Genomic DNA, 56,992 nt, shown 5'->3' with positions numbered 1-56,992 from the left:
CCCGCGCGGACAATCGTTGACGTCACGGAGGTAGGCGTGGATCCCAGCGTGGTCATCGAGGCTGTTGCGCGCGCACTCGACACCGGCCTGGTGACCGCAGATGAACTTCGCAAGGCTGTCGGCGATCGGTCTGAGCGAGTCCGGAATCTGATTGAGCGCGCCATCGCGGAGGCCGGCTCGCATGCGCCAGTACCGTAGCCCCGCGGCACTCCGGGCCGCCGTTGACGAGCGCCTGCGTAGGCGTGCGCGCCATCTCGGCGTGGCGGCGTTCGTCGTGCGCCGCCAGGCAGCTCTTGAGCGGCTGATGGCGCGGCTGATGAAGGTGCCCCCGGGATTGTGGGCGCTCAAAGGCGGGCTGGGGCTGGAAACCAGGTTGGGCGAACACGCGCGGCCGTCACTGGACCTGGACGTTGACCACGCGAAGGGTGCAGCCGCAGCACGGGAAGATCTGCAGCGTGCCGTCGCTGAGGATGTGGGCGACCACTTTGCCTTCGCGATCGTCGGGAGCAAGGAGCTCAAGGAGGGGGGCATCAGCCTCGCCATCCGGTACCGGATCGAGTGCTCTGTAGGTGGGACACCCTTTGAGCCGCTGCAGGTGGACGTGACCGTTACTCCGCCCGAGCCCTGGGACGCCGAACCGGCACAGCGGCCTGGCCTGCTGGCCGATCTCGGGCTGGGCCCGGTGAAAGTGCTCGTGGTGCCGCTGGAGCGCCAGCTCGCCGAGAAGCTCCACGCCTACACGCGTCAGTATGATGGGACCACCACACGCGCGAAGGACCTGGTGGACTTCGTCCTCGTCCGACAGCACGAGCGGGTGGGCGCGCAGCTGCTGAAAGACGCGATCCGGCGCACCTTCACCCGCCGCGGCACGCATTCGGCCCCCGAGCGCCTGCCTGCGCCTCCTCCGGAGCTGGCCGTCGCGTACCGCCGGGAGGCGGAGGTGGTTGGGATCGTCTCGTTGCTGGAAGAGGCGCACAATCTGGCCGCGCAGTGGCTGGATCCGGTGCTTGCCTGCACCGCCCGCGGCAGCTGGGATTCCGGCAAAGCGCAATGGGTGGAGTGAGCCGGAGCACCACCGCCAACGACAACACCAGCATCATGAATGCGACGACGCAGACTTGCAGGTGGCCGCCAGCTAATCCTGATATGGCAGACCCTCGATAGACCGATGCCTGGGAGCCGCGCCCTGTCTGCGTCCACCGGCTACCAGCACGCCAGGAGGCTTTCGCCCCAGGACCGCCCAACAAGTACCCTCGCAGACCAGAACACGCAAGCCGGAGGAGTCATGGGACACTCGTCCGACAACGACCTGGTATTCAAGAGCATCGGAGACCTCAGCCGCATGCTCTGCGCACGCAAGATATCCTCGGTCGAGTTGACCCGCCTCTTCCTCGACCGGCTGGGCGCGCAGGGGCCCGTGTACAACGCGCTCGCTGAGCTCACGCCTGAGATCGCGCTGGCTCAGGCGCGGCGCGCCGACCGCATGTTCAGCCGAGGAGACGTCGTCGGACCGCTTCAGGGCGTCCCCTATGGGGCGAAGGACCTGCTGGCGACCAGAGGCATTCCGACGCGCTGGGGCTCGCCGGTCCATCGCGATCAGGTCTTCGACTATGACGCGACGGTGGTTCGGAGGCTGGCGGATGCCGGGGCCGTGCTCGTCGGCAAGCTCGCCATGGTCGAGTTCGCGGGCGGTGGCGGATACGAGTACCCCACGGCGTCGCTGCACGGACCCGGGCTCAATCCGTGGAACCTCGGGCATTGGGCGGGCGGGTCGTCTTCGGGGTCGGGCAGCGCCGTCGCCGCCGGGCTCGTCCCGTACGCGCTCGGATCGGAAACCTGGGGCAGCATCGTTACCCCTTCAGCATTCTGCGGTATCACGGGCCACCGCCCCACCTGGGGTCTGGTGAGCCGACACGGTGCGATGGAGCTGTCGTGGAGCATGGACAAGGTCGGCCCGATGGCGCGCAGCGCCGAGGACTGCGGCCGCGTGCTGGCCGCGATCGCAGGTTTCGACGGCCACGACGTCACGGTAGCCGGACCCGAGTTCAAGTTCGCGTCCCGCATCGCCCGCAGGCGCTTCCGCCTCGGTGTGCTCCCCGCGGACTTTGCCGACGCACCGGAACTTGAACGAGCGTTTGCGGACGCCGTACGCGTGCTGCGCAGGGCCGGCATGCGGGTGGCGAGGGCGCCGCTCCCCGACCATCCTTACGACGACACCGCGCGGACGATCCTCAACGGCGAGATCGCGGCCGCCCACGCCGAATTCATCGCCGGCGACAGGGTCAATGAACTGGTAGATGCGGGCCAGAAGGAAGGCTTGAAGGCTACGCTCAATCTGCCGGCGTCTCACTACGCACGTGCGCAGCGGAAGCGCATGCACATCACGCACGATGTGCTGGGGTTCTTCGAGCGATTCGATGCGCTCCTCTCGCCGTCGCTCATGAACGAGGCCGTCACGCTGGAGACGAACATCAAGACGATGCAGCGTCCGAAAGGCAACTACAGTGTGCTGGGCGCGCTGTGCGGCCTACCGGCGTTGAGCCTACCGATGGGCTTCGGTCGGCAGGGATTACCGCTCGGTCTGGCGATCACGGGCAATATGTTTGACGACGCCACAGTGCTGCAGATCGGGATGGTCTTCCAGCGGGAGACCGACTGGCACCGCCGGCACCCAGCAGTCGAAGCCCCGACCTATCGGGCCGCAGCACCTCTGGTCTGTCCTTCAGCCACCGCCCCGTAGAGGTCAGGCCGTCGGTGCTGCAGTGACGGGTTCTTCTCCCGTACCCGGCGGACGCGGTCGAGATCGACCTCGGCCACCACGAGGCCCTGCTCCTCACCGCCGTCGGCAACGACGACGCCCATGGGATCAATCACCAGCGACCGGCCGATGCGATCGGGGCGGATTTGGTTGGCCGCCACGAACCAGCAGACGTTCTCAATGGCCCGCGCGCGCACCAGCGTGACCCAATGGTCTTCTTTCAGAGGCCCCGACACCCACGAGGTTGGCATCACGATCACCTCGGCGCCGCCCAAGGCGAGCAGGCGAGACCACTCGGGGAAGCGGACATCGTAGCAGATCTGCAGTCCCAGCCTGCCCAGGGGTGTCTCCACGACCGGCGGCGGCGCGTCGGCCGGCACGATCCACTCGGACTCCCGCCCGTTGAACGCGTCGTAGAGGTGCACCTTCCGGTAGGCGGCCAGGCGTTCACCGGCGGGGGAGATGAGCACGGCGGTGTTGTAGGCCCGGCGGGTCTCGCCCGGCGCGCTCTCGAGCACGCCCATCACGAGGTGCAGGCGGTGCTGCCGCGCAGCGCCGGCGATGGCCTGCATGAACGGCCCGTCCACCGACTCGGCGATTTCCCCCAGCGGCTGTACGAGGTTGGCAGGTCGCCGGTACATGAACATCTCTGGAAACACCAGCAGGTCCACGCCCTGCTGGGCTGCCGCGGCCGCCATCTCCAGCGCCTGGGTTTGGTTGGCCGCCACATCGGACGTCGCGCCGAGCTGTGCCAGACCCACTCGCATCAGGAACCCTCCCTGGGGTGGAGGCGATCCGCATTCGCCCGGTCCTGCCGGCCGAACTCCGGGCTCTGAACGAACTCCACGAGCCGCTCTACGCCGCGCAGGACGACACCGCGCCCCTTCTCGGCGCTGCCCCGTGTCGCGTCTCCTAGCACCGCGTCTGGTGCGCGGTCCCGGAAGCCGCCGTACTTGATGATTTCGGGGAACCGGTCCTGTGGCGGAGGGTTGTTCACTGCCCGATCCATCGTGACCAGGTGTGGCGCCAGGGCCAGCAACACGCTGGTGTTGGTCTCCGCCGCGTGCCCTTGTGGCAGGGTGCTCTCCATAATCGGAGCGGCGTGAGGGATCAGGAAGCGCCAGAGATCCACCTGGGCGAACCGGCAGACCGGGTGATGGCGCTTCAACTCCTCCACGAGATCGGAGATGACTGCCACGTTTCCGGCGTGCCCGTTCAAGAATAGGAGCCGGCGCACGCCCAACCCGAGCAGTGATTCTGCCAGGCCGGCCAGGTATGCTCGCAACGCCATCGTTGGCACGCTGAGTGTTGCCGGGAACTCCTGGAGGCTGGCGGAGAATCCCACCGGTACTAGCGGCGCCACGAAGCAGGAGACGCGCTCCGCGACCTCTCGCGCCAAACGGTCGGCCACGAGGCCGTCCGAGCCCTGAGGAAGGTGCGGACCGTAGGCCTCCACCGCCCCGACGGGCAGGATGCAGAGATCCGTGGCGCGCGCCGCCTGTGCCACGTCGGTACACGACATCTCGGCAATCACAAACGCAGGCATGTTTGCTATTTCTCCTTCCGGTTGCTGCTTCCCCCTAATCGGGGATCCAGATGGTCGCGGAGCCCATCGCCCAGCAGGTTGAACGACAGAACGGTCCCCAGGATGAACAGGGATGGGGCGATAACCAGCGACGGCGAGATCTCCATGAAGTGGCGCCCTGAGGACACCATCCGCCCCCATGTCGGTGCCGGCGCCGGCGGGCCCATGCCGAGAAAGCTCAGCCCTGACTCCAGGAGGATTGCGAAGCCCAGGCTGAGGGAGAACTGCACCATCAGCGGTGCCAGTATGTTTGGCAAGATCGCCCGGATGATGATGCGCCGATCTCCCGCGCCCACGGCCCTGGCTGCTTCCACGAACTCCATCTCACGGATACGCAGGCTTGTGCCGTATGCGATGCGGGCAAACAGCGGGGTGTAGAGTACCGAGATGGTAAGGATCACATTCCTAGTTGACGCGCCCAGGAAGGCGATGACGACGATGGCAAGCAACACCGGTGGGAAACTCAGGATCACCTCGATGGTACGCATCAGCACCATCTCGATCCACCCTCTATAGTACGCGGCCAGCAGCCCGGCGAACGTGCCGGCCGCGGTGGCCAGCATTACGGCAGTGAAGGCCACCAGTAGCGAGACCCGGGTCCCGTAGAGCAGGCGCGAGAGGGTGTCGCGGCCGAACTCGTCGGTGCCCAAAAGATAGCGAGTCGACGGCGGCTGCAACCGGTCGGACGTGCGCATTTCGAGCGGCGGGTGCGGCGCGAGTACTCCTGCCAGCAGGCCGGCGGTGATCATCAGCACGATGAATCCGGCGCTGACGGTGACGCGAAGGTTTCTGTAGATGCGGCCCACGCGCCCCCTCCTACTGGTACTTGATCCTGGGATCCAGGAAGCCGTAGAGCAGGTCCACCGCCAGGTTGATCAGCACGAAAGCCAGGCAGATGACCAACACCACACCCTGCACGACCGGGTAGTCCCGTTGGTTCACCCCGGTGATCAGGTAAGTGCTGACCCCCGGCCAGGCGAAGACCTCCTCGACGATGACGCTGCCGCCGAGCAGGTTGCCCATCTGCACGCCGATCACCGTCACCACCGGGATGAGCGAATTCCGGAGCGCGTGGCGGAAGAGCACCAGGCGCTCCGGGAGACCCTTGGCCCGTGCCGTCCGGATGAAGTCCTGGAGGATGACCTCCAGCAGCGACGACCTGGTCATGCGCGTTATGACGGCGGTCATGCTCAGCGAGAGCACCACCATGGGCATCAGCAGGAGCGCCGCGTGCCCGCCCGGGTCGCTGGAGAGCGCTATCCACCCCGACGACGGCAGCACGCGCCAGCGGACACTGAGCACCAGCACCAGTAGCGTCCCTGTCACGAACACCGGCGCCGACACGCCCAGCAGCGCCACCACCGATGCCCCGACGTCGAGCCTGGAGTTGGGGTGGCGCGCCGCGACGACCCCGAGAGGGATTCCTACCAGCACGGCCAGTGCCACCGCCGCCGTGACGAGCTCGAGCGTCCGGGGCAGCCGCAGGGCTAGGTCCATTCCGACCGGGCGTCCGGTGACCAGTGAGTTCCCGAGGTCGCCACGCGCCAGATTGACCATCCACGTCGCGTACTGAACGTGCAGGGGCCGGTCGAGGCCCAGCGAGGCCCGCACCGCAGCCAGCTTCTCGGGCGTGGCCTGCTCCTCGCCGACGATGGTGAGCGCAGGATCGCCGGGGACCAGGTGGATCAGGAAGAAGATGATGGTGGCGACGACCAGCAGCAACCCCAGGGTCGAGAGCAGGCGCCGGAGGAGAAATCTCCTCACCGCGCGGCTCTCAGCGTCCGGAAGGGCCGGTCGGCAAGACGCATTATCGCGACGTGGAAGTCGGTCCTTAGCGTTCGAACCAGATGTACCGCAGGAACACCTGCGAGTCAGTCACGAGCCCGCCCGGCAGGTGCTGGTAGCCCTTGACCGCCTTGCTGGCAGCGTCGCCCTGCACGCGCAAGGTCAGGAAGGTCCATGGGGACAGTGCCAGCAGGCGCTCTTCGAACTGCCGGTAGATGCGCTTGCGGTGCGCCTGGTCTATGGACGCGCGCCCCTCCTTCAAGAGGCGGTCCAGGGTGTCGTTGCGGAAGCCCACCGGTTTCGCGTAGAACGCCGAATGGCTGGCGAAGTAGTAGGCGTAGAAGTCCGGGTCGATGATGTTGCTGAGCAGGCCGTGCACGCGAAAGTCGTAATCACCCCTGAAGCCGCGCTCCACGGCAACCGGCCACTCTACGCTGTCCAGCACGACGTTCATGCCGATCTTGCGGAGTTCCGCCTGCACCACCTCGCCCGTCTGGTAGTGCATGGCATGCACCGCCGACTGCATGAGGCGCACCGGAGTCGCCGGATTGTACCCGGCTTCGGCCAGCAGCTTCTTCGCCCGCTCCGGATCGTACTTGTACGTGCCCTCCAGGTCGGCGTTGTGGGCCCAGGTCCCAGTTGGAATCAGCCCGCCGGTGATCGGAGATCCGCGTCCGAAGAACACGACGTCCACGATCGCCTGGCGGTTGACGGCGTAGGCGATCGCCTGCCGGACGCGGCGGTCGTCGAACGGCTTTCGGTTGACGTTGAACATCAACACCATGAAAGGCCCAGGCGTGCCCCAGAGTTGAAGCTGCGGGTCCCGTTCCAGGATAGCCATGTCCTTCCAGGGAACGTAGCCGATCATGTCTACCGCGCCCGAGCGCAGGGCATTGACCCGCGTGGCGTCATCGCGCAGCGGCAGGAACGTGATGCTGTCCAGGTACGGGATACCCTTCTCGAAGTAGTTCGGGTTCTTGACGACCCGGATGCGCACGCCCGGCTCCCGTTCGGCGAACATGAAGGGCCCGGTGCCCACCGGCGTGGTCCTGAAGTCGTGGCCGGCCTCGGCCAGTGCCTTGGACACGATGGCCGACTCCGCTCTGGCCAGCAGCGCCGGGAACGAGGCCTGGGGTTCGGTCAGGGTGATCTTCACGGTGTGGCTGCCCGTGACCTCGATGCCGGCGATGCTCGGCGTGAGCGAATCCCGGATCAGCGCGCCGGTCTTCGGGTTGGCGATCCGCTCAATGGAAGCTTTGACGTCGGCGGCGCCGAGCGGTGTATCGTTGTGGAAGCGTACGCCGCGGCGGATGTGGAAGATGTAGGTCTTGGCGTCCGGGTTCTCCCACCGCTCGGCAAGGTCCGGCAGCAGCGACCCGCCGGGGCCGTAGCGCAGCAGCGAGTTGTAGAGCTGCAAGATCACGTTTCGGCTGGCAGCACCGGTGGCCACATGCGGGTCGATGTTGGGCGGATCGGTGTCGAGCCCGTAGCGCAGGTGGCCTCCCGGTCGGGGCGCCGGTCCGGCCGCCGTCGGCCCCGGGAGCATCGATAGCGTCATGCACACCAGTAGGACCATCACCACGCTCACCAAGAACATAGTGCGACGTAGCCGTGAAGTCATCGAAACCCTCCATATCGCTTTACTCTAGGACATCCCATTCGCCACCATCTGGTCTTCCACCTTGAGAGGCGGTGCTTCACCTACTTCGGCGTCCAGGCGAGACCGACCGCCTGCACCGTAATCCCCGTGCGCTTGGGTTTGACCGCAACCGTTTCGAGCGCATCGCCCAAGGGATTCACCGCTCCCGCGGCGGCATCAATCTCAGCCTTCAACTGCGCCTCGAGCTCGTTCAGTTGCTGCTGGAGGACTGCCACGGTCTCCTCCGCGCGCTGGACGTCCTGCGCCTCCTTGTACGACCGGCTCGCGCCCCTCGCCGCGGTGGTGGCACGGCCGAGGGTGCTTGTGCTGATGGCCCTGCGGCCAAATAACCCTCCCAGGATCGTCGCGCCCAGCGACACCGCGGTCTGAATCTTCTGCTGCTTGGCCTGCAGCTGCTCGCGCTCCACCGACTGCTGGGCGCGCCGCAGCCGCTCCTGCAGCGCGGCGGTCTTCTGACCGTACCTCTGCCGAAGCTCCTCGAGCATCTGGTCGCGCCTCTGGCGCGCGGCGTCGTGGATCCGGATGCGGAAGTCGCGCTCCGACTCGCCGGGATTGGAGTGTAGACCGGTGGCCGAATGGCGCAGCAGCTCCAAGCCCCGGCCCTGCGCAATCCAACGCGCGAACTCCCTCCCCCAGCCCTCGTAGTTCTTGGGTTTGGTCGCTTCGGGCGGCAGTGCCCCGAAGATCGCGGGGGACACCGGCTCGGAACGGAGGTCGGACGGCAGAAGGTTCGCGTCCGCTGCGCCGCTCCAGTCAACAGTGATCACTCCGGCGGTAATCGGGGCCAGGACAACGACATCGCGGGTAATGTCCACTCCTACCTTGGCGTCCTGGAACTGCACGCGGGCGGCGCCGAACAGCATGGGCTCGTAATTGATCACGCCGTCCGCCGGCACGGACAGGGGCGGAACGAAGAACTGCGGGACGCCGGACGGCAGGACGGGCCGGAGCGCGGTGGCTGAGGCGGACGGCGCTGCTCCCTGAGGTGGAGCAGGAGTGGCGGCGGCCGGGAAGGGTGCCGTAGCTCCCCGCAAAGGGTCCATGACTTGCCTGATCTGATCCCGGGTCAGCGGCCCTCGCAGATACGACATGGCCCACCGCGTTTCGAACACTTGTGGCGCGTCCTCGTGCACGTTGTGCAGCAAGAAGATGCGCTTGCCGAGTCCCGAAAGAATGGCGTCCACGCGCCTGCGGTCGAACGTCGCACCCGCGGTGACCGCCACACCCTCAAGACCATCCAGCACGCGGGCCTTATCGCGCTCCGTCTGGAGCCGGCCGAGGAACCATGTGCCGGCGTTGGAGAGCCCCTTGTAGTCCAGGTCCACCGGGTTCTGCGTGGCGAGCACGACCCCCAGACCAAACGCCCGGGCCTGTTTCAGCAGCGTGAGCAGCGGCGGCTTCGACGGCGGATTGGCGACGGGCGGGAAGAATCCAAAGATCTCGTCCATGTACAGGATCGCGCGCAGGCTCGTGGTGCCGGACTGCGCGCGCATCCACCCCAGCACCTGGTTGAGCAGCAGCGACACGAAGAACATCCGCTCCGGGTCGGAGAGGTGCGCAATCGTGAAGATTGCTATGCGCGGCTTGCCGCTCTCCGTATACAGGAACCGACCCACATCGATCGGCGCGCCATCCAACCATGTGGCGAAGCCCGGCGCGGCCAAAAGGTTGTTCAGGCGCACGGCCAGTTGGAATCGGTCCGCAGAAGGGTAGAAGGTCTCAAGGTCGAGCACACCCACCTTGCCGACCGGCGGCGTCTGGATGCGTCCAATCAGGCCGGCGAGGTCGAGGTCCTGCCCGGCACGCCAGGCCGCATCCAGGATCGTCGCGATGAGAATGTGCTCCCGGCTGTTGACCGGGTCGGCCCGGATGCCGAGCAGCCCCAGCAGGCTGGTCGCCGTCGTGCTGACTAGGTCGGTGAAGGCTTCACTGTCGTTGCGCAGAGAAGCCGGGGGCGCGGCAAACGAACTCAGGACCGACACGGGGATACCGGCGCTGCTGCCGGGGGTGTAGATCGCGATGTCCACGGCATCGCGCATCCGCCGAATGCGGTCGCCGTCCTGGCCCCACCCGGCGAGGCCATTCCTCCAGAACTCGGCCTGCTGGGCCGCGTACTCCTCGAGCGGCACGCCCTTCTGGCGCGCGTCGTCCTCGTTGATCCAGGGGCGGAAGTCCGCAGGGCGCAGTTGGGGAAACGTCAGCAAGAGATTGGTGAGATCGCCCTTGGGATCGATGACAATCGCGGGCACGCCGTCGAGAGCCGCTTCTTCGAGCAAGGAGATGCAGAGGCCGGTCTTCCCGCTGCCGGTCATGCCCACGCAGACCGCATGCGTCACGAGGTCCTTGGAGTCGTAGAGGATCAAGCCGTCCTCCGGCGTTCTGTTCTCGAGACTGTACGGCCGGCCCAGGTAGAAGACCCCAAGTTTCTCGAAAGTCTCCACGGCCGGGCGGCCGGGTGCGGCACCGGCTCCCCTGCTCATGTCCGAATCCCCCTGGCGTGGCGACATGTTAGATACTCTCAAACCGAACTAGAGCTGCGACGTGCAGTGCGGGCATCGCGCTGCCTTGACCGGAATGGCCATCCCACAGTACGGGCACTCCTTGCTCGCCGGTGCGGCGGCCGGTGCTTCTCGCTTGGAGCGGTTGACCGCCTTAACCACCTGGAAGACGACGAACGCCACGATCATGAAGCTTATGATCGAGTTGATGAAGGCGCCGTAGCCGATCACCGGGGCGCCGGCCTCCTTGGCCGCTTTCAGACTGGGATAGGCCTGGCCCGAAAGGTTGATGAAGAGGCCGGAGAAGTCCACCCTGCCGAGAAGGGCGCCGATCGGAGGCATTATTATGTCATTCACGAGAGAATTCACGACCGTTCCAAAGGCGACGCCAACAACAATGCCCACCGCAAGGTCGAGGACGCTTCCTCCCATGGCGAACTCCCTGAACTCCTTCCACATGGCCTATACACCTCCCGGAGGATTCGGTCCACCTGCACCGGTGCCGGCTGCCTGGGCGCATTTTCGGTTTCGCTGACCATGCCGCCACAACCTGCGTGGTGACCGCGCTGGCAGGCAAAGGCGTTTCCAGATAGAGTTACCATTAAGGCCGCCTTATGAGCAGACCCAATCCCAGGATCAGTTCGCTCGGCACCCCCCGCAGCTACCCCACGGGGAAGCTTCTGTTCCTGGCGGAAGATCCGGCCAGGGAGTTCTTCCACGTCGTCTCTGGCGCCGTCCGAGTGTACAAGACGGACGTGCAGGGCCGGGAGCTCGAAGTGGCGAGGTTCGGCGCCGGAGACTTTCTAGGTGAGGCAGTGGCCTTCGCGGGCGGTCGCTATCCCTTCACGGCCGAGGCCGTGAAGGAGACGCATGTGTTGTCCTTCAACGCCGCGTCCGTTCTCCGGACGGTCGAAACGCATCCGGAGGCCGCGCGGTTCTTCATTGATCTCCTGGCGCGCAAGTGCCTTCTTCTAAGCGGCCGCCTAGAGAGTCTCGGGCTGCGGACCGTCCGCCAGCGTTTGGCGCGATACCTGTGCGCCAACTGCGCTGGGGAGAGAAGCTGCGTCGTCAATCTCAAGTTGAAGAAAGGGGAACTGGCCCGGCTTCTGGGCACCGCGGGCGAGACCCTCTCCCGGACCCTCAAGCAGATCCAGACGGACGGGCTGATCGAGGTGCGCGGCGCGTCCATCCTTATCAAGGACTACGAAAGGCTCAAGGCAGAAGCCGGGGAATGAGCCGAACCGCCTGAACTACTCCCTGAACTACCTCTTGACCCAAGTCAAAGACACCCCCCGCCGTTCGTGCTGGAATCAGGCTGCCAGGTGCTTCGGACGCCACTCCGCACGTATCCCGCCGGAGGACGTGGTCCGATAAGGGAGGAGTCTCTGCAATGCCAATGACGACGGTCAAGCGGAAGATCATCGAGATCGACCGGGACCTCTGCAATGGCTGCGGGCTGTGCACGACCGCCTGCATGGAAGGCGCCCTGGAGCTCGACGAGGAAGGCAAGGCGGTTCTCGTCCGCGAGATCTACTGCGACGGTATGGGAGCCTGTCTCGACGTCTGCGCACCGGGCGCGCTCAAGATCGTTGAACGCGAGGGCGATGCCTACGACCCGAGGGCGACGCACCAGCACGTTCTGAGGACGCGCGGCGAAGAGGCGGCCCGGGAAGTCCACGGCGCGCCCGTGCAACTCCACGGGGGTTGCCCCGGGAGCCGGGCAATCACGATCGAGAGGGAGCCCGCGTCCGACGAACGGACCGTGCCCGGACGGTCAGAGCTGACCCAGTGGCCGGTGCAACTGCACCTCGTTTCACCTTTGGCCCCATACTTGCGCGACGCCGATCTCCTGGTCGCGGCGGACTGCACGGCGTTTGCCCTGGGGAGCTTCCACCAGGATCTGCTCAAGGGGAAGAAGCTCGCTATCGCCTGCCCGAAGCTCGATGACACGAGAGGCTATGTGGAGAAGATGGCCGAGATCCTGAGGCTGAACAACGTTCGGTCGCTGACCGTGGCTGTCATGGTCGTGCCCTGCTGCTCCGGGCTCGTGCGAATGGTCGAGGATGCCGCTAGGCAATCGGGCACAAGCATTGCGCCAGAGGTCGTCGTCGTGGGGATTGACGGGAGAATCGCTTCGTAGGAACCCGTCCTCGCCGCCGCCGCCGCCCGCCAGGATTCCCACGACCTTGCCCTGGCCGTTCAGGGGTGGGAATCGCTCTCCTCCCAGGGGAGCTTAGGGCAACCGCTCCAGCAGGTGGGCTGCGTACCGGCGCACCGAGGCAGGCGCGCTGGATCGACGCTCCAGCGCCCGTAGCCAGGCCTTCAGGCCAGGGGCGTCCATCCATCTGAGGGCCTCTACCAGGTGGACGGTGTGGAGGTCCACTTGGGCTGCGGGCCGATTGACCGCCAGCAGCCTGTGCATCTCTGATTCGAGGGCGCGGAAGAGCGTCTGCTGGGTCACCTCATCGCGCGAGGTCCGGTTGGATTCCGGCCGGGGCCCCTGGGAGGGAAAGGCCGGTCCCGGATTCCGGCCGTGCAGCTCATAGACTGCGCGGGCAAGCTCGGGGTTGTAGGAGGCGTAGAGCTTCCGACCGGCGGTGATGTTCCAGGGCACCATCTCGGGGCAGTTGGAGGTGGACCGCGCCTTGATCACGCGACCGCCGTCCAGGACGATCCGCACATCGTACTCGGGGTAGTCGTCCGCATGGTCCTGACAGGTGTACAGGCCGAGGACCGGGACCAGGCCCACGAGGCTCCTGACCAGGCGCTCGACAGGCTGCCTCCCGATGGAGACCCCGTCCCTGAGGAATGCCTTATCTCTCCTGGTGATGACCCGCGTGTCCGCGCGCCGGAAGGATGGCCCCGCGCCCTCCCAGCGGAATGAGATCTCGATCGATCGGATACCCGCAGCGGTGACCGTCTGGGAGAGGCCCGGCGGGGCTGCCAGCAGGAGAACGACCGCCGCCAGGACGCCCTGCCTTGCGAGGCGGTTCATCAAGACATCTGTCAGTTCGCCGAGCAGGTCTTGCCCGTCTGACACCAGATCTCGCCGTCGAGGAGGAAGCCGGCGGCGACCCCGTAGTCGTAGACATCCACCATGATGACGTTGGACCCCTGGCTGATGAGCGCGCTGGTCACGTCGTAGGTCTGGTACCGGCGCCAGTCCGCCGAGGGCAGGAACTCCTTGTTAACGTCATCAAAGGTCCAGCCGATCCTTCTCCCGTTTACGAAGAGGACATACCCGTTATCGGCCGTGATGCGGATGATCGCGCGCTCTACGTTGTACCGCGGGGTGCCGGGCCCCAGGACCCGCTCGAACCGCCGGTGGGACCACTGGCGCGGATCACGCGCGGGTCCTGTGTTGAAGTCGTTGGCGTAAACCCAGCGGGCGGTCGTGCCGGGGATCACCGATCCCCACGGTGGGCTCGTGGCCGGCCGCGTCACCAGGCGCTGGGTCGGGATGCCGGTGCTCCAAGGCTGCCACCCCTCGTCCGAGAGCACGCGAACGCACTGCCCCACCGGCCCCAGGTTTGGGCACGTGTTCACGGAGAACGCGGAAACGTGCGCAGGGACGGCGAGCGCGACGAACAGCGCGACAAGCACCGGCCAGGACCACGCGCGATACGTCGCGACGGGTGGACGGATCATGTCGGACACCTCCCGGGGTTGTGCAGCACTTGTGCCCAAGGGCTCCCGAATCTAGACAGGCTTCGAGGCCGCGGTCTCATCCCGACGCAGCCGCTACGGCGGGCTCGGCACGAAGTGAGAGATCAGCTCCATTGTCCACCGTCCTGCGCCCGCCGTGGCTTCCTCGATCGCGCGGACGAGGCCCACCCCGGGCGCCCACCATTCCGTGTTGATGTTGCGGAACGACGAAGTGCGACCGCCCCGGGTTTCGGTGATGATGAAGGTCTCGACGATCTTGAGCGTCTGCGCAAAGGCGCCGGCCGGCACCGTGACCGTCTCGCCGGCGCCATCGATCTTCGAGGCCACCTCCACCCGCCGGATCGTCCCGTCCGTCTGCTCCTCGCGCCACCGACTGCTCCACGTGACACCCGGGCAGGGCGGGAAGGGCAGCCACTGGAGAGGCTCGGGGTAGGTGACCCGCGAGGTCCCACCGGCGAGGGCCAGTGTGAACAGCCCATCCGCTCCCAGGTAGTTTTGTGCCTCGCCGCCGCCAGTCCTTCGCACGGTGTACACCAACGCGCCGGCCAGGTTCGTCACCTGGGTCACCTCGCGGATCTGTTCGGAAGGGCCGGTGGGGGCGCTTCGATATGTGAGCCGCCGCCCAACCACCACAGGGCCGGCGTACTCGCGCCCCGTGACCCTGATCTCCTGGACACGGGCCGCGCCCGGCGTCGGCGCCGCGTCCACCATGCCGCGGATGCTCTTGATGGGGACGATGCCACCGATCCGCAGGAACATACCCGTTCCGAACGTGGCCAGCCCGACGACGCGCCCGCTGCGGTCCAGCACCGGGCCCCCGCTGTTGCCCGGCAGCATTACCGCGTCGGTCTGGAGCCAGCCCACACGCACGGCTCCCACGATGCCGCGCGTCACGCTGACCTCGTCTATCCCGACGCCGCCGGGATACCCCATGACCAGGATCTCCTGTCCCTGGCGCAGTGTGTCCGAATCGCCCAGTGGGAGGACGGGGAAGCCCTCACCCTCGATCTTAAGGATCGCCGCGTCAATCCAGGTTTCCACTCGTGGCGGGCACGCGAAGTCCACGCGGCGGATGTAGTCCACTACCGTGGCCCGAAACCTCCGCCGGTCTGGCAGCAGGACCGTGATCTCGGTTGCGCCCTCAACGACATGGTGGTTGGTCAAGACGAAGCCGGAGGGATGAAAGATGAACCCTGATCCGTGCCCGCTCTTCCCGGGCGCTCTCGATGCGATGACGACCACCACGGCGGGCTTGGCGTTGGTGATCAACTCCTCGAGCTGGGCGTGTGTTGCGGGCACAGGGCCTATGACGAGCCCGACGGCGACGCAGAGGAGGACCGCTACTGCCACCTGAACCCGACGCATCATCTGCATTCTATCATTCCCCACTATCCTCCAGACTACTCCGGCTGCCGTACATACCTGTGCGATCGCCGTGCAGGCGGTGGGCGTACCATCAGCGAAACAACAACAAGAGGATACCATGAAGTTCCTTCACACGGCCGACTGGCAGATAGGCATGCGGGCCGCGCATGTGGGCGAGTCCGCGGCCCGCGTGCGCGAGGAGCGCCTGGACGCCGCCCGGCGGGTGGTTGGGGAGGCCCGTGCCGCCGCCGCTGAGTTCATTCTGATCGCGGGCGACGTCTTTGAGGACAACGGTGTAGACCGCGTCCTGGTGCAGAAGGTGGCCGACATCCTGGCCGACTTCGCGGGTCCGGTCTACGTCATCCCCGGCAACCACGACCCGTTGGTGCCGGGCTCAGTGTGGGAGCATCCGGTCTGGACGGCCGGACACGTGCAACTGCTGGCCGAAGAGAAGCCCGTGGATATCCCCGGGGGCGTTCTGTTCCCATGCCCCATCCGCGCCAAGCACTCCGGCAAGGATCCCACCGCCTGGATTCCGCCGCGTGAGCCGCGCGAGCCTCGTGAGTCGAGCGGGCCGCGTCAGTCGAACGGCATTCGCATCGGCCTGGCGCATGGCACCGTGGAGGGAATCCTTCAGGAAGAGCCCGACTATCCCATCGCGCGCAACGCCGCCGAGCGCGCAGGGCTCGACTACCTGGCTCTCGGCCACTGGCACTCCACCGCACAGTACGCGCTACCCGATGGTGCGGTCCGTATGGCCTATTCCGGTACCCACGAGACGACCGGGTTTGGAGAGCGCGACAGCGGGAACGCGCTGATCGTGGAGATCGCGGAGGCCGGGGCGGCGCCGGTGGTTACACCCGTGCGCACGGGCCGTCTCACCTGGACGGTGATCGAAGGGGAACTACGCGAGCCCGGTGACCTGTCGCGCCTTCGAGCAGGGGTCGAGGCGCTGGGGGATGCCGCGGCGACCTTGCTGGAGGTGCGCGTCAGCGGCCTTCTCGCCGCGGCGGATCGAGACGAGCTGCTGCGCCTTGAGCAGATTCTCGCGTCGCGCTTCCTGCACGGCCGCGTGGACGCCTCCAGGCTTCGACCATTCCCGGGCGATGCGAGCTGGACGGCCGGCCTGCCCGCGGGCGTGGTGCGGGATGCTGCGGAGCGGCTCCAGGAGCTGGCCGATCCGGCCTACCAGGGGGTGCGGCCTGAGGGGGCGTCGCCCGAGATCGCCTCCCGCGCCCTCCTCGAGCTCTATGCCCTTGTCTCTGCGGCCGGAGCCGGCGAGGCTCGACGGTGATTCTCCGGACGCTTCGCGTGGCGGGCTGGCGCTGCTATGCGGAGGCCGTGGAGGTCGGACCGTTTGGCGACGGGCTCAACGTGCTGTTCGCGCCCAACGCCACCGGTAAGTCCACACTGTTTGAGGCCCTGCTGCGCGGGCTCCTCGATGGGCATCGCGTGACAGGCAGAGATGTGGAAGCGCTGCGCCCATGGGGTCGCTCCCTGACTCCCGCGGTCACGGTGGAGTTTGCGCACGATGGCACCGAATACCGGCTGACCAAGCGATTCCTGGATCGGCCCATCGCCGAGCTGGAGCGTCGAGAGCAGGATAGGTTCGTGCGCCTGGCTGAGGGTGACGCGGCCGACGATCGGGTACGGGAGATCCTGACGCGCAATCCTCCCGGCCGCGGCCTGGCGCGGCCTGAGAACCGCGGCCTCGCCCAGGTGCTGTGGGCGCCGCAGGGAGAACTGGCGCTCCCGGGCCTTTCCGGCGATGTGGTCGCCGCCATTCGAGAGTCCCTCGGCGCGCAGGTTTCCGGACCGGGCAGCGGTCCGTTGGAGAGCGCGATCGAGGAGGCCTACCTGGCAATCTACACGCCCGGCGGCCAGCTCAAGAGAGGGAAGGATGCGTCGCCGCTTGCTCGGTTGCGAGACCGGTTGGTGCAGGCCAGCACGGCGCGGACGAATGCGCTCGAACAGTACCAGCTCTTCGAACAGGCCAGCCGCAGAGTCGAGGATCTGAGAACCAAGCGCAGGCAGGCAAGGCGTGATGAGGAAGAGATGTCGAGGACGCTGGGCGAGGTCCGCAGGCAGGCGGAGGCCTACCGGAACCTGCTCGGGAAGAAGCAGGTGCGGGAGGAGCAGGTCAAGGCCGCGGAAGCCACGCACAGCGCGCTCAAGCAGGAGATAGGCCACATCAAGGTCGCCAGCGATGACCTAGGGCGAATCCAGGAGGCGCTGCAGCGGGTGCAGGCAGAACTGCCGCTGCTGGCCCGCGAGGTAAGCGAACGCGAGGTGGCCGCGGCAAAGGCCGAGAGCGAACTGGAGGACGCGCGCAGAGGGCGCGAGCAGGTAGAGGAAGCACGGCGTGAGGCGGAGGATGCCGGGCGCTACCTCGAAGCCAGCGAGAAAGTCAGGGCCGCGGGGTTGCTCCTGGCCCGCATCGGCGAGGCCGCCGCCTCGCTCGACGAACGGAAGAGAGAGCGCGCGGCGCAGGTGTCCCCTGATGACAGGACGATGCGGGCCATCCGAAGGGCCGTCCGTGCGCGCGACGACGCCCGCGCCCGCCTTGACGCAGCGCTGATCACCCTTGAGATCGTGCCTCAGGAGCAAGGTGAGATCGAGGTCGTCGCCGGCGAGGAGACCGGGGTGCGGGCCCTCGCGCCGGGCAGGCCCTTCGTGGTCAGAGGCACGCCCGAGGTCGTCGTCAATCTGCCGGGTGTGGCGCGGCTGCGGGCGAGAGGACCCGCCGGGTCTGCCGCCGAGCTCCGCCAGGTTTGGTCTGCCGCCGCGCGCAAGGTCGAGGAGCTGACGCGGGGGTATGGCACCTCGGATCCGGATGAGCTGGAGTCTCTTCGTGAGAAGGCAAGAGATCTGGACAAGAAGGCGGTTGAAGCGACGGTCCAGCTTGAGACGCTGCTGTCGGGGCGTTCTCTAGGAGATATTCAAGCCGAACCGACGCGGGTCACGGCCGAGGTGGAGGCGATCCTGGCGCGTCGGCCCGCCTGGCGAGACTCCCGACCGGATGCCGTGGCTCTGCGGGCCTCGGCAGAGGGGATCGAGCGTTCGTTTGTTGCGGGAGTGAGGGAGGGAGAGGTCGCATGGCAATCGGCGCAGACAGCCCTGGCGGCGGCGCGAAAGCGGCTCGATGCGGCCGGGGTCCGTGCGACCGAAGGCGATCGGCAGGCCGATGAGCTGCAGGCCAGGCTGGCTGAGCTCACGGCCGACGGGAAGCAAGACGACGAGCGTGAGGCCGATTTGAGGCGGGCCGCGTTGGCCTGGGAAGCGGCCAACGCAGGGTTGGCCGAGGTCGCGGCAAAGGTGGATGCTTTCGGCGGCGACCCGGGTGAAGCCGCGGAAATGCTCGAAAGGCAACTGAAGGGCGCTGGGGACGAGGCCACCAGGGCCCTTGAAGAGGAGAAGAGCGAGGAGGGCCGGCTTCAACACCTTTCGGGTGGCGGGCCGTACTCGGAGCTGGCCCGCGCCGAAGAGGAAGTCGCGCGCCTGGAGGACGAGATCGCAAGGGAGGCGCTGCGCGCGAATGCCGTTCTCCTGCTCCACGACACCGTGGCCCGGTGTAGAGCCGAAGCCCTGTCAGAGGTCGCCGGCCCGGTGGAGGCAGTTGCGACCCGCTATCTTCAGCGCATCGCGGGCGGCGGGTTGGGTCGCGTACAGCTCGGAGAGGCGTTTGAGCCTGCCGGTGTCCGCCCCGAGATCTCGGACTCACCCGTGCCGCTCGACTCCCTCTCCGGAGGCGAGAAGGAGCAGATCCACTTGGCCACGCGCCTCGCGCTGGCCGGTGTGCTCGCGAAGAACGAGCGTCAGCTTGTTGTGCTCGATGATGTGCTGACGGCAACAGACGCCGGGCGCCTGGCGCGGGTCCTGTCCATCATCGAGGAAGCCGCCGAGCGGCTGCAGGTGCTTGTGCTGACCTGTCATCCGGAGCGATACAGGGGACTGGATGGGGCGCGGTTCTTTGATCTGGAAGCGATTCTTCGCGGCAACGCTACCCGCTGAGGGAGGACAGCCCCCAGGGGCGCAGGAATCTGGCGGTCTATTGCGAATTGATGGGGGATAGCAGGTGGAGTGGCACGGCCCGGCGGACAACTCGGACACCGCCGCCCGCGCACAATACCAAGTACATCATCTGGAGGTGTTGCATGCGTAGATCACTCGTCGCGCTGGCGGTGGTTGCGGTCCTGGTGATGGCCGCCAGTGCTCCTGCTTCGGCCCAGACGTGGATTCAGTTGCGGTACTGGTCGTCTCCGAACAGCGCCTGGGACATCGCCAGCCCATCTACAATTGTCTTCAGTTCGAACCTCACCGGGTTCTCGCTGCGCCGCACCCTGATGGGAGGCGAGTGGGCGGCCAGCTTGAACTATGATACAGGGGCGTTCAACACCGTATGGGCTACTCCCGGTCAGTTCAACCGGTTCTGGAACTTCAACTTGCACCGGAACTTCACCTCAGAACGCGGGGTATTCAGCTTGTTCGCAGGTTGGGGATCAGCGGCATTCGAGTGGCCTAACTTTGGTCCCCCTGCTGCATACATCCGCCAGTCAGGCTTCCGCCTCGGGGTTGACGCCAAAGTCAACGTGCGTGACCAGTGGTACCTGACCGGCAGCGCCGCCTACGGGCCGTTCGGCCAGGCCACGGAGTCCTTCGCATACGAAAGCACCGGCACGTTCAACGCCCGGGTCATGGACTGGAACGTCGGGCTCGGCCGCACGTTCGGTGCGTGGGGGCTTGAAGGCGGTTACCGGGGGATCTCCTGGAGCCACGATCCGTCGGTCTGCTTAGGTTCGCCCTGCGGCGTCCGGTGGGGCGGCTGGTACGTCGGGCTGAACTTAACCATGCCGTAGGAGAAGAGCGGAGTTTGCAGGTGGCGCGGCGAGCCGGGGGAGAATCCCCCGGCTCGCCGCCTTCATGCGTTCACGGAGCCGTTGCAGCGTTCACGAGGCGAGCAGGGCCCGCGCGTCGCGCAGCGCCGCGGTGACGCGGTTGCGGCCGCGGACCAGGTGCGTCAGGGTCACGTGGTAGCGGTCGCTGCCCGGGGCCAGGTCCTTCAGTGTCTTCGCCGGGGCCAGGTCGGGCAGGGGCGGCACGTCCACGGCCGGATCGTGTCTGAAGCGGCCTGCGCGGGTGTAGTTGATCCGCACAAGGACACGCGCGAGCTTCCGCAGCGTGGCGTTGGCCGCGCGCACCGCGGGATCGGATGCCGGCCGACCGCCCAGGCCCGCGTGGTCGAGGTACCAGCGGTCGAGGTCGGCGCGCAGTCCCTGCGCCTCGGCCTGCGGCAGACTGAGGTCGAACGCGCCGCCGGTCGCGTCGTGGTAGGTCCGCAACGTGCCGGCCATCTCGTCGGCGAGCGCGCGGAAGTCGAGCGGGTGTAGCGTGGCATTGGCCGCCCGGTACGCGGCCACCAGGTACACCTTCGTGTCCCGCAGCAGGTTGTCGCGATCGGCGATCTCCAGGGTGTCATCCTCGGTGTGCCAGGCGATGTTGCCGCCACATCCGCCTACGGGATAGTATCCCTTTTCCTCCATAAGCGGCCTGGGCATCTTGGATGACAGCATGTAGAAGGTCGAGACCCCGATGTTCGAGAACGAGCAGTCTCCTGCGCGCAGCGGCCTGCCGCCGGCGGCCTCGAGTCCTGTCACGTCCTTGATGACCGCCTTCCCGATGCCCTCGGCTTCGCTCATCCAGAACACGTCCTCGTACACCGTGGCCCAACGGCAGCCGGTCGAGTCGCAGTTGATGTGCGCGATGCAGTGCGCGTCGAGGTCCAGCCCGAAGGCGTCGGCGTACCAGACCGAGCCGGCATAGCGGCCCTGTGAGTGGCCGGACCACCAGGCTATGCGCACGGTGCGCTCCAGCCGGTTACGGTGCTTCCAGAGGATGCGCGCGAGTTCCAGCATCGTGGCGTCGCCCGTGGCGTTGTCGCCTATACCCTGGTGCCAGCCGTCCACATGGCCGTGCACGAGCACGAACTCCTCGGGCGCCTCCCGGCCCGGGATCTCGGCCACGCACACCGGACACTCGACCCAACCCTCGTCCAGCTTCGTCGAGAGCCGCGCCTTGACGCCGCCGTGGCGCGCCAGGTCGCGCAGCCGGCCGCCGTCGCTCTTGCTCACGCAGACGACCGGGATGGAGGGCTTGCGCTCGATCGAGTCCAGGTCGGGCGATCCCCATATCGTGGTGCAGATGCCCTCGTGGATGCGCTCTCCAGGGCTGATGAATATGGCGCCGATCGCGCCCGCCTTCGTGAAGTCGGCCACTTTGCCCGGTGAGGCGTAGCCCTCGGTCAGGACGATCTTGCCGGCGATCTCGGGCATCTCCCTTCCAACGCCCTCGAAAAGCCCACGGATGTCGCCCATGTGCTGGGTGGAGACGTAGACGACCTGCCCGCGCTTCCACCGGCCGCCGGTGGACAGTGACATTGACGGCGTCTTGGCGGTCAACAGACGGCGCTCGGGCGCCAGGATCTCCAGGCGGGCACGCCGGGGCACGCTGATCAGCAGCGTCGGTGTGTGGATCGTGTGGGGCACACCGTGCTTTTTGAGACGCCTGCTCAGGTAGGCGAAGGCCCGCTTCTCCTGCTTCGTGCCGGATTCGCGGACGAGGCCGGCGTATGTTTCGATTAGCGACCACGGTTCGTCCAGCGATACCTCGCCTACCAGCAACTGCTCGTCGGTATCGTTACGCCAGGTGCCGACCGTGCTCATGCGTTGCGCGCTTCCTGCATCCCTGCCGCCTCGCCACACCTCAGCGCGCGCTGGTTCAGTTCCTCTGTGCCCTTCGGAACCCGGCCCAACACGGCCTGCTCCAGTGCCTCCATGGGTACCGCCTGCGTCAACGCCACCAGCACGCCCAATGCCACTATGTTGGCGACGATCTCGCGCCCCAGTTCCTCCCTGGCAATACGGGTAATGGGCACCCGCAAGATCCGGTAGGGCCCGGAGGGGACCTCACCCGCCAGATCCTGATCGGCTATCAGCAGCCCGCCCTCCTTGAGCCGGCTCCCGTACCGCCGGTAGGCCTCGGAGGTCAGCACCAGTAGGACATCGGGGTTGGTGACCTTCGGGTAGTCTATCTCGCCGTCGGCGATCACCACTTCCGCGCGGGTCGCGCCGCCCCGGGACTCCGGGCCGTACGACTGGGTCTGCACCGTGTTGAGACCGGCCAGTACCGCTGCCTCGGCCAGGATGATCCCGGCCGTGATGAGGCCCTGGCCTCCGGACCCTGCCAGAGTGGCCTCCCAGCGCTTACCCTGCACCGTGGTCACCACCTTCGGCCAGGCGGGCGATCATCTCACGATATGATCGGGCGTACTCGGGCACCTCTTGGGTCCGGTGGAACTCGCCGATGACCACGCGGCCTCGTAGTTCTTCCGGGGTCATCCTGGCGGCCTGCCCTGCCTGCACCGTGCCATCGTGCAGCCACTGCATCATCTTGACGGGATCGGCCATGCGGTTGAACCGCCCGAAGTAGGTCGGGCACGGCGAGAACACCTCCACGAAGGAGAACCCGTCGTGGTTCAGGGCGCGCGTTATGTAGGTGATGGTCTGGTGCACGTGATAGGCCGTGCTGCGGGCGACGTATGTGGCCCCGGCGGCCTGCACGAGACGGCACAGGTCAAAGTCGCGCTCGAGGTGCCCGAAGGGTGAGGTGGTCGTGCGATAGCCCGCCGGAGTCAGCGGCGAGTACTGGCCGCTCGTCATACCGTAGATACCGTTGTTGAAGCACACGGTGGTGATCCCGATGTTGCGCCGGGCGGCGTGGATCAGATGGTTGCCGCCGATGGCGGCGAGATCGCCGTCTCCGGCCAGCACCACCACCCGTAGGTCGGGGCGGGCCAGCTTGATACCGGTGGCAAAAGCCAGGGCACGGCCGTGGGTTGTGTGCAGGGCATCCATGCTCAGGTATCCCACCGCACGGGACGAGCAGCCGATGCCGGAGACCACCACCGTGCGGTCTTGGTCCACGCCGGCCTTCTCCATGGCCCGGGCGACCGCGCCCAGGACGATCCCGTGGCCGCAACCTACGCACCAGATGTGCGGTAGGTTCTCGCGGCGCAGGAAGCGCATCTCCTCCAACTCTACACCCCCTCCAGCACAGGGAGCAGTTCCTCGGGCCGGATGAGTTCTGTGTCCACGCGGTTGTACCCGATCACTTTGCAGCGGCCGCAGGCGGCCCGTTCCACCTCGCCCACCATCTGGCCGAGGTTCATCTCGGGGACTACGATGCGGTCCACCCGTTCGGCGATCGCCTCGATCTCGTGGCGGGGGAAGGGCCATAGGCATGAGAGACGCAGCATGCCCACGCGGTGGCCCCGCTCGCGGGCCAGGTGCACTGCCCGTTGGGCCGAACGGGCCACGCATCCGTAAGCCACCACCACGACCTGCGCGTCGTCCAGATGCCAGCGGTCAACCATGGTCAACTGCTCCCGCCGGCTCTCCACCTTGCCGGCCAGCCGCCTTACCAGCCGGTCGGCTTCCTCTCGACTCTCGGTCCAGAAGCCGGTGGAATCGTGGTACAGCCCGGTAACCATCACCCTGCGACCTTCCCCGAAGTGCTCCATGGGTGGGATGTCCGGGGGCGCCTGGCCCGCCCGGGGGCGCCGGGATCTCGGAATGGTCCCAGGATCGGGGAGCAACACCCGCTCACGCATGTGGCCTGTGATCTCGTCGGTAAGCAGGATCACAGGTACGCGCAGCTCGTCGGCGATCGCGAAGGCCTTCGCGGTGAGCGTGTACGTTTCCAGGACGGACGAGGGTGTAAGCACCACCACGGGGTGGTCGCCGTGGGTTCCCCAACGGGCCTGCATCACGTCGCCCTGCGCCGGTGAGGTCGGCATCCCGGTGGAGGGACCCACCCGCTGGACGTTCACCACCACGCAGGGCGTTTCGGTGATGGCCGCGTAGCCCAGGTTCTCCTGCTTGAGCGAAAAGCCGGGCCCCGAAGTGGCCGTCATCGCCCGCATCCCTGCCAGCGACGCGCCGATCACCGCGGCCATGCTCGCGATCTCGTCCTCCATCTGGATGAAGAAGCCTCCGACCCGGGGCAGTCGGTCGGCCAGCAACTCGGCGATCTCGGTGGACGGCGTGATCGGATACCCGGCGAAGAACTGCAGCCCCGCCTCCAGTGCCCCTTCCACGCAGGCTTCGTTACCCTGCATGAGTCGCGGCTGCGACATCGCCTTATGCGACCTCCTTGTCCTCGATGACCTCGACCGCGAAGTCGGGGCACCGCAACACGCAGAGCATGCAGAGCGTGCACGCCGGGAGATTGACGACCCGGGGAATCCCGCCGTCACCTGCCGCCAGGACGTCCCGCGGGCAGAACGCGATGCAGATATCACACCGCTTGCACCAGGCCTCGTCAATCCTGATCGCGCCCGCCTTCTTCTGCGCCATGCGGCTGTCTCCCGTTCGGTTCGTTCGGTTGGCTGCTTCTACCATTCAATGTACGGACTGGGGAAGTCCTGCGGCATCGGTGGATGACCGGATTCCTCATGGGAGTCCGGCATCCAGGGTGCGGTCAGCGGCGTGGGGCAGCGCGATCCGGGGTGGTGCTGGCCGGACTCCCGGCGGCTAGCGCCAGTTCATTACCACGATCTGCGTCGTGGCCGGAAGCTGGTCGTGCGCGACGGTCAGCATGTTACTACCCAGCCGCCGGACGTTCGGTTTCCCTTCCAGGAACGGCCGCTCATCCGTCCCGGGCCAGTCGGGCCTGACCGCGGTCCTGTAGTGCATCGGGATGACAATCCTGGGCCTGATCTGCTCCACGACGTGTGTGGCCTCGCGCGCTCCGATCGTGAACGGCGCCCCCCCGACCGGAATCATCAGGATGTCCACCCGCCCTATCGCGCGCAGCACCCCTTCGCTCAGGAAAGGCTGCCCAAGATCGCCGAGGTGTGCGACTCGGAAGCCACCCGTCTCGATAACGAAGATCGCGTTCAGGCCACGGGCAGCCCCGAACACGTCGTCGTGGAACGAGGGCACGGTGTAGAAGAGCGTCCCTTCGATGCGTTCGTAGATCTTAACCCAGTCCCGCCCACCCTCGGTGAGCCCGCGCAGGATCCTGCGCGCGCCGCCTACCAGGCCGACATTGTTGTGATCCCGGTGCTCGTGCGTGACCAGCACCACGTCGCCTTCAACCGGGGGAAAGGGATATCCGATGTCGCCGAAGGGGTCAATCGCGATGCGCAGAGCTCCGGATGTGATCAGGAAGAACGATTGCCCGAAGTACCGGATCCCAACCGGTGCTTCCTGCGTCGTCGCGGTCGGAGACGCCATCAGCACGGTGATCATTGCAAGGAGCAGTGCCAAGCGCACGATCTTCACGCTGCCCCACCTCCGGGTTCTCTACTACTCAACCGCGCCCGATACAGGAGAATTCCCCGCCCAGCCGGTATGAGTCAAGGAGGCGGGGCCGGCTGGCGCCTCAAGGGGGAAGTCATGGACGCGCTGCAGTTCTTTCTGCGGGAACACGCGCTCGTACATCTGCCGGAGGTGGCGGATGGCGAGGGCGGGATGTCCCTCGAGGTGTTCGCGGTGCGAGGGTTGAGCGATGAGCAGCTTCGGATCAGGCCGCACGGGTTCAACTCGATTGCCTGGCTGCTCTGGCACATCACCCGGATCGAAGACGTGACCGTCAGTGTCGTCCTGGCAGGCCGCCCGCAGGTGCTGTTCGAGGGCGGCTTCTACCCGCGTCTCAACGTGGCCGAGCGGGACGTCGGCACCGGGATGACTCCTGACGAGGTCGGTGAGTTCAGCGACGCAGTGGACCTGTCCGGTCTCCGTCAGTACCGCACCGCGGTCGGCCGGCGGACGCGGGAGACCGTGGGGGGCCTCGCGCCCGAGGCGCTGGACGGCGTCGTGGACCCCCTCAGGGTGGACCAGGCCGCCTCCGGGGGCGCTTTCAGGCCGAACGCAACCAGGCTGGTTGATCTGTGGAAAGGGAAGTCCAGGGCGTGGCTCCTCTACTGGGCGGTCGTCGGGCACAGCAACTTCCACCTGGGCCACGCCAGGTGGGTGAGGAAGCTCGTGCACAGGAGCGAGAGATGAACGAGTACCTTGCCGCGGTTGATCAGGGTACCACCGGCACACGCTGCATCCTCTTCAACCTGAGCGGTTGCGCGGTCGCCGCAGCCTATAGAGAGCACCGGCAGATCTATCCGCAGCCCGGCTGGGTAGAGCACGATGCGCTGGAGATATGGGCGCGCACGCAGGAGGTGGTGCGCGAGGCGGTCGCCGCAGCGCCGCGCGGGCGTATCCTGGCGGTGGGGATCACGAACCAGCGCGAGACAGTGGTTGCATGGGACGCGCGCACCGGCCGTCCTGTCCACAACGCGATCGTCTGGCAGGACACCCGGACAGAGCCCGACTGCCGAGCGCTGATCGCTGCCGGGTGGGATGACGACGTGCGTGCCCGCACCGGGCTGCCCATCAGCACGTACTTCTCGGCGACGAAGATCCGATGGCTGATGGCGAACGTGCCCGAGGCGCGGGATCTGGCCGCGGCAGGGCATCTCCGCCTCGGTACGGTTGATACCTGGGTGATCTGGAACCTGACCGGCGGCCCGTTGGGAGGCGCGCACGTGACCGATCCCACCAACGCCTCTCGCACGCTATTGTGCGGCCTCGACGATCTGAGTTGGGATCCGGTGCTCCTGGGCCGCTTCGGTATCCCCGATGGCGTCCTGGCCGCGATCCGGCCCTCTGCCGCGGCCGAGCCCTACGGCCGCACACTTGCCGATGGGCCGTTCGGCGAGGTGATCCCGGTGTGCGGCGACCTGGGCGATCAACAGGCCGCGCTGGTTGGACAGGCGTGCTTCGCGCCCGGCGAGGCCAAGAACACCTACGGGACCGGCTCGTTCCTGCTCCAGCACGCGGGCGCGGCGCCGGTGCGCAGCACGCGCGGGCTGCTCGGCACCGCCGCGTACGATTTGGGCGCGGCCCGGGCGGGCGGACGGGCCTACGCGCTGGAGGGATCGGTGGCGATCACCGGTGCGGCGGTCCAGTGGCTGCGCGACAACCTGGGCCTGATCTCAAGCGCTGCTGAGACCGAGGCGATCGCGGCGCAGGTTCCAGACGCCGGCGGGATCTACTTCGTTCCGGCGTTCTCCGGCCTATTCGCGCCGCACTGGGACATGAGCGCGCGCGGCGCGATCGTCGGGCTGACGCGCTTCGTGACGAAGGCGCACCTGGTGCGCGCGACGCTGGAGGCGATCTGCTTCCAGAGTCGCGAGGTGCTCGACGCGATGGTCGCGGACAGCGGGCATGCGGTGAGCGTGCTGAAGGTGGACGGCGGGGCGACCGGCAACGACCTGCTCATGCAGCTCCAGGCGGACATCCTGGGCGTGCCGGTGGTGCGTCCCGCGGTGCGCGAGACGACGGCGCTCGGGGCGGCCTACGCCGCGGGCCTTGCCGCGGGCGCGTTTACATCCACTGAAGAACTGCGCGCCCTCTGGAAGGCGGAGCGGACGTTCGAGCCGACCTGGGACGAAGACCGCCGCGAGTCGGCGCTGCGCGGGTGGAAGCGCGCCGTGGAGCGCACCAGGGGGTGGATCGAACCGTAGGCGGCGCCCGGCCGCCCTACCGCAGCCGTCAGCCGCCGCCTGTGTCGCACCCCGGCGTGGCCACCGGGCAGGACGAACCGATCGCGCTGCCGCCGCCGGCCGAGCGACCGACGCCGAAGGTGGACATCACCTTACGCGCGTTGCTCTCACCGCAGGACGGACACACGATCTCGTCCGCGGGCGTGCTGCTCCAGACGAGCCGTTCGAACCTTTGGCCACACTGGTTGCACACGTACTCATAGATCGGCATTACAGAGCAAACCTCCGGGAACCCTCTTGGCTGAGGAGATCAACACACATTGTGATATAACACCGGCGCCGGCCGCAATATGCCCGGGGTATCATCCGAACGTCGCGGGGTCAATGCGCCGCACGCCGGGGACGGCGTCGAAATCCAGATCGGCGCTGATGATCTCGCGGATTCCCCGCGTGACCATTACGGCCAGATGGATGGCGTCCCGCGGGCTGAGCGCGGCGTGCTGCGCGAGCAGGGCTCGGGCCTGCTCGATGTCGGCCTGCTCGACCGGGAGGATCTTGCCGAGCATGATGCGGTGGAAGCTGTCGAAGACCGCCAGGCCTGCCTGCCGCTGCCCGATTGCCCAGTACCGGTAGAGAATCTCCTGGAACACCTCGGCGTCGGTGACGGCGTCCAGCGTGCCTTCGGCGGCCGCCCGCACCACCCGCTGACACGGGCTGCGGAGGGGGTGGTCGGTGCCGGCGGCATACATGGGCACGTTGGTATCCAGGAATACGGGGCTCACCGGTTGTCCGCCCCGTGCGCGCGCTCGATCTCGTCCTCCATGGTTTCCCAATCGGCGACCGGTGCCCCGACGGCGAACAGTGTCGCGGCGGCCTTGAGACGGGCTGCGCGGTCCTCGCGGATGACCATCTCGATGCCCTGCCGCACCAGTTCGGACACCGAGAAGCCGCGGCGGCGCGCCTCCTCGCGCAGCAGCCGGCGCGTGGCATCAGGGAGTCGGACTTCCAGACGTCCTGCGCGGGTTGTCATAGTCACCCCGATAGTACGGCAAACGTAACGGTACCGTACAACAGTACCGTACAATCATATCCGAATCGTGGGAGGGTGGTCAAGCACATGCACATGATATGCTGGGAACCGAAATGATCCGCATCAGCCGGAAGCGATTCGAGCAACTCGTGGCCGACGCCCTGCGCGGCATTCCCCCGGATCTGCGCGGCGCCCTGGACAACATCGAGGTCACGGTGGACGACTGGCCGACCGAGGAGCATCTCGCCGACGCCGGGATGGAGCCGGACGACGTGCTGTTCGGTCTCTACCACGGCACGCCGCTTCCCGATCGGAGTCCCATGCTGCCCTACACCCTGCCCGACGTTATCACCATCTTCCAGGGGCCGCTCGAGGAAGAGTGCGATACCGAGGACGAGATCCGCGAGGAGATCCGGCGCACGGTCGTGCACGAAATCGCGCACTACTTCGGGTTCGACGAGGAGCGGCTGGCCGAGCTGGGCTACGGCTGACCAGGTACGGCCGCGGCCGGCCCGGCGCGCTATCCGGCGGATGCGATCCGCTGCGCCACACGGTAGGCCATCGCCATGATGGCAATCATCGGGTTCACGCCGGGCGCGGAGGGAAAGAGGCTCGCGTCGGCCGCGAACAGGTTGCGCACTCCGTAAAGTCCTCCTGAGGGATCCACGGCCGCGCGGCGCGGATCCGCACCCATCGGCAGGCCGCCCATTAGGTGCGCGCTGAACAGCGCGAGCGCGTTCGGACGGATTCCCTCGCGCCGGACTCCATCAGCGAAGCGGGCCGCGGCGCCGGGTTCGTCCCTGCGCACGCGCACGCCCCGCGTGTGCAGGCTGGACACCTCCAGTGCGCCGGCGGCCATGTGGATCTTGCCCATCTCTTCCAGCCCCCGCAGCATCAGCGACCTGTCCTGCGCGTTCAGCGCGTAGCGCACCAGGGGATTTCCGTCGGGGGTGAGGTCAACTCTGCCGCTGCCGCTGTCGCGCACGAGCACGATCAGCGCGGCGGTGTGCTCCAGGCGCGCCATCTGACGCTTGTGCTCTTCCCCGCCGACCCAGGGTAGGGCCATCGCCGACAGCCCGGGATGACCAGGGGATGCCTCGATCCAGAACCCGTGCATCCCGCGTACCCTGGTGAACTCGGTACAGGTGGCCGTTTGGGCGGCTCCGGACCAGATCCTGATCGGATGAGGGTAGACGCCCAGGCAGGCGGTCACCGGATGCAGCCGAAGCCCGCGGCCCACCATCGCGTTGCCGAGCCCTGAGCGCAGCAGTAGCGCCGGTGAGAAGATGGCGCCGCCGGCCACCACCACGGTCCTGCAGCGGATCGTTACGCGGTGCTGCCTCCCAGACGCTGGATCGGTCGCGACCGCCTCTACCCCGGTCACCTCGCCGGAGCGGGCGAGTACGCGCTCCGCGCGGCAGCGGACCAGCACCCGGGCACCTGCCTCGCAGGCATCCCTGATGTGTGTGACGAGCGCGTCCTGCTTGGCGCCCCGCGCGCAGCCGTACACGCACGGGCCGCAGTCATCGCACCCCCGCACGTTGCGCGGGATCGTCTCGAGACGGTATCCCAGTGCCCGGGCGCCGTCCGCCAGGACCTGGTTGTTGGGATTGTGGTTGCTCTCCAGGGTGTTCACGTTCAACCGACGCTCCACGGCGTCTATCGCCGCGTGGAACTCAGTGCCCGAGGCGCCGTCAATCCCGTGCTCGCGCTCCCACTCTTCAAGCACGTCGCCTGGAGGCCGCAGGCTCGTGCACCAGTTGACAACTGTGCTGCCGCCCAGGCACGTCGCCGCGAGCAGCCCGAAGGCGTTGTCAGCGGTGCCGAACAACCCTTTGCCCAGCGAGAGCCGCCGGAGCATCTCGTACTCGTCACCGTTGTAGTCGCCCTGGTCGTAGTACCCTCCGCGCTCGACGATCAGCACCCGGCGACCTGCCCGGCTCAGCTCGGCCGCGGCCACGCTTCCGCCGGCGCCCGATCCAATTACGCAGACATCGGTGTCCAGGTTGACATCCGAGGTTACGGCCAACGGCGTGATGCGCGGGGCCGCGCCCGGCGACACGTGAGGATGGCCGGAAAACCCGAGGGTGGGCCAGTTGGGGTTGGATTCTCCGAGCGGATGAGAGGCGTAGAACAGGAAGGTGATGACCTGCTTGAGGGCCTGGAAGGCCGCGCGCCGAAGCGGCAGACGGCTGGTGCCCCACGACCTGAGATAGGCCTCTGCCGCGGAGGCAGACATCTCTGCCACGCCCCGTGGCCTGGCGGCCAGCATCAGGTTCGCGGCACGGCTTCCCATCACCCTGAGGAGTTGCCGAAACTGCGCGCGCAGGTGCTCCGGCGCTTCGGCCAGTCCTTCCTCGATCAGCGCCGGCAGGCCGAGGTCTGATCCGCGACGCGCCAGGAATCCGTGGGGGTCTTCGGCCCCGGCGAGGGCCGGCACCATGGCGTCGCACAGCGCGCGCAGGGTGCGGCGTTCAGCGTCGGTCAGCATCATCCTGCTCCAGTCGGGGTACCTATCTTCCCGCTAGGCGTCATCGCCGTCGGTGGATAGAATAGTCCTATGACCTGGATTCTGGATCTGATACGCAACGGCCTGCTCTTCCTCTTCAATGCCCTGGCCCGCCTACCCGGCCCGCCGCTGGACTATGTGGTTGTTGAGCTGACGGGGTCGTACCCCGAACGCAACCCCACGCCTCGGCCCCTGGCGCAGCGGATGCTGATGCGGCCGCTGCAGCGCCCGGATGAGAGCCTGGAGGCGCTGCGGGAGCGACTGGAACGCATCGCCGGGGATGCGCGCGTGCGAGGCATCGTGCTGCGCGTGCACGGCCTGCGCGCCGGGATGGCGACGGTGCAGAGCCTCCGGGCGGCCCTGGATGAGTTCCGGGGCCGGGGCAAGCGGGTTGTCGCCTACCTGCAGGAGGCCGATCTGCCTGACTACTACTTGGCCGCGGCAGCCGACGAGATCTGGATGCCCGAAGCCGGTCACTGGGCCGTCCTTGGGCTGCGCGCAGAGATCACCTTCTTCCGCGAGGCATTCGATCGGGCCGGGGTTCTCCCGGAGTTCGAGCGGATCGCCGAGTACAAGACCGCGTATGACCCGTTTATGCGGTCCGGTCTCTCCGAGTATCACCGAGAGGTCGTCGAGTCGGTGCTCGACTCGGTGATGGCCGTGTTCGTGGAGGATGTGGCCGCGGCGCGTCGCCTCGATCCGGGCGCCGTGCGCGCGGCCGTGGACCGCGCCCCGCTCGGCGCGCACGATGCGTGGACGGATGGGCTGATTGACGGCATATGCTACGAGGACGAGCTGCCCGCCCGCCTGGGATCCCCGTCCCGCATGGCCGCGCTGCGGCCGTGGGCGCAGGCCCGCAGGCGCCTGCCGACGCCGTATCAGTGGCGCTCACGCGCCGCGGTGATCGGTGTCGTTGAGTTGATCGGCATGATCGTTACCGGCGAGAGCCGCGATCTGCCGCTTCCCCTGCCGTTCGTGGGAGGAAGATTCGCGGGCTCCGAGACGGTGGCCCGCGCTTTCAGGGCCGCGGAGCGCGACCCGCGCGTGCGCGCGGTCGTCTTCCACGTGGACTCGCGCGGCGGATCCGCGCTGGCCAGCGATCTGATCTGGCGCGAGGTTGAGCGCATCAAGGTCAGGAAGCCCGTGGTCGCGTTCATGGGCAACGTGGCCGGCTCAGGCGGCTACTACGTTTCCTGCGGCGCCGGCCGGATCATCGCGCAGCCCGCGACCGTCACCGGATCGATCGGCGTTATCAACGGCAAGCTGACGGTTCGGGGTCTCTTTGGCAGGCTCGGGCTCAACCGCGAGATCGTGGCGCGGGGAGAGGCGGCCACCATGCCCTCGGGCTTCCAGCCGTTTACCCCGACGCAGCTCGACCGGATCCGCCACGAGATCCAGGCGGTATACCGGCGCTTCGTGAGCAAGGTGGCCCAGGGCCGCGCCAGGAGCGAGGCCGAGATCGAAGATATCGCCCGCGGCCGCGTGTGGACCGGCCGCCAGGCGGTGGAACAGGGGCTCGTGGACGAGATGGGGGACTTCCCCCTGGCGGTGCGCCGGGCGCGCGAGATGGCTGGGATTCCCGACGCAGCTGGTGCGATGACGGTCACAATCCACCCCCCGCGCGCAGCAGCCGTTCCCTCGGCATCCGGATTTGCCGCGGTCGCGGAGACGGTCGAGGCCTTGCGGGTTGCGGCCCGTCTGGCAGAGGAGGGTGCTCTGCTCCTGATGCCTGAGGCCGAGGAGCTACTGCGCTCGTGACGCTGCGGCAGAGCCCGCTCCGCGTGCGCGTGCTGCGCAGCGGCAGCTCCGGCAACGCGATCCTGGTCGAGGCAGGGGCGACGCGCTTCCTGATTGACGCGGGGCTGACCGCCGAAGCGGTTCTGAGGGAGATCGGGGAAGACGGCCGGGTACCGCGCCTGGACGCGATCCTCCTGACCCACGAGCACGACGATCACGCCAGAGGAGCGGCGGCAGTATCACGCGCAACAGGAGCCGTGGTGCTGGCAAACGAGCCGACAGTCCGGGCAGCGGGTCCGTTGCTTGCCGGCGCCACCGTGGAGTTGTTCAGACCGGGGAAGCCGTTTGCACTGGGAACCGTGGAGGTGACGCCATTTCCGCTACCCCATGATGCCGCGGCGCCGATGGGGTTCGTCCTTTTCAGAGACGGCGTGCGCGCGGTCATCGCCACTGATCTGGGCGAGGTAACCGATGAGTTGTTCGCGCGCGCCCATGGCGCCGACCTGTTCGTCCTGGAGGCCAACTATGACCTGGGGCTCATGGCGGTCTCGTCCTACCCGTGGTTCCTCAAGAACCGCATCGTGGGCGCGCAGGGGCACTTGTCCAACGACGGTGCGGCGCGCGCGGCGGTTGCAGCGGCCGACGGCAGGCCCCAAACTGTCTGCCTGGTCCACCTGAGCGAGGCGAACAACCTTGCACCGCTGGCACGCGATACGGTCAGGGCCGCGCTGGATGCCGCAGGGGCGCGCGGCGTGCGGGTTGAGGCGGTCCGTCCCAACCGCGGCGGGCCCTGGTGGAGCGTTCCTCCGGCGCCGGGTGCGCGATGAACGTTGACGGCCGGCTCTTCCACGGCGAGACCGCCGGACTGCGCCGCCACGCCGCCCAGATCCTGGGGGCGGCGGTGTCCGCCGCCGATCCCGCAGCAGCCGTGCTCCGCGCCGTGCGGTGGGATGGTGGGAGCCTGATGATCGGCGGTGAACCCTGCGATCTTACCCCAGACGGCCGTATCTTAGTGGTGGGCGCGGGCAAGGCCTCGGCGCGGATGGCCTCGGCGCTGGAAGCCGTGCTGGGCGACCGCATTGCCGGTGGAGCTGTTACGACCAAGTACGGATACCTTGAACTGCTCCGGAGGATCGCGCTCACCGAGGCCGGCCACCCTCTGCCCGATGCGGCCGGGCTTGTGGGAGCAGGCCGGATTGCCGACATTGTGGACAATGCCGATCGGGGCGACCTGGTCTTCGTGCTTATTTCCGGCGGGGGTTCGGCCCTGTTGCCGATGCCTGCCGAGGGCGTGACGCTGGAAGAGAAGATCGCCACGACCGATCTGTTGCTGCGCTCGGGCGCCACGATCACCGAGGTGAACGCCGTTCGTAAGCACCTATCCAAGGTGAAGGGCGGATGGCTGGCCCGCCGGGCGGCGCCCGCAAGGGCCGTGACGCTGATTCTTTCCGACGTCTTGGGCAACTCTCTCGACGCCATCGCCTCGGGGCCGACCGTGCCCGACCCGACTACATTTGCCGACGCGCTGGAGGTGGTGGACCGCTACGGGCTGCGTGGCGCGTTGCCTGCCGCGGTTCGCCGGCACCTGGAGCGCGGCGCATCCGGTCACGTCCCCGAGACTCCCAAGCAGGGTGACCCGGCCTTTGCCGGGGCGAGGACCGTGGTGGTCGGCGACATCACCCTGGCTGCGGACGCGGCAGTTGAGCAGGCCAAGGCGTTGGGCTATCATGTTGATTTGTGCGCCACCGACATCGAAGGCGAGGCGCGCGACGTGGGAGCGCGGTTCGGCACGCAGGTGCGCAATGAGCGGGCCGATGGGAAGGCGCGCCAGCGTCCGGCATGCCTGATAATGGGCGGCGAAACCACGGTGACGGTGCGGGGGACGGGTCGGGGAGGCCGCAACCAGGAACTGGCGCTGGCTTCCGCTAAGATCATCGCCGGACTCCCGCAGACACTGGTGGCGGCGTTTGGGACCGACGGGACCGATGGACCCACCGATGCCGCGGGCGCAGTGGCCGATGGTACAACCTTGGCGCGGGCCGGCGCCATGGGGCTCGACCCGGTTGCGGCTCTGGCCAACAACGACGCCTATGCGTTCTTTGACGCGCTGGGCGATCTGATCATCAGTGGACCGACGAACACGAACGTAAACGACCTGTGGCTGGGGCTCATCGGGCCTGCACAGGGGACGAAGTGAGGGCAGGCGATCCATGAAGGTTCTGTTCTGCGTGTCAGAGGCGGTGCCGTACGCGAAGACCGGAGGGCTTGCGGACGTGGCCGGGGCCCTGCCCGCGGCGCTGCGCCGCAAGGGCCTGGACGTGCGGGTGATGATGCCGCGCTACCGCGGCGTAGACCGCAACGGGCTCGAGCCGGTGCAGCAGGTATACAGCGTCATCGGTGGGACTGCGATCGAGGGCGCTGTCTGGATGGGGACGCCCTCCGACGGCGTGCCACACTACTTCCTGGACCAGCCCTCACTCTATGACCGCGAAGGCCTCTACGGTGAAGGGGGACGGGACTACGAGGATAACCTGGTGCGGTTCGCCTTCTTCTGTCAGTCCGCGCTGGGGCTGATGCACAACACCTGGACGCCGGACCTCGTGCACTGCCACGACTGGCACGCTGCGCTCATTCCTGCCTACCTCCGGGCACACCGCAACCCTCTTGCGACCCTGTTCACCGTGCACAACCTGGCTCACCAGGGGGTCTTTCCGGGCGAGCAGTTTCCGTTGAGTTGCCTGCCGCCCGAGACCTTCGCGCCGGACGGCCTGGAGTTCTACGGGAACGTCAACGTCATGAAGGCGGGCCTGGTGTACTCGCACGCCCTGAGCACCGTGAGCGAGACCTACGCCAGGGAGATCCAGACCGAGGAGTTTGGGGTCGGGCTGGACGGGCTGCTGCGGGCGCGCTCGGCCGACCTGTTCGGGATCCTGAACGGCGTGGACTACGCGCTGTGGGATCCGAGCGTGGACCCGCACATCCCGGCCCGGTATCACGCCGGTGACCTTGCCGGCAAGGCCCGCTGCAAGGCGGCGCTTCAACAGGAGATGGGGCTGCCGGTCCAGGCCTACGCGCCCCTGATCGGTACCGTTGCCCGGCTGGCACCACAGAAGGGGTTCGACCTGGTGGCCGCCGCGCTGGATGCGATCGTCGCGACCGGGGCGCAGGTGGTAATCCTTGGCACGGGCGAGCCCGCCTTTGAGGAGGCGTTCCGAGCCGCGTCCGCCCGGTTTCCCAACCAGTTGCGGGCCATCATAGGGTTCGATGAGGGACTCGCGCATCGGATCGAGGCAGGCGCCGACATCTTCCTGATGCCCTCGCGCTTCGAGCCCTCAGGCCTCAATCAGCTTTACAGTCTTCGCTACGGCACGCCCCCTGTAGTACGGCGCACCGGCGGTCTGGCGGACAGCATCGTGGACGCCACGCCGGAGAACATGCGCCTCGAGCGCGCCAACGGGTTCGTCTTCGACGACTACACCCCGGATGCGCTGGTAGCGGCAATATGCCGCGCCGTTGCCGCCTACCGTGACCCGGTCCTGTGGCGGTCGCTGCAGCAGGTTGGGATGCGGGCGGACTTCTCGTGGGACAGGGTGGCCGGCCGGTATCTCGAACTGTACGATGCCACCGTCCGGCGGGCCGCGGAGCGGCCGTCCTGAGGCAGCACATCTTCCGAGCGAGGTGAACGATCTTGCCTGAACTGCGCACCGATCCGATCTCCGGCCGCTGGGTGATCATCGCCACCGAGCGGGCGGCGCGGCCCACCGATTTCGCGACGCCGCCGGTGGAGGTAAACGACCTGGAGCGCTGTCCGTTCTGTTCCGGCCGCGAGGACCGGACACCGCCCGAGATCTTTGCCGTCCGCAACCCCGGCACGGCGCGAAATGCGCCCGGCTGGCAGGTGCGGGTCGTTTCCAACAAGTTCCCGGCGCTACGCATCGAAGGCGACACCACGCGCAGCAGCACCGGCATGTTCACGCGCATGGACGGGGTCGGCGCGCACGAGGTTATCATTGAGACTACCGATCATCACACCCACCTCGGCCTGATGCGGGTTCGCGAGGTGGCCGACGTGGTCCGGGCCTACCTGCAGCGGTACCGCGACCTGGACGGCGACGACCGGTTTGAGTACGCGCTGCTCTTCCGCAACCACGGCCGTGCCGCCGGCGCCTCGCTGTCCCACCCGCACTCGCAGCTCATCGCCCTGCCGGTCATCCCCAAACGGGCGGCCGAGGAGCTGGAAGCGGCCGAGCGACACTTCGGTCGCAACGGGGTGTGCGTATTCTGTCGCCTGATTGAGCAGGAACTGGCGGCCCGCGACCGGATCGTTTTCGAGAACGAGCGGTTCGTGGCGCTGCAGCCATACGCGGCGCGCTTTCCCTTCGAGACCTGGCTGATGCCCAAGGAGCACCGGGCATCGTTCGGGGCGCTGGGGGAGGACGACGTCCTCCCGTTCGCGGAGGCGCTGCGGACGGCGCTGCACGCGCTGCACTCGTGCCTGAACAACCCGCCGTACAACTTCATCGTGCACACCGCGCCCTATTCCGATCACGCCGGGCACTTCTACCATTGGCACCTAGAGATCATGCCGCGGCTGACGCAGGTCGCCGGGTTCGAGTGGGGTTCTGGGTTCTACATCAACCCCGTGGTGCCCGAGCAGGGGGCGCGGTTCCTGCGCGAGTGCGCCATGAAGCCGGGCGCCGAGGCATTGGCGCCCGGCGGGGAGAATGAATAGTATCCGGAGAAGGAGGCACCTATGAGCACAACTCCCAGCGAGCGTATCCTTCTTGGTTCCGGGCCAAGCCTGCTCCCTCCCGAGGTCACAGAGGCGCTTGCGCAGCCACTGCTAGGGCACATGGATCCCGAAATGCTCCTCATTCTGGACGAGACCGTCGCTCTGCTGCGCCGCGTGTTCCAGACCAAGAACGAGCTGGCGCTGCCGGTCTCGGGTACAGGGACCGCCGGGATGGAGGCGGCGCTGCTGCACATGGTGAAACCGGGCGAGGGACTGGCCGTCTGCGCCGCCGGGTTCTTCGCCGATCGCATCGTCGAGATCGCAACCCGGATCGGCGCCGAGGTGGTTAGGGTCGAAGCGCCCTGGGGCCGAGCGGTGAACGCGGCCGATCTCGAGCGCACGCTGGCGTCACGCCCCGGAGGACGGGGGATAGCCTGCGTGGCGGTGGTGCACGTCGAGACCTCGACGGGAGTGCTGCAGCCCCTGACCGATCTTGCCCGCGTGGCGCACGAACATGGCGCGACGTTCCTGGTGGACGCGGTCGCCTCGCTGGCCGGGGCCGAGCTGCCGGTGGATGGGTGGGGCATTGACGCCTGCTACAGCGGAAGTCAGAAGTGCCTGAGCGCGCCTCCCGGAATGGCGCCGCTGACCGTGCACGCGCGCACGCGCGGCCGAGGTGCGCCCGCCGCCTTCTACCTGGATCTCGAGGGACTTTGGAAGTACTGGGGACCCACGCATGCCTACCACCACACCGTACCCGTGCAGCAGATCTATGCGATGCGCGCGGCGCTACGGCTCGTTGTGGAGGAGGGAATGGATGCCCGGGTGGCGCGTCACTGGCGTAACACCCGAGCCCTTTGGGCGGGGTTGCAGGCCATGGGCCTGGAGCTGCTGGCCGCCGAGCCCGATCGGTCGCCCACCATCACGACGGTTGTCATCCCCGAAGGGGTGGACGATGCCCGGGTGCGCACCCGGATGCTGCGGGAGTACGGGATCGAGATTGCCGGCGGACTGGGACCGCTGCGGGGCAAGGTCTGGAGGATAGGCCTGATGGGACACTCTAGCCAACCGCGCTGGGTTCTGTTGCTTCTCAGCGCTCTTGAGGCCGCCCTCTCCGCCGAAGGAGTCCGGTTGCCGAAGGGAGCCGCTTCTGCTCAGGCAGCGGCACTCCTGTGAGATAGCGACCAGGAACTGTGAAGCCGGTCGCGCTCTTCGTCACCTGTCTGGTTGACCAGCTCTATCCGAACGTGGGCGAGGCCTCGGTGCGCGTGCTGGAACGCGCCGGCTGCACCGTGGCGTTTTTCGAGGAACAGACCTGCTGCGGCCAGGCCGCGTTCAACAATGGGTTCCAGGAAGAGGCGCGCGTGCTGGCGCGGCGGTTCCTGGACGTCTTTGCGCACGCGCCGGCCATCGTCGCGCCGTCGGGTTCCTGCGCGGACATGGTGCGCGAGTGGTACCCGCACCTGTTTCGCGACACGCCGGCACTCCTGAATCTGGCGCGATCCATTGCCTCCCGCACCTACGAACTGAGCGAGTATCTCGTTCGCGTGCTGGGCGTTACCGACCTGGGCGCGCGCTTTCCCGCCACCGTTACCTACCACCCATCCTGCCACGGCCTGCGCGGGCTGGGATTGCGGGATGAGCCGCTCGGCCTGCTCCGGGCGGTTCGCGATCTGCGCCTGGTAGAGCTTCCTGCCGCCGAGCAGTGCTGCGGGTTCGGAGGGTTCTTCTCGATCAAGTTCGCGGCGCTCTCCGGCGCGATGCTCTCCGCCAAGCTCGACACCATCGAGGCCAGCGGCGCCGAGGTGGTCACCGCCACCGATGTGAGCTGCCTGATGCACATCTCCGGAGGGCTCTCCCGCCGTGGCAGCCGTGTGCGTGCGCTGCACCTGGCAGAGATCCTGGCGGGATCTTGATGATGGACCATCCGACCCGGATTGACCTGATCCGCAACATCGAGCGGGCGCTGCGGGACGAGTCACTGCAGCGCCAGATGGGGAAGGCCATGCCGGCGTCCCGCAGGGCGCGGGCCGACGCCGCGGCCGAACTGCCCGAGTGGGAGTCGCTGCGCAGCACCGCGGCCGGGATCAAGGATCACGTGCTGGCAAACTTGGAGAAGTACCTGCGGCAGCTCGAATCGCAGGTCTCCGCGCTTGGCGGCACGGTTCACTGGGCTTCCGATGCCGCGGAAGCGCGCGCGATCATTACCGATCTGGCCCGCTCACGGGGCGTGCGCCGCATCGTCAAGAGCAAGTCCATGACCACCGAGGAGATCTTCCTCAATCCGGCGCTGGAAGCAGCCGGCGCCAGTGTGGTCGAGACCGATCTGGGCGAGTACGTGGTACAGCTTGCCGGCGAGAGGCCCAGCCACCTCATAGCACCCGTAGTGCACAAGCCCACCGAGGAGATCGCAGACCTCTTCGTCAAGAAGCTGGGCGTGCCGCGCTACGAGCGGCCGGAGGAGCTGGCGCGCGTGGCGCGGGAGGTGCTGCGCGCGGAGTTCCTGGCGGCCGAGATGGGGATCACCGGGGTCAACTTCGCCATCGCGGAGAGCGGCACGCTGGTGATCGTGGAGAACGAGGGCAACGCCCGGCTCACGACCACCCGGCCGCGCATCCACATGGCGGTGATGGGGGTCGAGAAGGTCCTGCCTCATCTGGCAGACCTGAGCGTCTTCCTCCGGATACTCGCCCGCAGTGGCACCGGGCAGCGCTCAAGCGTCTACGTGTCGCTGCTGACCGGGCCGCGGCGGGCCGGTGAGACCGACGGTCCTGAGGAGCTGCACCTGATCATCCTGGACAACGGCCGAAGGCGCCTGCTGGCCGACCCCGATCTGCGCGGGGCGCTGCGGTGCATCCGGTGCGGCGCATGCCAGAACGAGTGCCCGGTATACCAGCATGCGGGCGGGCACGCCTACGGGTCGGTCTATGCCGGCCCGATCGGCGCCGTGCTGACCCCGGCCTACGAGGGGTTGGAGCGGGCCCGCGATCTGCCATTCGCGTCCACGCTGTGCCGGGCGTGCGCCGATGTCTGCCCTGTGAAGATTGATCTGCCCGGGATGCTGGTCGAGCTGCGGGCGCGGGCCGTGCGCACCGGGCTTGTGTCCTGGCGGGACAGGATGCTCTTGGGCGCGTGGACTTTCTTCACGGGCAGTCCCGCGCGGTTCATGTTGGCAGGAAGCCTGGGACGGCTCGCACAGCGGCTGGTGGCGCGCGGCGGCAAGATCGAACGCCTGCCGTATCCGCTGTCGGGGTGGACAGCGCACCGCGCCGCACCGGTCCTGGCCTCGACGCCCTTCCGCACGTGGTGGAAGTCGCGGCAGGGTGAAGGGCGATGAACCGACCGGTTCCCCCAGGCGATCGGCCCGTAGCCGATCCGACAGCGCTCTTCATCGAGCGGGCCGAGCAGGTGGGTATCTCCGTCATCACCGTCGGCACCTACGATGAGGCGGTTGAGAGGGCGGTCGCGTTGTGCAGGGAGCGACACGTTGCACGCGCCGCGCTGTGGGACACCCCAGAGATGGCACCGATTCAGGGTCGGCTGCTCGCGGAGGGTGTGGAGATCCTCGACCCGCGGGGATCCTTTGAGACGCTCGCTCAGGCCGAGATCGGGATCACCGGGGCAGAGTGGGGCGTGGCTGAAACCGGGTCGCTGGTCCTGGCCGCCGGCCCAGGCAAGCCGCAGGCGGCATCCCTGCTGGCGCCTCTACACCTGGCGGTGCTGCGGTCCGAGCGCATCGTGCCGGGCCTGGCGACACTCCTGGAGCGGTGCGGTCCTCTACCGTCGGCGCTGGTTCTCATCACCGGGCCCAGCCGCAGCGCTGACATCGGGTTGGTGCCGGTGTTGGGCGCGCACGGGCCTACCGCCGTTACCGTCCTCCTCGTCGCCGAGTAGTTCCTGGGAGATTCTGGCTAACCATCACGCTGGGAGAACCCCCGGGTGCCACGCGGCCGTTGTGGGGGGTTGCTGGTATCGGTGGCTGACTCGGATACCCCTCTCCCGTTTCTTTCCGCTGCCTACGACGCGCGCTTGCTTCGCAGGCTCGGTCCCGGCGGTCCCATGCAGCCAGGCTGGCACAGGATTCCTTCCACCGATCCCGAATCTCGCCATGGCAAGATGTTCGACCGTATGCTCAATCCAGGCCGGGAAGCGAGCACGCCTTGCCTTCGCTAACCGATATCCCCGACATCCGCGTAGGCCATGTTACCGACCCGGCGGGCATAACCGGCTGCACGGCCGTGCTCTGCGAGGCGGGAGCCGTCGCAAGCGGTGAGGTGCGCGGAGCAGCGCCGGGTACGCGCGAGACCGATCTGCTGCACCCCGGAGCCTTCGTCCAACACGCCCACGCAGTGCTTCTGGCAGGCGGGAGCGCCTTTGGCCTGGCCGCGGCCGACGGTGTGGTGAGGTATCTCGAAGAGCGCGGGATCGGGTTCGATGCCGTGGTGGCGCGGGTTCCGATAGTGCCGTCCGCCGTGATCTTCGATCTCGCCATCGGCGATCCGCACGCGCGCCCCGACGCCGCCATGGGATACGAAGCCTGCGTGCGGGCCACGGCAGAGCCGGTGAAGGAAGGTAGCGTGGGCGCCGGTACCGGCGCGACCGTGGGCAAGGCGCTGGGCATGGATCGCGCTATGAAGGGCGGCGTCGGGTCCTGGTGCGTTCGCCTGCCCGGCGGTCCGTCCGTCGGCGCACTGGTGGTGGTTAACGCTTACGGCGACGTGGTGGACGAAGGCACGGGCGAGATCCTGGCAGGCGCCCGGGGGCCGGACGGGCGGTTTGCGGGCACGTCGCAGGTGTTGCGGACAGGCGCACCCGGCATGCCGTTCGGCGGGAACACCACGTTGGCCGTCATTGTTACCACCGCGGCTCTGTCCAAGGTTCAGGCCTGGCGTCTGGCAGTTCAGGGGCACGCGGGGCTCTCACGCGCGATCGTCCCCTCACACACGCTCTACGATGGAGATACGGTGTTCGTCCTGGCGACGGGTCGGCATGAGATCGACGCGGGGCAATCCCAGGAGCTGATCCAAATCGGGGAAGCGGCGGCCGTGACGGTCGCCGAAGCTGTGCGCCGAGCCGTCCGTGCGGCAAGGGGTCTCGGCGGAATACCGGGCCGCGCCGATCTGGCCGGTTGCGGTTGACTTGCATGCTCGCGATCATCAGCGCGTCATTCATCGCTCTGGAGGTGGTCAGGTGGCACCAGTAGGGCTGGGGGTATCGAGCTTCGCCGCCGTAAGGCAGCTGCTGCAGGACGTCGAGGCAGAGATCAACGGCATGGGCGTCGGCGTGGAGGTGATGTGCGAATCCCCGCATGCCTGGCCGGCGCCGGTGCCGTGGCACGGCGACCGGCTGGTCTGCCTGCACATGCCGATCCTGGGGATCAACATGGCCAGCACGAACCCCGGCATCCGTGAGGAGTCGGTGCGACAGGTGCTGGTCACCGTCGGCGAAGCGGCGCGGCTGGGCGCCCGCGGGATCGTGGTGCATCCCGGCATCCCGCCGTACAAAGAGGTCCTCTCGTACGACCGTGGGCTTCCCTACGCCGTCGAGTCGCTGCGCCGGGTCGTCGAGGCGGCCGAGGCCGCAGGCGTCGAGGTGTACCTGGAGAACATGCCGGCAGTCTCCATTGCCGACGGCGTGCGGCCGATGGCCTTCTCATACGGCGTGCCCTACGAGGAGCTGCGCAGCATCTATGAACAGGTGAACCACCCATCGCTGCGCCTGTGCCTGGATATCGGCCACGCCTATCTGGCCGGCGGCAACTGTCTGAAGGCGATGCTGCAGGACCACGACGTGGTACACGTGCACGTAAGCGACAATCACGGATGGCGCGACGATCACCTCGCGTGGGGCGACGGTGAAATCACCCAGGTCGTGGACCTTGCCCGCGATCTGCCCGAATCAGTCCAGAACATCATCGTCGAGACCGCGTCTCTTGAGTCATCCCGAAAGTCACTTGAGCGTATCTCGAAGGATCTCCTGTCGAGGAGGGGACAGATATGAAGAGCCGAACCGCGCACGATCTGAGGACCACCCGGTGGGCGTGGAAGCTGGTCGTGTTGGTGCTGGTCGCCGCCCTGGCGGGCTCGGGCGCTCCGGTCAGGGCCCAGTCGTCCAGAGACCGCTTCGTGCTTGCGCTATCGGGCGGCCCGGACACGCTTGATCCCCACGGCACGGCGGCAACCCTAGGTTTCATGGTGATGAAGAGTCTCTACGACACGCTGGTAGAGCCCGACGACGAGGGCAAGATGGTCCCCGCCCTTGCCGAGTCCTGGAGCGTCTCCCCCGACGGCATCACCTGGACGTTCAAGCTGCGCCCGGACGTGCGGTTCCACCACGGCAAGACGCTCGATGCCACAGACGTCAAGGCGACGCTGGAGCGGATCCTCGATCCGGCAACACGGTCGCCACGGCGGCTCCAGATCGGGCCGATCCGCAGCGTGGAGGTTGTGGACCCACTGACCGTCAGGATAGTGTTGGAGGGGCGGTTTGCGCCGATTCTCGCCGCCCTCGCCGAGGGATGGGGGGCGATCCTGCCGGCGGATCTGATTGCCCGTAAGCACGACTTCAGCACCAAACCCGTCGGCACCGGCCCATTCACGCTGGGCGAGTGGCAGCGCGATTCATTCATCCGTCTGACCAGGTTCGACGGCTACTGGATCAAGGGCCAGACCAAGTTGCGAGAGGTGTTCATCCGATTCGTTCCGGAGCGGGCCGTGAAGGTCGCGGGGGTCCTGTCCGGCGAGTTCGATGCCGTGGACACGATCGATCCGGACGACCTGCCCCGTGTCCGTGCCCACCCCGGCGTCAGGATCATCACGCAACTCACCAGTCTCGTAAACGTGGTCGCAGTCAACAACAGCCGGGGACCGCTGCGTGACGTGCGCGTCCGTCGCGCGCTGTGGCACGCCATAGACCGCAGGCAGGTGCTCAAGACGGCCTACGGGGCCGAGTCGGTGCCGTCCTCTGTGTTCATGGATGTAACGAGTCCCTACTGGGTTGACCTGGGAGACCCGTATCCGTTTGATCCCGAGCGTGCGCGACGGCTGCTGTCGGAGGCCGGATATGGTGCCGGGCTCACCCTCGACCTCGTGCTGCCCCAGCCATATCAGATGCACATCGAGGCCGGACAGCTCGTCCAGGCCATGCTGGCGAAGGTCGGCGTCACGGCGCGGCCGCGCGTCGTGGAGTGGGCCTTCTGGCTCTCACGCGTCTTCGGCGGGGGCGAGTACGACCTCACCGTCATCGGCCACACCGGCAAGCTCGATCCGGATGGCCGCCTGACGGGTTGGGGGGATCCCACGAGGAACTACATACGGTATGATAACCAGAAGGTCGTTGATCTGATCCTCGCCGGCCGACTCATCTCCAATCCAGAGCACCGCAAGCGGATCTACGCCGAGGTCCTGAAGATAATGACCGGGGACGCGATGATGGTGATTCTGGGCACGACGATTCGGTACGTCGCGACCGGCAGGACCGTGCGGGAGTTCCGGCAGGTCTACGCAATCGACTCCTACGATTTCCGCAAGACCACGAAGTAGATGCCGTTCGTCGTTCGACGGCTGCTCGCGGTGGCGCCCACGGTCCTCGCGGTCGCCACCGTCACCTTTTTCGCGCTTCAGGTTGTCCCCGGAGATATCGCAGAGATCATGCTCGGCGTGGACGCACGCCAGGAAGACCTGGCGCAACTGCGCCACGAGCTCGGCCTCGACCGCCCCCTGGCGTTGCGGTACCTGGAATGGCTTGGCCACATGGCGCGCGGCGACTTCGGGATGTCGATCAGCTACAGGGAGCCGGTCATACGCCTGATCCGGGCTCGGCTCCCCGTCACCGTCTCCGTTGCCGGCAGTGCCATGCTCCTGGCGATCGTGGCGGCGCTCCCGCTGGGCGTGATCGCCGCTCGGAGGGCCTGGTCGCTGGTGGATCTCGCGGTGCTGGCCGGCTCGCAGGTCGGGCTGGCTGTGCCGGCGTTCTGGATGGGCATCCTGCTGATACTGGGGCTTGCCGCGGCGCTTCCCATCTTCCCGCTGCAGGGCTACGTGGCGTTTGGCAGCAATCCGATTGAGTGGGGGCGGCACCTGTTCCTGCCGGCGCTGGCGCTGGGTACGGAGCGTGCGGCCGCGCTGGTGCGCCTGAGCCGCGCCGCGACCCTGGACGAGCTGCACCGAGACTACGTGCGCACCGCCAGGAGCAAGGGTCTGGTTGAGGCGTACGTGGTACGCCGCCACGTGCTGCGCAACGCGCTCATCCCGATCTTGACCGTGGCCGGGCTGCAGCTGGGCTACCTGATGGGCGGCGCCATCGTGATCGAGCAGGTTTTTGGCCTGCCCGGGCTGGGGCGCCTGCTCCTGCACGGGATCTACTCCCGCGACCTGCTCGTGGTGCAGGGCGTGGTCATCACCATTGCCGTCATGTTCGCGCTGCTCAATCTGCTGGTGGATCTGCTCTACGCCGTCGTGGATCCGCGCATCACCTACGACTGATGACTCCCACCCGCCGGCGCTACAACCTGCCTCTGCTGATCGGCGGTGCGCTGGTCTCACTGATCGCGGCAACCGCCGTGCTGGCGCCTGTGCTGGCGCCTCACGATCCGACGGCCATAGATCCTCCGGGACGGCTGCTCCCAGCAGGGCCCGGCCATCCGCTGGGCACCGACCGGTTGGGCCGCGACATCCTCAGCAGGATCCTCTATGGAGGCCGGGTTGCGGTGATCGTCGGCGTTGTGGCAGTCTCCATTGGCGCCGGAGCCGGGACGAGCATTGGTCTTCTCTCGGGGTACCGGGCCGGCCGGGTGGATGCCGTCCTCATGCGGGCCATAGACGGTCTGATGGCATTTCCGTCCCTGCTGCTGGCAATCATGGTTGTGGCCGTGCTGGGGCCCGGGCACATCCAGACCATGATTGCGATCGGCGTTGTTCTGATACCCGTGTTCGCGCGCCTGTCCCGCGCGCAGACGCTGGCGGTGCGCGGCCAGGAGTTCGTCCTGGCAGCCAGGGCGCTGGGCGCTAAGGACGTTTTCATAGTGACATCCCACATCCTGCCCAACATCGCCGGGCCCCTGCTGATACAGGCCACGGTAGCGTTCTCGGGCGCCGTGCTGGCCGAGGCGGCGCTTTCTTACCTGGGTCTGGGGACACAGCCTCCGACCCCCAGCTGGGGCGGAATGCTGCTGGAGGCGCGCGACGTGCTCTTCGTCAGGCCATGGATGGCAGTCTGGCCGGGCGCTGCGATCGCCTTCACGGTCCTTGGATGGAACCTGATGGGCGATGGCCTGCGCGACCTCCTCGACCCCCGCCTGCGGCAGGGGCAGCGGTAGTGGAGACCGTGCAGCCGCGCTCCGGCTCCGGCGCCGCCAACTTCCTAGCCGGGAAGGCGGCCGCGGCGGTGAACGCTGACGAGGTCGTGCGGCTCACGCGCGAACTCGTCAGGATCCCCAGCGTGTACCGTCCCGATGGTCCGGCAGGCAACGAGACGGCGGTGGCGTCGTACCTGGCCGGGCATCTCTCCCGCCTCGGGTTCCGGGTTTCGGTGCAAGAGGCGGCCCCGGGCCGCCCCAACGTCATTGCCGACTGGACCTCTGGCCGGTGGGGCAGGGGCCTCATCCTGGAAGGGCACACCGATGTCGTAACCGAGGGCGACCGCAGCGCATGGTCGCATCCGCCCTTTGATGCCGAGGTCTCGGACGGCCGCATCTATGGACGCGGGGCCGCGGACATGAAGGGAGGGCTCGCCGCCGCGGTGTGCGCCCTCGACGCGGTGCGCAGAGCGGCACCCGACCTGCCCGGCCGCGTTCGGATTGCCGCGGTGGCCGACGAGGAAGGCATGATGCTGGGGATCAAGTCCTTCATCCGCGACGGGCACGCGCAAGGGTTCGACGGCGCGATCGTCTGTGAGCCGGAGGAGAACGAGATCTGTCTGCGCCAGAAGGGCGCCATGCGCGTGCTGGTTTCCTTCACCGGCAAGATGGCCCACGGCGCGATGCCCTATGCCGGCGTCAATCCCATTCCGGCGGCCGCGAGATTCGTCACCCTGCTCGCGGAGGAGGACCGCCGCCAGCAGGAAGGTCATGAACGCGATCCCTACCTGGGCCTGCCCCACATCACGCCGACAACGATCCGCGCGCCCGCGCACGGAGAGCCGCAGTTCAACGTGATGGCCGGCGAGGCGCGCGTGACGGTGGATGTGCGGACGATCCCAGGCCAGGATCACGCCGACCTGCACAGCGCCATCTGTGACCTCGCCAACGCCGCGCAGGCCGGCGACCCGTGCGTGCGGGTAACCGTGGAGCTGGTCGAAGACCGCCCCTGGACGGAGACCCCTCCGTGGGATCCCCTTGTGAGGGCCATCGAGCGGGCCTTTCCGGAGTCGCTGGGCCGGGAGCCCCGGTACGGAGGCGTCCCTGGCTCGACCGACGGGACGTTTCTGCATGCGTGGGCCCGTATCCCCGTTGTGACCATTGGCCCCGGCAACCGGCAGATCCCGCATCAGGTCGACGAATACGTAGAGGTCGGCGAGCTGGTGGAGGCGGCCCGGCTGTACGCCGCCGCGATCGTGTACTTCCTGGGGGAGGAAGCGGCTCCAAATGGAACGAGGAGGTGCTGACATGGAGACGCCGCGGAAGAAGAAGGGCACGATTCCTGACTTCCTGGAGCGGAAGCGCTCAGGCCGCAGGATCACAATGGTGACGGCGTACGACTACGCCTTCGCGTCGCTCGTTGACTCGGTGGACATCGACATGATCCTTGTGGGCGATTCGGGCGCGATGACGACCTTGGGCTACAAGAACACCGTCCCGGTGACGATGGTGGAGATGCTGATCATGGCGCGGGCGGTGTCGATAGGCGCCCAGAACACCTTCCTTGTGGGAGACATGCCGTTCCTCTCATACGAAGTGTCCGTCGAAAGGGCGGTTGAGAACGCCGGCCGCTTCCTAAAAGAGGCGGGCATGGACTCCGTGAAGCTGGAGGGCGGCAGGCGCACCGCGCCGGCTGTTCAGGCCATCGTGCGGGCCGGAATGCCGGTGATGGGCCACATCGGGCTGACGCCGCAGAGCGCTTCTCAGCTTGGAGGGTTTCGGGTGCAGGGTAAGACCATGGATTCCGCGCAGGCCGTGGTGGAGGACGCGCTTGCCCTGCAGGAGGCCGGTGTCTTCGCCATAGTGGTGGAGGCGGTTCCTGCCCCGGTGGGGAAGATGATCACAGAGGCGGTAGGCGTTCCCACAATAGGCATCGGTGCCGGTCCGGATTGTGACGGACAGGTGCTCGTCCTTCACGACATGCTGGGGCTGTTCGAGCGGTTTGTTCCGAAGTTCGTCAAACGGTATGCTAATCTTGGCGCGGCCTGCCGCGAATCACTGGCTCAGTTTGCCGTGGAGGTTCGGGAAGGGGCTTTTCCAGCTTCCGAGCACTGCTACCCCATGGATGCCGAACAGGCCAGGGAGTTGAGGGAAGGGCTTGTGCGCGCCGGCCTCTTGAGGTGACACGCTGCCCCTGAGCGAGGCGGTTGGGAATCGGGTGATTACGATGGAAGCAGGAGGGGCACGGCGGCTCAAGGTGTGCGTGATCGGCGCAGGAGCCATGGGGTCCCTGTTCGGGGGATATCTGTCGGCCACCGGGCACGAGGTCTGGCTCGTGGACACAGCAACCGGGCACGCGGACGCCATCGCGCGCCAGGGGCTGCGCATCGCGGAGCCCAACGGCGAGGAGCGGGTCGTGCGGCCGCGGGCCGTCACCGATCCCCGATCCGTCGGCCCGTGCGACCTGGTGCTCGTGTTCGTGAAGTCATACCACACGAGGCAGGCCGCCGCCTCGCTTGCCCCGCTCCTCGCTCCCAGCACGGTGGTCCTGACTCTCCAGAACGGGCTCGGGAACGTTGACGCCCTGGCTGAGGAGGTGCCCAGGAGCCATCTCATGGCAGGGACCACGGGTCAGGGGGCCAATGTGCTCGGGGCCGGACGCATCCACCATGCCGGCTCGGGCGAGACCCTGATCGGGGAACTGGACGGCGCGCCCACGGATCGGCTGCGATGCCTCGTGGAGGCGTTTACGGACGCCGGGCTCCATGCGTCTGCCAGCGACAACGTGCAGGGCGTGATATGGGCGAAGCTGCTCGTCAACATCGCCATCAACCCGCTGACCGCCATTCTGCGTGTTCGGAATGGGCGGCTGCTGGAGATGCCCGAAGCGGTCGAGATCATGAAGGAGGCGGTGGATGAAGGCCTCGACGTGGCCAGCCGGGCCGGCGTGCGGGTGCCGCTGGAGGATCCCTGGGCGCACGTCCGGGATGTGGCCCGTCGGACCGGGGACAACAGGTCCTCGATGCTGCAGGATGTGGAGATGGGCCGTCAGACCGAGATCGACGTGATAAACGGTGCCGTCGTCAGGGAAGGGGCCCGGCTGGGAGTTGCGACGCCGGCGAACCTCGCGCTGATGCGCCTGGTGAAGTGCTTGGAACAAATCCCGCTCATCTCTTGCCTACGGGCATGATGTATAGTGGGTGCTCGCCGTCCGGCATTCCTACGATCCTCCGGACCCGCTCGTCGTCGAACGCCCCGACGACGACCGTGCCCATCCCCAGGGGGACCGCCTGCAGGTACACGTTCTGGGCGGCGTGCCCGACCTCCATGTGCACGTACCGAGTGGCCCGCTCGCCGTACCGCCTGGTCGTGCGCTCGTACACCGCCGAGAAGACCAGCGCCACAGCGCCCTGCTCGACGCAGGACTGCCCCAGCGCGGCGGCCGCCAGTTCCTTGCGCACGTCGCCGTCCCTGATCCTCGTGATCTCGTGGTCCAGGGGCTTGTACTTGTAGACACCCTTCGGGAGCCCGGCGACGTTCCCGCCCACCAGATAAACCTCTAGCGGATAGGTGGCCCCCGCGGACGGCGCAGTCCTGCGTGAATCCCTGGGCTCGGTGATCCCCTGCGCGGACCAGAGGAGCTGCGAGATCTCGGCGAGGGACAGCGGGGCGTCCCGGTACTCCCTGACCGACCGCCGCCGCCGCATCGCCTGCTCTACCGAGGTATCGCCGTCCGTGCGCGGCGCGGGCAGCTTCACCCGCTCGCCGGAGGGTGCGGCAGCTCCCGACTCATTCTGCCAGGGACTCAACGCCATCAACCACACTCCCAGCCCTAGGATTGCCACCGCGGTGGCGAAGGTGAGGACGCGAGACCTGCTCATGGCTCCATCCCTCGCTCCAAGGAGTTCTCTCAGATGCGCCGCGGCCCCTTCGGCCCGCGGCAGAAGGTTCCATGCCGGAGCTTTCCGGTGCGCCCTATCCTATGAGGTGCCGGATCAACCCCAAGCTGACCGCGGCGATCAGCACCGAGGCGAAGAGGCCGACGTAGAACGGCCGGAGGCCGATCTCGCGCATCCGCCGGAGGTCGGCGCTCAGACCCACGGCGGCCATTACCATGACCACAAGGAACTTCGCCAGAAGGCCTGCCAGGCGTACCGTCCCCGGACCAAACAGCCCCAGGGTGTTCAGGCCCGCGGCCAGCACGAACCACAATACGAACCACGGGAAGATCCTGGCGACGCTGACGCTGCGGTAGCTGTGCGCGATTATGCCGAAAGCCAACGCGAGGGGGACCAGCATCAAGGTGCGCGTCAGCTTGACGACCATGGCCGCCCTTCCGGCGCTCTCACTGTAGGCCAGCGAGGCGGCCATCACCGACGAGGTGTCGTGAATTGCCGCGCCGGCCCAGATCCCGAAGGTGGCGTCTGGGAGCGCCAGGAAGTGTCCCAGCAGCGGATAGACGACGACCGCTGCCATGTTGAAGAGGAAGATTGTGGTCACCGCGAAGGCAATCTCCTCTTTCTTGGCCTCGATGATCGGCCCGACGGTCAGGACGGCCGTGGCACCGCAGATGGCCGTGCCCGCGCCGATCAGACTGACCAGTCCGGGAGGCGCCTGCACCCACCTGCCGAAGAGGCCGGTGAGCCCCAGGGCGAGGACGACGGTGACGCATATGACAAGGAAGGAGGCGCCTCCCAGCGAGACTATCTCGGCGAAGCTCAGCGTGGTGCCAAAGAGGATGATGGCCAGCCGCAGCAGCCGACTGAGCGTGAACTCCACCCCAGGGACAAGCGCCTGGGGCGTCCCAACGGAGTTGCGGACGACCGCGCCTGCGAAAAGCGCGATCACCGACGCTCCGACCAGCGGTACGAACCCGCCGAGGAACCACGCGGCGGCGGCCATGAGAACAAGGACGACTACTCCCGTAGTGGGCATGCTCTCGACTTCGCCCCACTCCGTCCGGCCTCCTGGCCGGACTCTCTAGGTTCCTCTACCGATGCGCCCCACAGGCCCAGCGGCTATAATCGGGCTATGACGCTTGCCCCGCTGATCCGACGGCTGCGGGCGATCGTGGGCGACGCCTACGTTCTGCACCGCCCGGAAGACCTGATCGTCTACGAGCAGGACGCCCTGATGGTCAGCCGGCACATGCCGGACCTGGTGGTGCTCCCGGACACTACCCAGCAGGTTTCCGAAGTGGTGCGGGCCGTGCGCGACTGCGGGCTGCCGATAGTTCCCCGGGGCGCCGGTACAGGGCTTGCCGGCGGCGCCATCCCGGAACGCGGCGGCGTCGTGGTGGCGCTGACGCGCATGACGCGCGTTCACGACGTGGATCCGGTCGGCCGAATTGCCGTGGTGGAAGCCGGCGTAGTCAACGCCGAGCTGACCGCCATGCTCGAGCCCTACGGGCTCTTCTTCGCACCCGACCCCGGCAGCCAGGTGGCCGCGACGATCGGCGGCAACGTGGCCAGCAACGCAGGCGGCCCACACTGCCTGGCCTACGGGGTGACGAGTAACAACGTTCTGGGCCTGGAGGTGGTGCTGGCCGACGGGACCGTTACCTGGGTCGGAGGCCGCGCTTCGGATGCGCCCGGGTACGATCTGACGGGTCTCCTGGTCGGCTCGGAGGGCACTTTCGGCATTGTGACCAGGATAATAGTGCGCCTGCTCGCGCGACGCGAGGCGGTGCGGACGCTGCTGGCGATCTACGAAACCATGGATGCCGCCTGCGAGGCGGCGTCGGCGGTGATCGCAGCCGGAATCATCCCTGAGGCGCTGGAGATCATGGACGGGATGTCCATGCGGGCGGTCAACAAAACGCTGCACGCGGGTTTTCCCGAGGACGCCGAGGCGGCCCTGCTCATCGAGGTTGAGGGGCTGGCCGAGTCGGTGCCGGTACTAATAGAACGGATCGAGGCAATCTGCCACAGGCAGGGCGCCCGCCGCATCCAGAGCGCGGCCACTGCTGCGGACCGCATGGGCCTCTGGAAGGGCCGCAAGCACGCCTTCGGCGCGCTCGGGAAACTCGCGCGAAAGGCGATCATGCTCGACGTATGCGCCCCGCGCTCTCATTTGGCCGGGATAATGCGTAAGATCGCTGAGGCCGGCACCCGCCTGAACATACAGGTTGCCAACTTTTTCCACGCCGGGGACGGCAACCTCCATCCCAACCTGCTGTTCGAGTTCGACGACAACTCCCCGGAGTATGCGCGGGTCGTTGCCACCACCGAGGACATAATGTGGGCCTGCATCGCGGTGGGCGGCACGATTACCGGCGAGCACGGATTGGGGATGGAGAAGCGGGAGTACCTGGGCTGGATGTACTCGGACGAGGACATCGCCGCGATGAAGCGCGTCAGGGCGGCCTTCGATCCGGACGGGGCGATGAACCCTGACAAGATCTTTCCCACCGGCCGTCCGGTGCACGGTACGATCCCGTCGGCCAGGGCGGCGGGGGAGGCGGGCCGGTGATCCGGACGATGCCGGTCATCCCTGAGGTCGAGACCTGCATCCACTGCGGGCTCTGCCTCAATCAGTGTCCGACCTACCGCCTGACGCACCTGGAGGCCGCCTCGCCGCGCGGACGGCTCTACCTGATCGAGGCCGCCTCGCACGGCAGGCTCGAGATGAGTCGGGGCGTGGCCGACCACTTGTACCTGTGCCTGGCGTGCCGCGCGTGCGAAACCGCGTGCCCTTCGGGCGTGCAGTACGGGCGGGTGGCAGAGGCCGCTCGCGATGCCCTGGGCCCGCCTGGGCGCCCGCTCCAGCGCGCCGTAGTGCGGTTTGCCCTGCGGCACCTGATGCCGCATCCGGGGCGGCTGCGGGTCCTGGCAGGCATGATCCGGTTCTACCAGCGCAGCGGCCTGGCGGCTCTGGCGCTGCGCCTGCTGCCCCGGCGCCTGCGCCGGGCCGCAGCGCTGCTGCCCGAGGCGTCGGCGCGCTTCTACACGCCGGTGGCCGATGTGCTGCCCGCGTTCGGCGAGCGGCGCGCGCGCGTGGCGTTTCTCTCGGGCTGCGCGATGAGCCTCTTCTTCGCCGAGATCAACGAAGCGACGGTGCGCGTGCTGCGGCGGAACGGGTGCGAGGTGGTGATCCCGCGAAACCAGGCGTGCTGCGGCGCCCTGAACATTCACAACGGTGAGGTTGCCGGCGCTCGGGCGATGGCCCGGCGCAATGTGGACGCCTTCCCGACCGACGTGGACGCCATCCTCACGAACGCCGCGGGCTGCGGCGCAGCGATGAAAGAGTACGGCCACCTCCTCAAGGATGACCAGGACTACCGGGAGCGGGCCGAGCGCTTCAGCGCGTTGGTGCGCGACACGGGCGAGTTCCTGGCCGCGCTGGGCCTGCGCAACTCGCCCAACGCGTCCGAGCAGGTGGTGACCTACCAGGATCCCTGCCACCTGGCCCATGGGCAGGGAGTGCGCGCGCAGCCCCGGGTACTGCTGGCCGCGATTCCCGGTCTCACGCTTCGGGAGATGGCCGCGTCCGACCGTTGCTGCGGCAGCGCTGGCATCTACAACTTCCTCCAGCCCGAGGCCTCCGAAGCGCTGCTGTCCGAGAAGATGGAGGCGATCCGTGCTACCGGCGCTTCGGTTGTGGTCGCGCCCAATCCCGGGTGCATGATGCAGCTCCGTTACGGCGCCCGGAGGTACGGGGTGCCGGTGCGCGTTGCACACTTGATGGATCTTCTTGACGAGGCAGGAGCATGATCGCCGACCCCCTGAAGTTGGCTCCCAGGTTCGAGGCGCTGCTGGGCGCGGAGTGGGTGACGGTTGCCGGCACCTCCCGATGGACCGTGGAAGGTCTGACCCCAGGCCTCGCGGTTCGGCCGGGGGACGCCGAGCAGGTGGGCGCGATCCTGCGGCTCTGCGGTGAGTCCGGAGCCGCGGTTGTGCCCTGGGGTGGGGGCACCGCGATCGAGGTCGGGAATGCTCCTCGCGCCGCACACGTGGTGCTGCTGACCGACCGGCTATCAGGACTCGTCGAGCACGACGCCGCGAATCTGACCGCGACGGTTGGGGCGGGAATGACGCTGGGCGAGCTGGAGGGCGTGATCTCCACCGGGGGGCAGTTCTTCCCGCTGGAGCCCCCGCGCGCCGAGAGTGCTACCGCGGGCGGCGCGGTGGCGGCCAACCTGAACGGCCCCCGCCGCGCGTACTGCGGTTCGACGCGCGACCTGGTCATCGGCGCGAGGGCTGCGCAGGCGGACGGTACGCTGATCAAGGCAGGGGGCAAGACCGTCAAGAATGTCGCGGGCTACGACATGTGCAAGCTGCTCGTCGGTTCACTGGGTACGCTGGGCGTTCTAACCGAGCTGACACTTAGGCTCCTCCCGGTGCCCGAGTTCTCGCGCACGGTGGCGATCTGGGGCGCCGATCCCTCGGACCTTCTGCGTCTGTCCGGCCGCGTGCTGGCATCACTGCTGCTGCCGGCAGCGGTCACGGTGGTAGACGCGGTCGCAGCCGGCGCGCTCGGCCGGAACGCCGCGGGCCTGCTGGTGCGCGCGACGGGTTTTGAGGCTGCGGTGGCCCGGCAGGTGCGCGATGTTACAGCATGGGCGGCGCAGGCGGCTCTCGACGTCGAGACGCTGGAAGGCGAGGCCGAGGGTGCGCTCTGGCGGACAATCCGAGACTTTGCCTGGCAGGGGGACGGCATCGCGATCCGCGTTGCCGTACCCTCGGGCGAGGTCCCGCCGGTGCTGGCCCGCCTGCGTTCGATCGCGCCCGACTCAACGGGTGTCGTGGCACACACGGCGAGTGGGACCATCTGGATCCATGCTGATCCCGCCGGCTTCACCGCTGCTGCGCTGGGCGCGCTGAGAGAGATCTCGGTGGGCCACTCTGGGAACATGCTTGTTGCGCGCGCGCCGCGCGATTTGAAGGCCGCCGGCGACGTCTGGGCACCCGCTCCCCAGGTGAGGACGCTCGAGATCATGCGCGCGATCAAGCAGGCGTTTGACCCCAACGGCATCCTCAATCCCGGCCGGTTCGTGGCAGGGCTGTGACAAGCCCGCCCGCCTGATGCCACGCCTAACCCTCGGGCTGGCACTGCACAACCACCAGCCGGTGGGCAACTTCCACTCGGTTTTCGCGCAGGCCTACGACGAGGCGTACGAGCCGATGGTCGGCGCGCTCGAGCGGCACCCCGCGGTGCGCGTGGCGCTGCACTACTCAGGCCCGCTGCTGGACTGGCTGCTTAGGGAGCATCCGGATCTGATCGAGCGCATCCGCGCGCTTGTGGCGCGCGGCCAGGCGGAGATCATGACCGGCGGCTACTACGAGCCGATCCTGCCGATTATCCCGGACCGCGACAAGCACGGCCAGATCCTCAAGATGACCGCGGCGGTGCGCGACCTCTTTGGCTACGAGGCCACGGGGTTGTGGCTTGCGGAGCGCGTCTGGGAGCCCCACCTGCCCAAGGCGCTGGCAGCCGCCGGGGTCACCTACACCATTGTGGACGACACGCACTTCCAGCACGTGGGCCTGTCCTCCGGCGAGTTGGCCGGCTACTTCATCACCGAGGAGGGCGGTGCGCCGCTGCGCATCTTCCCCAGCGCCAAGGCGCTTCGGTACCGCATCCCCTGGGCCACGGTGGAGACGCTGATGGCCTGGCTGCGCGGCCAGGCGGCAGACGAGGATCGGATCCTGGTCATGGGAGACGATGGCGAGAAGTTCGGGTTGTGGCCGGGCACGCGCGCGCTGTGCTGGGAACGCGGCTGGATCGAGGCGTTCTTCTCGGCGCTGGAGGGCGCCCGCCCCTGGCTGGCTGTGGTCCCGCCCGGGGAGTGGATCCGGCAGCACCCACCGCAGGGGC

At 67.5% G+C, this 56,992-nt stretch carries 54 protein-coding genes (2 of these 54 cut by a window edge); 32 read left to right on the top strand and 22 right to left on the bottom strand.

Translation table 11 applies throughout. The features are described from left to right. The 3 genes from RDU83_05770 to RDU83_05760 form a co-directional block, all read left to right on the top strand. Positions 1 to 198: the 3' portion of a type IV toxin-antitoxin system AbiEi family antitoxin domain-containing protein gene (locus tag RDU83_05770; GenBank protein ID MDQ7840524.1), read on the top strand. The gene continues 429 nt to the left of window position 1, outside the view; 198 of the gene's 627 nt are visible here — the last part of the coding sequence; its start codon lies beyond the left edge, outside the window; its stop codon occupies positions 196 to 198. Then, positions 182 to 1,063, top strand: a complete 882-nt coding sequence (locus RDU83_05765; protein MDQ7840523.1) for a nucleotidyl transferase AbiEii/AbiGii toxin family protein — start codon at positions 182 to 184, stop codon at positions 1,061 to 1,063. Before RDU83_05770 ends, RDU83_05765 begins: the two co-directional genes overlap by 17 nt. Positions 1,064 to 1,285: 222 nt before the next feature. Further along, positions 1,286 to 2,740, top strand: coding sequence for an amidase (locus RDU83_05760; GenBank protein MDQ7840522.1), 1,455 nt, complete (start codon positions 1,286 to 1,288; stop codon positions 2,738 to 2,740). On the opposite strand, the gene RDU83_05755 is transcribed toward RDU83_05760, so the two are convergent. The 7 genes from RDU83_05755 to mscL all read right to left on the bottom strand — a co-directional run bounded on the left by RDU83_05755 (position 2,692) and on the right by mscL (position 10,745). Then, positions 2,692 to 3,525 (bottom strand): carbon-nitrogen hydrolase family protein, encoded by an 834-nt coding sequence (locus RDU83_05755; protein ID MDQ7840521.1) that lies wholly within the window; start codon positions 3,523 to 3,525, stop codon positions 2,692 to 2,694. The genes RDU83_05760 and RDU83_05755 overlap by 49 nt on opposite strands. After that, on the bottom strand, positions 3,525 to 4,304 hold the full coding sequence (locus tag RDU83_05750; GenBank protein ID MDQ7840520.1) for a creatininase family protein: 780 nt from the start codon (positions 4,302 to 4,304) through the stop codon (positions 3,525 to 3,527). The genes RDU83_05755 and RDU83_05750 overlap by 1 nt, the downstream gene beginning before the upstream one ends. Positions 4,305 to 4,309: 5 nt before the next feature. Continuing rightward, entirely contained in the window at positions 4,310 to 5,149 is an 840-nt protein-coding gene (locus RDU83_05745; protein ID MDQ7840519.1) for an ABC transporter permease, read from the bottom strand. A 10-nt stretch (positions 5,150 to 5,159) separates the two neighbouring features. Then, positions 5,160 to 6,107, bottom strand: coding sequence for an ABC transporter permease (locus RDU83_05740; GenBank protein MDQ7840518.1), 948 nt, complete (start codon positions 6,105 to 6,107; stop codon positions 5,160 to 5,162). 67 nt (positions 6,108 to 6,174) lie between these two features. Further along, the gene (locus RDU83_05735) at positions 6,175 to 7,749 is read right to left on the bottom strand and encodes an ABC transporter substrate-binding protein (GenBank protein ID MDQ7840517.1); all 1,575 of its coding nucleotides are present in this window, start codon (positions 7,747 to 7,749) and stop codon (positions 6,175 to 6,177) included. Positions 7,750 to 7,829: 80 nt separating this feature from the next. Continuing rightward, positions 7,830 to 10,268, bottom strand: coding sequence for a type IV secretion system DNA-binding domain-containing protein (locus RDU83_05730; GenBank protein MDQ7840516.1), 2,439 nt, complete (start codon positions 10,266 to 10,268; stop codon positions 7,830 to 7,832). A 48-nt stretch (positions 10,269 to 10,316) separates the two neighbouring features. Continuing rightward, positions 10,317 to 10,745, bottom strand: coding sequence for a large conductance mechanosensitive channel protein MscL (gene mscL / locus RDU83_05725; GenBank protein MDQ7840515.1), 429 nt, complete (start codon positions 10,743 to 10,745; stop codon positions 10,317 to 10,319). A gap of 155 nt (positions 10,746 to 10,900) precedes the next feature. Between mscL and RDU83_05720 the strand changes: the two genes are divergently transcribed. Both RDU83_05720 and RDU83_05715 read left to right on the top strand, forming a co-directional pair. After that, entirely contained in the window at positions 10,901 to 11,521 is a 621-nt protein-coding gene (locus RDU83_05720; GenBank protein ID MDQ7840514.1) for a Crp/Fnr family transcriptional regulator, read from the top strand. A gap of 155 nt (positions 11,522 to 11,676) precedes the next feature. After that, positions 11,677 to 12,426: a 4Fe-4S dicluster domain-containing protein gene (locus RDU83_05715; GenBank protein MDQ7840513.1), complete on the top strand. Its 750-nt coding sequence runs from the start codon at positions 11,677 to 11,679 to the stop codon at positions 12,424 to 12,426. A 93-nt stretch (positions 12,427 to 12,519) separates the two neighbouring features. Here RDU83_05715 and RDU83_05710 read toward each other — a convergent pair whose 3' ends face one another. The 3 genes from RDU83_05710 to RDU83_05700 form a co-directional block, all read right to left on the bottom strand. After that, positions 12,520 to 13,281: a hypothetical protein gene (locus RDU83_05710; GenBank protein ID MDQ7840512.1), complete on the bottom strand. Its 762-nt coding sequence runs from the start codon at positions 13,279 to 13,281 to the stop codon at positions 12,520 to 12,522. An 11-nt stretch (positions 13,282 to 13,292) separates the two neighbouring features. Further along, a complete protein-coding gene (locus RDU83_05705) occupies positions 13,293 to 13,934 on the bottom strand; it encodes an alpha-L-rhamnosidase N-terminal domain-containing protein (GenBank protein ID MDQ7840511.1) in 642 nt (213 codons plus the stop codon). A gap of 93 nt (positions 13,935 to 14,027) precedes the next feature. Continuing rightward, positions 14,028 to 15,326: a trypsin-like peptidase domain-containing protein gene (locus RDU83_05700; GenBank protein MDQ7840510.1), complete on the bottom strand. Its 1,299-nt coding sequence runs from the start codon at positions 15,324 to 15,326 to the stop codon at positions 14,028 to 14,030. A 109-nt stretch (positions 15,327 to 15,435) separates the two neighbouring features. Here RDU83_05700 and RDU83_05695 point away from each other — a divergent pair, with 109 nt between their 5' ends. The 3 genes from RDU83_05695 (at position 15,436) to RDU83_05685 (ending at position 20,173) form a co-directional block, all read left to right on the top strand. Beyond that, a complete protein-coding gene (locus RDU83_05695) occupies positions 15,436 to 16,611 on the top strand; it encodes a DNA repair exonuclease (GenBank protein MDQ7840509.1) in 1,176 nt (391 codons plus the stop codon). Continuing rightward, positions 16,608 to 19,328, top strand: a complete 2,721-nt coding sequence (locus RDU83_05690) for an AAA family ATPase (GenBank protein ID MDQ7840508.1) — start codon at positions 16,608 to 16,610, stop codon at positions 19,326 to 19,328. The genes RDU83_05695 and RDU83_05690 overlap by 4 nt, the downstream gene beginning before the upstream one ends. A gap of 143 nt (positions 19,329 to 19,471) precedes the next feature. Then, positions 19,472 to 20,173, top strand: coding sequence for a hypothetical protein (locus RDU83_05685; protein MDQ7840507.1), 702 nt, complete (start codon positions 19,472 to 19,474; stop codon positions 20,171 to 20,173). 90 nt (positions 20,174 to 20,263) lie between these two features. Here the strand turns inward: RDU83_05685 and RDU83_05680 are convergent, their stop codons facing one another. The 6 genes from RDU83_05680 to RDU83_05655 all read right to left on the bottom strand — a co-directional run bounded on the left by RDU83_05680 (position 20,264) and on the right by RDU83_05655 (position 25,657). Beyond that, entirely contained in the window at positions 20,264 to 22,036 is a 1,773-nt protein-coding gene (locus RDU83_05680) for a M28 family peptidase (protein ID MDQ7840506.1), read from the bottom strand. Beyond that, on the bottom strand, positions 22,033 to 22,587 hold the full coding sequence (locus tag RDU83_05675) for a 2-oxoacid:acceptor oxidoreductase family protein (GenBank protein MDQ7840505.1): 555 nt from the start codon (positions 22,585 to 22,587) through the stop codon (positions 22,033 to 22,035). The genes RDU83_05680 and RDU83_05675 overlap by 4 nt, the downstream gene beginning before the upstream one ends. Continuing rightward, a complete protein-coding gene (locus RDU83_05670; GenBank protein ID MDQ7840504.1) occupies positions 22,577 to 23,398 on the bottom strand; it encodes a 2-oxoacid:ferredoxin oxidoreductase subunit beta in 822 nt (273 codons plus the stop codon). Before RDU83_05670 ends, RDU83_05675 begins: the two co-directional genes overlap by 11 nt. An 11-nt stretch (positions 23,399 to 23,409) precedes the next feature. Further along, entirely contained in the window at positions 23,410 to 24,507 is a 1,098-nt protein-coding gene (locus tag RDU83_05665) for a 2-oxoacid:acceptor oxidoreductase subunit alpha (protein MDQ7840503.1), read from the bottom strand. 4 nt (positions 24,508 to 24,511) lie between these two features. Next, on the bottom strand, positions 24,512 to 24,727 hold the full coding sequence (locus RDU83_05660; GenBank protein ID MDQ7840502.1) for a 4Fe-4S dicluster domain-containing protein: 216 nt from the start codon (positions 24,725 to 24,727) through the stop codon (positions 24,512 to 24,514). 177 nt (positions 24,728 to 24,904) lie between these two features. Further along, positions 24,905 to 25,657: an MBL fold metallo-hydrolase gene (locus RDU83_05655; GenBank protein MDQ7840501.1), complete on the bottom strand. Its 753-nt coding sequence runs from the start codon at positions 25,655 to 25,657 to the stop codon at positions 24,905 to 24,907. Between the two features lie 114 nt (positions 25,658 to 25,771). On the opposite strand from RDU83_05655, the gene RDU83_05650 reads away from it, so the two are divergent. Together RDU83_05650 and glpK are read left to right on the top strand one after the other, a co-directional pair. Continuing rightward, complete coding sequence (locus tag RDU83_05650) at positions 25,772 to 26,380, top strand: DinB family protein (GenBank protein MDQ7840500.1); 609 nt, start codon at positions 25,772 to 25,774, stop codon at positions 26,378 to 26,380. Beyond that, entirely contained in the window at positions 26,377 to 27,894 is a 1,518-nt protein-coding gene (gene glpK, locus RDU83_05645) for a glycerol kinase GlpK (protein MDQ7840499.1), read from the top strand. Before RDU83_05650 ends, glpK begins: the two co-directional genes overlap by 4 nt. A gap of 28 nt (positions 27,895 to 27,922) precedes the next feature. On the opposite strand, the gene RDU83_05640 is transcribed toward glpK, so the two are convergent. From RDU83_05640 to RDU83_05630, 3 genes are all read right to left on the bottom strand, one after another. Then, complete coding sequence (locus RDU83_05640) at positions 27,923 to 28,144, bottom strand: zinc ribbon domain-containing protein (GenBank protein ID MDQ7840498.1); 222 nt, start codon at positions 28,142 to 28,144, stop codon at positions 27,923 to 27,925. Between the two features lie 91 nt (positions 28,145 to 28,235). Then, positions 28,236 to 28,655: a type II toxin-antitoxin system VapC family toxin gene (locus RDU83_05635; GenBank protein ID MDQ7840497.1), complete on the bottom strand. Its 420-nt coding sequence runs from the start codon at positions 28,653 to 28,655 to the stop codon at positions 28,236 to 28,238. Continuing rightward, a complete protein-coding gene (locus RDU83_05630) occupies positions 28,652 to 28,903 on the bottom strand; it encodes a ribbon-helix-helix protein, CopG family (protein MDQ7840496.1) in 252 nt (83 codons plus the stop codon). The genes RDU83_05635 and RDU83_05630 overlap by 4 nt, the downstream gene beginning before the upstream one ends. A gap of 113 nt (positions 28,904 to 29,016) precedes the next feature. Between RDU83_05630 and RDU83_05625 the strand changes: the two genes are divergently transcribed. Continuing rightward, positions 29,017 to 29,394 carry a metallopeptidase family protein gene (locus RDU83_05625; GenBank protein MDQ7840495.1) on the top strand — a complete coding sequence of 126 codons (378 nt, stop codon included), beginning with the start codon at positions 29,017 to 29,019 and terminating at the stop codon, positions 29,392 to 29,394. A 29-nt stretch (positions 29,395 to 29,423) separates the two neighbouring features. Here the strand turns inward: RDU83_05625 and RDU83_05620 are convergent, their stop codons facing one another. Next, positions 29,424 to 31,394 (bottom strand): GMC family oxidoreductase, encoded by a 1,971-nt coding sequence (locus RDU83_05620; GenBank protein ID MDQ7840494.1) that lies wholly within the window; start codon positions 31,392 to 31,394, stop codon positions 29,424 to 29,426. A gap of 69 nt (positions 31,395 to 31,463) precedes the next feature. Between RDU83_05620 and sppA the strand changes: the two genes are divergently transcribed. The 17 genes from sppA (at position 31,464) to RDU83_05535 (ending at position 50,366) form a co-directional block, all read left to right on the top strand. After that, positions 31,464 to 33,170, top strand: coding sequence for a signal peptide peptidase SppA (gene sppA, locus RDU83_05615; protein MDQ7840493.1), 1,707 nt, complete (start codon positions 31,464 to 31,466; stop codon positions 33,168 to 33,170). Then, a complete protein-coding gene (locus RDU83_05610; GenBank protein MDQ7840492.1) occupies positions 33,167 to 33,976 on the top strand; it encodes an MBL fold metallo-hydrolase in 810 nt (269 codons plus the stop codon). Before sppA ends, RDU83_05610 begins: the two co-directional genes overlap by 4 nt. Then, positions 33,943 to 35,346: a glycerate kinase gene (locus RDU83_05605; protein ID MDQ7840491.1), complete on the top strand. Its 1,404-nt coding sequence runs from the start codon at positions 33,943 to 33,945 to the stop codon at positions 35,344 to 35,346. The genes RDU83_05610 and RDU83_05605 overlap by 34 nt, the downstream gene beginning before the upstream one ends. A 13-nt stretch (positions 35,347 to 35,359) precedes the next feature. After that, complete coding sequence (gene glgA / locus RDU83_05600) at positions 35,360 to 36,805, top strand: glycogen synthase GlgA (protein MDQ7840490.1); 1,446 nt, start codon at positions 35,360 to 35,362, stop codon at positions 36,803 to 36,805. A 32-nt stretch (positions 36,806 to 36,837) separates the two neighbouring features. Further along, entirely contained in the window at positions 36,838 to 37,881 is a 1,044-nt protein-coding gene (galT, locus tag RDU83_05595; protein MDQ7840489.1) for a galactose-1-phosphate uridylyltransferase, read from the top strand. Positions 37,882 to 37,902: 21 nt separating this feature from the next. Continuing rightward, on the top strand, positions 37,903 to 39,057 hold the full coding sequence (locus RDU83_05590; GenBank protein ID MDQ7840488.1) for an alanine--glyoxylate aminotransferase family protein: 1,155 nt from the start codon (positions 37,903 to 37,905) through the stop codon (positions 39,055 to 39,057). A gap of 17 nt (positions 39,058 to 39,074) precedes the next feature. Then, positions 39,075 to 39,797: a (Fe-S)-binding protein gene (locus RDU83_05585; protein ID MDQ7840487.1), complete on the top strand. Its 723-nt coding sequence runs from the start codon at positions 39,075 to 39,077 to the stop codon at positions 39,795 to 39,797. Then, entirely contained in the window at positions 39,797 to 41,218 is a 1,422-nt protein-coding gene (locus RDU83_05580; GenBank protein MDQ7840486.1) for a LutB/LldF family L-lactate oxidation iron-sulfur protein, read from the top strand. Before RDU83_05585 ends, RDU83_05580 begins: the two co-directional genes overlap by 1 nt. Further along, on the top strand, positions 41,215 to 41,775 hold the full coding sequence (locus RDU83_05575; protein ID MDQ7840485.1) for a lactate utilization protein: 561 nt from the start codon (positions 41,215 to 41,217) through the stop codon (positions 41,773 to 41,775). The genes RDU83_05580 and RDU83_05575 overlap by 4 nt, the downstream gene beginning before the upstream one ends. A gap of 266 nt (positions 41,776 to 42,041) precedes the next feature. After that, positions 42,042 to 43,019, top strand: a complete 978-nt coding sequence (locus RDU83_05570; protein ID MDQ7840484.1) for a P1 family peptidase — start codon at positions 42,042 to 42,044, stop codon at positions 43,017 to 43,019. 52 nt (positions 43,020 to 43,071) lie between these two features. Continuing rightward, a complete protein-coding gene (locus tag RDU83_05565) occupies positions 43,072 to 43,881 on the top strand; it encodes a sugar phosphate isomerase/epimerase family protein (protein ID MDQ7840483.1) in 810 nt (269 codons plus the stop codon). Further along, positions 43,878 to 45,422, top strand: a complete 1,545-nt coding sequence (locus RDU83_05560; protein ID MDQ7840482.1) for an ABC transporter substrate-binding protein — start codon at positions 43,878 to 43,880, stop codon at positions 45,420 to 45,422. The genes RDU83_05565 and RDU83_05560 overlap by 4 nt, the downstream gene beginning before the upstream one ends. Beyond that, a complete protein-coding gene (locus tag RDU83_05555) occupies positions 45,423 to 46,364 on the top strand; it encodes an ABC transporter permease (protein ID MDQ7840481.1) in 942 nt (313 codons plus the stop codon). Continuing rightward, positions 46,364 to 47,197 (top strand): ABC transporter permease, encoded by an 834-nt coding sequence (locus RDU83_05550; protein MDQ7840480.1) that lies wholly within the window; start codon positions 46,364 to 46,366, stop codon positions 47,195 to 47,197. The genes RDU83_05555 and RDU83_05550 overlap by 1 nt, the downstream gene beginning before the upstream one ends. Beyond that, entirely contained in the window at positions 47,197 to 48,483 is a 1,287-nt protein-coding gene (locus RDU83_05545; GenBank protein MDQ7840479.1) for a M20 family metallopeptidase, read from the top strand. Before RDU83_05550 ends, RDU83_05545 begins: the two co-directional genes overlap by 1 nt. 1 nt (position 48,484) lies before the next feature. Beyond that, positions 48,485 to 49,360 carry a 3-methyl-2-oxobutanoate hydroxymethyltransferase gene (gene panB / locus RDU83_05540; GenBank protein ID MDQ7840478.1) on the top strand — a complete coding sequence of 292 codons (876 nt, stop codon included), beginning with the start codon at positions 48,485 to 48,487 and terminating at the stop codon, positions 49,358 to 49,360. 43 nt (positions 49,361 to 49,403) lie between these two features. Continuing rightward, on the top strand, positions 49,404 to 50,366 hold the full coding sequence (locus tag RDU83_05535) for a 2-dehydropantoate 2-reductase (GenBank protein MDQ7840477.1): 963 nt from the start codon (positions 49,404 to 49,406) through the stop codon (positions 50,364 to 50,366). Here RDU83_05535 and RDU83_05530 read toward each other — a convergent pair. Together RDU83_05530 and RDU83_05525 are read right to left on the bottom strand one after the other, a co-directional pair. After that, entirely contained in the window at positions 50,344 to 51,057 is a 714-nt protein-coding gene (locus tag RDU83_05530; protein ID MDQ7840476.1) for a SagB/ThcOx family dehydrogenase, read from the bottom strand. The genes RDU83_05535 and RDU83_05530 overlap by 23 nt on opposite strands. A 94-nt stretch (positions 51,058 to 51,151) precedes the next feature. Further along, the gene (locus tag RDU83_05525; protein ID MDQ7840475.1) at positions 51,152 to 52,111 is read right to left on the bottom strand and encodes a putative sulfate exporter family transporter; all 960 of its coding nucleotides are present in this window, start codon (positions 52,109 to 52,111) and stop codon (positions 51,152 to 51,154) included. Positions 52,112 to 52,207: 96 nt separating this feature from the next. Here RDU83_05525 and RDU83_05520 point away from each other — a divergent pair, with 96 nt between their 5' ends. The 4 genes in view from RDU83_05520 to RDU83_05505 are tightly spaced (at most 16 nt apart) and all read left to right on the top strand, a layout consistent with a single transcriptional unit that may run on beyond the window. Further along, positions 52,208 to 53,647 (top strand): FAD-linked oxidase C-terminal domain-containing protein, encoded by a 1,440-nt coding sequence (locus tag RDU83_05520; GenBank protein ID MDQ7840474.1) that lies wholly within the window; start codon positions 52,208 to 52,210, stop codon positions 53,645 to 53,647. Then, a complete protein-coding gene (locus RDU83_05515) occupies positions 53,644 to 54,888 on the top strand; it encodes a (Fe-S)-binding protein (protein ID MDQ7840473.1) in 1,245 nt (414 codons plus the stop codon). The genes RDU83_05520 and RDU83_05515 overlap by 4 nt, the downstream gene beginning before the upstream one ends. Further along, complete coding sequence (locus tag RDU83_05510; protein MDQ7840472.1) at positions 54,885 to 56,183, top strand: FAD-binding oxidoreductase; 1,299 nt, start codon at positions 54,885 to 54,887, stop codon at positions 56,181 to 56,183. Before RDU83_05515 ends, RDU83_05510 begins: the two co-directional genes overlap by 4 nt. Positions 56,184 to 56,199: 16 nt before the next feature. Beyond that, a protein-coding gene (locus RDU83_05505; GenBank protein ID MDQ7840471.1) for a DUF1926 domain-containing protein crosses the window boundary here: on the top strand, positions 56,200 to 56,992 show its 5' portion. Its footprint extends 1,370 nt past the window's final position; 793 of the gene's 2,163 nt are visible here — the first part of the coding sequence; it begins with the start codon at positions 56,200 to 56,202; its stop codon lies beyond the right edge, outside the window.

It is taken from the genome of bacterium, assembly GCA_031082185.1.
In the GTDB taxonomy this organism is placed as follows: Bacteria; Sysuimicrobiota; Sysuimicrobiia; order Sysuimicrobiales; family Humicultoraceae; genus VGFA01.
Note: the sequence above shows the minus strand (reverse complement) of the source record. Positions and strands in the feature narration are given on the sequence as shown.

Bases quoted from the DNA above. Each gene is read 5' to 3' on its own strand.
- RDU83_05765 (MDQ7840523.1), top strand. From the start codon at position 182: ATGCGCCAGTACCGTAGCCCCGCGGCACTCCGGGCCGCCGTTGACGAG.
- RDU83_05710 (MDQ7840512.1), bottom strand. From the start codon at position 13,281: ATGAACCGCCTCGCAAGGCAGGGCGTCCTGGCGGCGGTCGTTCTCCTG.
- RDU83_05630 (MDQ7840496.1), bottom strand. From the start codon at position 28,903: ATGACAACCCGCGCAGGACGTCTGGAAGTCCGACTCCCTGATGCCACG.
- RDU83_05730 (MDQ7840516.1), bottom strand. From the start codon at position 10,268: ATGAGCAGGGGAGCCGGTGCCGCACCCGGCCGCCCGGCCGTGGAGACT.
- RDU83_05735 (MDQ7840517.1), bottom strand. From the start codon at position 7,749: ATGACTTCACGGCTACGTCGCACTATGTTCTTGGTGAGCGTGGTGATG.
- RDU83_05520 (MDQ7840474.1), top strand. From the start codon at position 52,208: ATGACGCTTGCCCCGCTGATCCGACGGCTGCGGGCGATCGTGGGCGAC.
- mscL (MDQ7840515.1), bottom strand. From the start codon at position 10,745: ATGTGGAAGGAGTTCAGGGAGTTCGCCATGGGAGGAAGCGTCCTCGAC.
- RDU83_05620 (MDQ7840494.1), bottom strand. From the start codon at position 31,394: ATGCTGACCGACGCTGAACGCCGCACCCTGCGCGCGCTGTGCGACGCC.
- RDU83_05715 (MDQ7840513.1), top strand. From the start codon at position 11,677: ATGCCAATGACGACGGTCAAGCGGAAGATCATCGAGATCGACCGGGAC.
- RDU83_05575 (MDQ7840485.1), top strand. From the start codon at position 41,215: ATGAACCGACCGGTTCCCCCAGGCGATCGGCCCGTAGCCGATCCGACA.
- RDU83_05670 (MDQ7840504.1), bottom strand. From the start codon at position 23,398: ATGCGCTTCCTGCGCCGCGAGAACCTACCGCACATCTGGTGCGTAGGT.
- RDU83_05555 (MDQ7840481.1), top strand. From the start codon at position 45,423: ATGCCGTTCGTCGTTCGACGGCTGCTCGCGGTGGCGCCCACGGTCCTC.
- RDU83_05755 (MDQ7840521.1), bottom strand. From the start codon at position 3,525: ATGCGAGTGGGTCTGGCACAGCTCGGCGCGACGTCCGATGTGGCGGCC.
- RDU83_05695 (MDQ7840509.1), top strand. From the start codon at position 15,436: ATGAAGTTCCTTCACACGGCCGACTGGCAGATAGGCATGCGGGCCGCG.
- RDU83_05580 (MDQ7840486.1), top strand. From the start codon at position 39,797: ATGATGGACCATCCGACCCGGATTGACCTGATCCGCAACATCGAGCGG.
- RDU83_05535 (MDQ7840477.1), top strand. From the start codon at position 49,404: ATGGAAGCAGGAGGGGCACGGCGGCTCAAGGTGTGCGTGATCGGCGCA.
- panB (MDQ7840478.1), top strand. From the start codon at position 48,485: ATGGAGACGCCGCGGAAGAAGAAGGGCACGATTCCTGACTTCCTGGAG.
- glpK (MDQ7840499.1), top strand. From the start codon at position 26,377: ATGAACGAGTACCTTGCCGCGGTTGATCAGGGTACCACCGGCACACGC.
- sppA (MDQ7840493.1), top strand. From the start codon at position 31,464: ATGACCTGGATTCTGGATCTGATACGCAACGGCCTGCTCTTCCTCTTC.
- RDU83_05705 (MDQ7840511.1), bottom strand. From the start codon at position 13,934: ATGATCCGTCCACCCGTCGCGACGTATCGCGCGTGGTCCTGGCCGGTG.
- glgA (MDQ7840490.1), top strand. From the start codon at position 35,360: ATGAAGGTTCTGTTCTGCGTGTCAGAGGCGGTGCCGTACGCGAAGACC.
- RDU83_05680 (MDQ7840506.1), bottom strand. From the start codon at position 22,036: ATGAGCACGGTCGGCACCTGGCGTAACGATACCGACGAGCAGTTGCTG.
- RDU83_05650 (MDQ7840500.1), top strand. From the start codon at position 25,772: ATGGACGCGCTGCAGTTCTTTCTGCGGGAACACGCGCTCGTACATCTG.
- RDU83_05700 (MDQ7840510.1), bottom strand. From the start codon at position 15,326: ATGCAGATGATGCGTCGGGTTCAGGTGGCAGTAGCGGTCCTCCTCTGC.
- RDU83_05750 (MDQ7840520.1), bottom strand. From the start codon at position 4,304: ATGCCTGCGTTTGTGATTGCCGAGATGTCGTGTACCGACGTGGCACAG.
- RDU83_05760 (MDQ7840522.1), top strand. From the start codon at position 1,286: ATGGGACACTCGTCCGACAACGACCTGGTATTCAAGAGCATCGGAGAC.
- RDU83_05590 (MDQ7840488.1), top strand. From the start codon at position 37,903: ATGAGCACAACTCCCAGCGAGCGTATCCTTCTTGGTTCCGGGCCAAGC.
- RDU83_05640 (MDQ7840498.1), bottom strand. From the start codon at position 28,144: ATGCCGATCTATGAGTACGTGTGCAACCAGTGTGGCCAAAGGTTCGAA.
- RDU83_05625 (MDQ7840495.1), top strand. From the start codon at position 29,017: ATGATCCGCATCAGCCGGAAGCGATTCGAGCAACTCGTGGCCGACGCC.
- RDU83_05685 (MDQ7840507.1), top strand. From the start codon at position 19,472: ATGCGTAGATCACTCGTCGCGCTGGCGGTGGTTGCGGTCCTGGTGATG.
- RDU83_05550 (MDQ7840480.1), top strand. From the start codon at position 46,364: ATGACTCCCACCCGCCGGCGCTACAACCTGCCTCTGCTGATCGGCGGT.
- RDU83_05560 (MDQ7840482.1), top strand. From the start codon at position 43,878: ATGAAGAGCCGAACCGCGCACGATCTGAGGACCACCCGGTGGGCGTGG.
- RDU83_05665 (MDQ7840503.1), bottom strand. From the start codon at position 24,507: ATGTCGCAGCCGCGACTCATGCAGGGTAACGAAGCCTGCGTGGAAGGG.
- RDU83_05720 (MDQ7840514.1), top strand. From the start codon at position 10,901: ATGAGCAGACCCAATCCCAGGATCAGTTCGCTCGGCACCCCCCGCAGC.
- RDU83_05510 (MDQ7840472.1), top strand. From the start codon at position 54,885: ATGATCGCCGACCCCCTGAAGTTGGCTCCCAGGTTCGAGGCGCTGCTG.
- RDU83_05660 (MDQ7840502.1), bottom strand. From the start codon at position 24,727: ATGGCGCAGAAGAAGGCGGGCGCGATCAGGATTGACGAGGCCTGGTGC.
- RDU83_05530 (MDQ7840476.1), bottom strand. From the start codon at position 51,057: ATGAGCAGGTCTCGCGTCCTCACCTTCGCCACCGCGGTGGCAATCCTA.
- RDU83_05525 (MDQ7840475.1), bottom strand. From the start codon at position 52,111: ATGCCCACTACGGGAGTAGTCGTCCTTGTTCTCATGGCCGCCGCCGCG.